Annotated in this window: 51 protein-coding genes and 1 pseudogene; 33 read left to right on the top strand and 19 right to left on the bottom strand. The window is 66.6% G+C overall.

Annotated features, from left to right (window positions below):
- From H9638_RS06260 to ppk2, 3 genes and pseudogenes are all read right to left on the bottom strand, one after another.
- Positions 1-323 (bottom strand): annotated as a pseudogene (locus tag H9638_RS06260) (HNH endonuclease); the annotation flags it as partial.
- A 575-nt stretch (positions 324-898) separates the two neighbouring features.
- Positions 899-1636 carry a FadR/GntR family transcriptional regulator gene (locus tag H9638_RS06255; protein ID WP_191746314.1) on the bottom strand — a complete coding sequence of 246 codons (738 nt, stop codon included), beginning with the start codon at positions 1634-1636 and terminating at the stop codon, positions 899-901.
- 51 nt (positions 1637-1687) lie between these two features.
- A complete protein-coding gene (gene ppk2 / locus H9638_RS06250; protein WP_191746313.1) occupies positions 1688-2689 on the bottom strand; it encodes a polyphosphate kinase 2 in 1002 nt (333 codons plus the stop codon).
- 116 nt (positions 2690-2805) lie between these two features.
- On the opposite strand from ppk2, the gene H9638_RS06245 reads away from it, so the two are divergent.
- On the top strand, positions 2806-3708 hold the full coding sequence (locus tag H9638_RS06245; RefSeq protein ID WP_191746312.1) for a GmrSD restriction endonuclease domain-containing protein: 903 nt from the start codon (positions 2806-2808) through the stop codon (positions 3706-3708).
- A gap of 632 nt (positions 3709-4340) precedes the next feature.
- On the opposite strand, the gene H9638_RS06240 is transcribed toward H9638_RS06245, so the two are convergent.
- Positions 4341-4823 (bottom strand): nitroreductase family deazaflavin-dependent oxidoreductase, encoded by a 483-nt coding sequence (locus H9638_RS06240; RefSeq protein ID WP_191746311.1) that lies wholly within the window; start codon positions 4821-4823, stop codon positions 4341-4343.
- 127 nt (positions 4824-4950) lie between these two features.
- Positions 4951-5841 carry a tRNA glutamyl-Q(34) synthetase GluQRS gene (gene gluQRS, locus H9638_RS06235; RefSeq protein ID WP_191746378.1) on the bottom strand — a complete coding sequence of 297 codons (891 nt, stop codon included), beginning with the start codon at positions 5839-5841 and terminating at the stop codon, positions 4951-4953.
- A gap of 127 nt (positions 5842-5968) precedes the next feature.
- On the opposite strand from gluQRS, the gene H9638_RS06230 reads away from it, so the two are divergent.
- On the top strand, positions 5969-6874 hold the full coding sequence (locus tag H9638_RS06230; RefSeq protein ID WP_191746310.1) for an LLM class flavin-dependent oxidoreductase: 906 nt from the start codon (positions 5969-5971) through the stop codon (positions 6872-6874).
- Between the two features lie 50 nt (positions 6875-6924).
- Positions 6925-7368: a nucleoside deaminase gene (locus tag H9638_RS06225; protein ID WP_191746309.1), complete on the top strand. Its 444-nt coding sequence runs from the start codon at positions 6925-6927 to the stop codon at positions 7366-7368.
- 24 nt (positions 7369-7392) lie between these two features.
- Here the strand turns inward: H9638_RS06225 and H9638_RS06220 are convergent, their stop codons facing one another.
- Positions 7393-8106, bottom strand: coding sequence for an MBL fold metallo-hydrolase (locus tag H9638_RS06220; RefSeq protein ID WP_191746308.1), 714 nt, complete (start codon positions 8104-8106; stop codon positions 7393-7395).
- A gap of 102 nt (positions 8107-8208) precedes the next feature.
- On the opposite strand from H9638_RS06220, the gene H9638_RS06215 reads away from it, so the two are divergent.
- Complete coding sequence (locus H9638_RS06215; protein ID WP_191746307.1) at positions 8209-8730, top strand: TetR/AcrR family transcriptional regulator; 522 nt, start codon at positions 8209-8211, stop codon at positions 8728-8730.
- Here H9638_RS06215 and H9638_RS06210 read toward each other — a convergent pair.
- From H9638_RS06210 to H9638_RS06190, 5 genes are all read right to left on the bottom strand, one after another.
- Positions 8727-9140: a VOC family protein gene (locus H9638_RS06210; protein WP_191746306.1), complete on the bottom strand. Its 414-nt coding sequence runs from the start codon at positions 9138-9140 to the stop codon at positions 8727-8729. The genes H9638_RS06215 and H9638_RS06210 overlap by 4 nt on opposite strands.
- Before the next feature lie 111 nt (positions 9141-9251).
- A complete protein-coding gene (locus H9638_RS06205; protein ID WP_191746305.1) occupies positions 9252-9689 on the bottom strand; it encodes a VOC family protein in 438 nt (145 codons plus the stop codon).
- Positions 9690-9720: 31 nt separating this feature from the next.
- Positions 9721-10200 carry an SRPBCC family protein gene (locus H9638_RS06200; protein WP_191746304.1) on the bottom strand — a complete coding sequence of 160 codons (480 nt, stop codon included), beginning with the start codon at positions 10198-10200 and terminating at the stop codon, positions 9721-9723.
- The gene (locus H9638_RS06195; protein ID WP_191746303.1) at positions 10197-10700 is read right to left on the bottom strand and encodes an SRPBCC family protein; all 504 of its coding nucleotides are present in this window, start codon (positions 10698-10700) and stop codon (positions 10197-10199) included. Before H9638_RS06195 ends, H9638_RS06200 begins: the two co-directional genes overlap by 4 nt.
- Positions 10697-11062 carry an ArsR/SmtB family transcription factor gene (locus tag H9638_RS06190; protein WP_191746302.1) on the bottom strand — a complete coding sequence of 122 codons (366 nt, stop codon included), beginning with the start codon at positions 11060-11062 and terminating at the stop codon, positions 10697-10699. Before H9638_RS06190 ends, H9638_RS06195 begins: the two co-directional genes overlap by 4 nt.
- Positions 11063-11729: 667 nt before the next feature.
- Here H9638_RS06190 and H9638_RS06185 point away from each other — a divergent pair.
- From H9638_RS06185 to H9638_RS06175, 3 genes are all read left to right on the top strand, one after another.
- A complete protein-coding gene (locus H9638_RS06185; RefSeq protein WP_191746301.1) occupies positions 11730-12113 on the top strand; it encodes an excalibur calcium-binding domain-containing protein in 384 nt (127 codons plus the stop codon).
- 192 nt (positions 12114-12305) lie between these two features.
- A complete protein-coding gene (locus H9638_RS06180) occupies positions 12306-12608 on the top strand; it encodes a hypothetical protein (protein WP_191746300.1) in 303 nt (100 codons plus the stop codon).
- A gap of 46 nt (positions 12609-12654) precedes the next feature.
- A complete protein-coding gene (locus H9638_RS06175) occupies positions 12655-13155 on the top strand; it encodes a DinB family protein (RefSeq protein ID WP_191746299.1) in 501 nt (166 codons plus the stop codon).
- 3 nt (positions 13156-13158) lie between these two features.
- Here the strand turns inward: H9638_RS06175 and H9638_RS06170 are convergent, their stop codons facing one another.
- Positions 13159-13500 (bottom strand): DUF202 domain-containing protein, encoded by a 342-nt coding sequence (locus tag H9638_RS06170; RefSeq protein ID WP_191746298.1) that lies wholly within the window; start codon positions 13498-13500, stop codon positions 13159-13161.
- Entirely contained in the window at positions 13501-13920 is a 420-nt protein-coding gene (locus tag H9638_RS06165) for a YidH family protein (protein WP_191746297.1), read from the bottom strand.
- Positions 13921-14107: 187 nt separating this feature from the next.
- On the opposite strand from H9638_RS06165, the gene H9638_RS06160 reads away from it, so the two are divergent.
- The 3 genes from H9638_RS06160 (at position 14108) to H9638_RS06150 (ending at position 17311) form a co-directional block, all read left to right on the top strand.
- On the top strand, positions 14108-15073 hold the full coding sequence (locus H9638_RS06160) for a PDR/VanB family oxidoreductase (protein WP_191746296.1): 966 nt from the start codon (positions 14108-14110) through the stop codon (positions 15071-15073).
- A gap of 36 nt (positions 15074-15109) precedes the next feature.
- Positions 15110-16405, top strand: coding sequence for a cytochrome P450 (locus H9638_RS06155; protein WP_191746295.1), 1296 nt, complete (start codon positions 15110-15112; stop codon positions 16403-16405).
- Positions 16406-16543: 138 nt separating this feature from the next.
- Positions 16544-17311, top strand: coding sequence for an IclR family transcriptional regulator (locus H9638_RS06150; RefSeq protein WP_191746294.1), 768 nt, complete (start codon positions 16544-16546; stop codon positions 17309-17311).
- Here H9638_RS06150 and H9638_RS06145 read toward each other — a convergent pair.
- Positions 17308-18282 (bottom strand): MBL fold metallo-hydrolase, encoded by a 975-nt coding sequence (locus tag H9638_RS06145; RefSeq protein ID WP_191746293.1) that lies wholly within the window; start codon positions 18280-18282, stop codon positions 17308-17310. The two genes, H9638_RS06150 and H9638_RS06145, sit on opposite strands and share 4 nt — an antisense overlap.
- A gap of 208 nt (positions 18283-18490) precedes the next feature.
- Between H9638_RS06145 and H9638_RS06140 the strand changes: the two genes are divergently transcribed.
- Positions 18491-19885: an MFS transporter gene (locus H9638_RS06140; RefSeq protein ID WP_318241796.1), complete on the top strand. Its 1395-nt coding sequence runs from the start codon at positions 18491-18493 to the stop codon at positions 19883-19885.
- A gap of 113 nt (positions 19886-19998) precedes the next feature.
- Here the strand turns inward: H9638_RS06140 and H9638_RS06135 are convergent, their stop codons facing one another.
- Positions 19999-21426 carry an aldehyde dehydrogenase family protein gene (locus H9638_RS06135; RefSeq protein WP_191746292.1) on the bottom strand — a complete coding sequence of 476 codons (1428 nt, stop codon included), beginning with the start codon at positions 21424-21426 and terminating at the stop codon, positions 19999-20001.
- Positions 21427-21606: 180 nt separating this feature from the next.
- Here H9638_RS06135 and H9638_RS06130 point away from each other — a divergent pair, with 180 nt between their 5' ends.
- The 16 genes from H9638_RS06130 to H9638_RS06060 all read left to right on the top strand — a co-directional run bounded on the left by H9638_RS06130 (position 21607) and on the right by H9638_RS06060 (position 40905).
- The gene (locus H9638_RS06130) at positions 21607-22392 is read left to right on the top strand and encodes a coniferyl-alcohol dehydrogenase (RefSeq protein WP_191746291.1); all 786 of its coding nucleotides are present in this window, start codon (positions 21607-21609) and stop codon (positions 22390-22392) included.
- Positions 22393-22736: 344 nt separating this feature from the next.
- Complete coding sequence (gene tpx, locus H9638_RS06125; RefSeq protein ID WP_191746290.1) at positions 22737-23234, top strand: thiol peroxidase; 498 nt, start codon at positions 22737-22739, stop codon at positions 23232-23234.
- Positions 23235-23392: 158 nt separating this feature from the next.
- Positions 23393-25198, top strand: coding sequence for a DUF308 domain-containing protein (locus H9638_RS06120; protein WP_191746289.1), 1806 nt, complete (start codon positions 23393-23395; stop codon positions 25196-25198).
- Positions 25199-25443: 245 nt separating this feature from the next.
- Positions 25444-26646, top strand: coding sequence for a globin domain-containing protein (locus H9638_RS06115; protein ID WP_191746288.1), 1203 nt, complete (start codon positions 25444-25446; stop codon positions 26644-26646).
- Between the two features lie 96 nt (positions 26647-26742).
- The gene (locus H9638_RS06110) at positions 26743-27477 is read left to right on the top strand and encodes a hypothetical protein (RefSeq protein WP_191746287.1); all 735 of its coding nucleotides are present in this window, start codon (positions 26743-26745) and stop codon (positions 27475-27477) included.
- An 823-nt stretch (positions 27478-28300) separates the two neighbouring features.
- The gene (locus H9638_RS06105; protein WP_191746286.1) at positions 28301-29113 is read left to right on the top strand and encodes a tyrosine-protein phosphatase; all 813 of its coding nucleotides are present in this window, start codon (positions 28301-28303) and stop codon (positions 29111-29113) included.
- Positions 29110-30177 (top strand): metallophosphoesterase family protein, encoded by a 1068-nt coding sequence (locus H9638_RS16815; RefSeq protein ID WP_225217020.1) that lies wholly within the window; start codon positions 29110-29112, stop codon positions 30175-30177. Before H9638_RS06105 ends, H9638_RS16815 begins: the two co-directional genes overlap by 4 nt.
- Positions 30161-31210: an ABC transporter substrate-binding protein gene (locus H9638_RS06100; RefSeq protein ID WP_225217019.1), complete on the top strand. Its 1050-nt coding sequence runs from the start codon at positions 30161-30163 to the stop codon at positions 31208-31210. The genes H9638_RS16815 and H9638_RS06100 overlap by 17 nt, the downstream gene beginning before the upstream one ends.
- Positions 31211-31643: 433 nt before the next feature.
- Positions 31644-33401: an ABC transporter permease gene (locus tag H9638_RS06095; RefSeq protein WP_225217018.1), complete on the top strand. Its 1758-nt coding sequence runs from the start codon at positions 31644-31646 to the stop codon at positions 33399-33401.
- Positions 33402-34655 (top strand): ABC transporter ATP-binding protein, encoded by a 1254-nt coding sequence (locus tag H9638_RS06090; RefSeq protein ID WP_191746284.1) that lies wholly within the window; start codon positions 33402-33404, stop codon positions 34653-34655.
- Positions 34652-35236, top strand: coding sequence for a histidine phosphatase family protein (locus H9638_RS06085; protein ID WP_191746283.1), 585 nt, complete (start codon positions 34652-34654; stop codon positions 35234-35236). The genes H9638_RS06090 and H9638_RS06085 overlap by 4 nt, the downstream gene beginning before the upstream one ends.
- 198 nt (positions 35237-35434) lie before the next feature.
- On the top strand, positions 35435-36556 hold the full coding sequence (chvE, locus tag H9638_RS06080; RefSeq protein ID WP_191746282.1) for a multiple monosaccharide ABC transporter substrate-binding protein: 1122 nt from the start codon (positions 35435-35437) through the stop codon (positions 36554-36556).
- A gap of 78 nt (positions 36557-36634) precedes the next feature.
- Complete coding sequence (gene mmsA, locus H9638_RS06075) at positions 36635-38263, top strand: multiple monosaccharide ABC transporter ATP-binding protein (protein ID WP_191746281.1); 1629 nt, start codon at positions 36635-36637, stop codon at positions 38261-38263.
- A complete protein-coding gene (gene mmsB / locus H9638_RS06070) occupies positions 38260-39468 on the top strand; it encodes a multiple monosaccharide ABC transporter permease (protein WP_404799633.1) in 1209 nt (402 codons plus the stop codon). The genes mmsA and mmsB overlap by 4 nt, the downstream gene beginning before the upstream one ends.
- A 67-nt stretch (positions 39469-39535) precedes the next feature.
- A complete protein-coding gene (locus H9638_RS06065; RefSeq protein WP_191746280.1) occupies positions 39536-39988 on the top strand; it encodes a hypothetical protein in 453 nt (150 codons plus the stop codon).
- Between the two features lie 242 nt (positions 39989-40230).
- Positions 40231-40905 carry a GntR family transcriptional regulator gene (locus tag H9638_RS06060; protein WP_191746279.1) on the top strand — a complete coding sequence of 225 codons (675 nt, stop codon included), beginning with the start codon at positions 40231-40233 and terminating at the stop codon, positions 40903-40905.
- Between the two features lie 79 nt (positions 40906-40984).
- Here the strand turns inward: H9638_RS06060 and H9638_RS06055 are convergent, their stop codons facing one another.
- The 4 genes from H9638_RS06055 to H9638_RS06040 form a co-directional block, all read right to left on the bottom strand.
- Entirely contained in the window at positions 40985-42268 is a 1284-nt protein-coding gene (locus H9638_RS06055) for a M20 family metallopeptidase (RefSeq protein ID WP_191746278.1), read from the bottom strand.
- A complete protein-coding gene (locus H9638_RS06050; RefSeq protein WP_191746277.1) occupies positions 42265-43527 on the bottom strand; it encodes an aminotransferase-like domain-containing protein in 1263 nt (420 codons plus the stop codon). Before H9638_RS06050 ends, H9638_RS06055 begins: the two co-directional genes overlap by 4 nt.
- Positions 43528-43530: 3 nt before the next feature.
- Entirely contained in the window at positions 43531-44712 is a 1182-nt protein-coding gene (locus tag H9638_RS06045; RefSeq protein WP_191746276.1) for a M24 family metallopeptidase, read from the bottom strand.
- A gap of 96 nt (positions 44713-44808) precedes the next feature.
- Positions 44809-45792 carry a D-2-hydroxyacid dehydrogenase gene (locus H9638_RS06040; RefSeq protein ID WP_318241795.1) on the bottom strand — a complete coding sequence of 328 codons (984 nt, stop codon included), beginning with the start codon at positions 45790-45792 and terminating at the stop codon, positions 44809-44811.
- Positions 45793-45857: 65 nt separating this feature from the next.
- Here H9638_RS06040 and H9638_RS06035 point away from each other — a divergent pair, with 65 nt between their 5' ends.
- From H9638_RS06035 to H9638_RS06010, 6 genes are all read left to right on the top strand, one after another.
- A complete protein-coding gene (locus H9638_RS06035) occupies positions 45858-47165 on the top strand; it encodes an aspartate aminotransferase family protein (protein WP_191746275.1) in 1308 nt (435 codons plus the stop codon).
- Positions 47162-50200 carry an FAD-binding and (Fe-S)-binding domain-containing protein gene (locus H9638_RS06030; RefSeq protein WP_191746274.1) on the top strand — a complete coding sequence of 1013 codons (3039 nt, stop codon included), beginning with the start codon at positions 47162-47164 and terminating at the stop codon, positions 50198-50200. The genes H9638_RS06035 and H9638_RS06030 overlap by 4 nt, the downstream gene beginning before the upstream one ends.
- Positions 50197-51681, top strand: a complete 1485-nt coding sequence (locus H9638_RS06025) for an NAD-dependent succinate-semialdehyde dehydrogenase (protein WP_191746273.1) — start codon at positions 50197-50199, stop codon at positions 51679-51681. The genes H9638_RS06030 and H9638_RS06025 overlap by 4 nt, the downstream gene beginning before the upstream one ends.
- A 141-nt stretch (positions 51682-51822) precedes the next feature.
- Entirely contained in the window at positions 51823-53274 is a 1452-nt protein-coding gene (locus tag H9638_RS06020) for an MFS transporter (protein ID WP_191746272.1), read from the top strand.
- Positions 53275-54344: 1070 nt separating this feature from the next.
- The gene (locus H9638_RS06015) at positions 54345-54971 is read left to right on the top strand and encodes a hypothetical protein (RefSeq protein ID WP_225217017.1); all 627 of its coding nucleotides are present in this window, start codon (positions 54345-54347) and stop codon (positions 54969-54971) included.
- A 2-nt stretch (positions 54972-54973) separates the two neighbouring features.
- Complete coding sequence (locus tag H9638_RS06010) at positions 54974-55798, top strand: ATP F0F1 synthase synthase (protein ID WP_191746271.1); 825 nt, start codon at positions 54974-54976, stop codon at positions 55796-55798.
- Positions 55799-56212 lie beyond the last annotated feature (414 nt).

Below are 56212 nucleotides of genomic sequence, written 5' to 3'. Positions count from 1 at the left end.
CGCCATTCGCTGAGGACTCCAGTGGATAAGGCGGCCAGGGTGTGGGGCATTTCGTGGACCAGGGCTTTGCCGAGGCCTAGGTGCCTGCCGCCGCGGTGGGGTGAGTCCCTCCGGGCCAGTGCGATCTGCGTTCCGATACCGCGCCCGAGCTGGGTCGGCGGGATCCCGGCCCGGGCCTGTGCCTGCCGCTGGGAAGCATCAAACGCAGCAGCCGCACGAGCCTGCACCGCGGCTGCCGCAGACTTCAGTTCTTCCAAAACCCGCGTCAGGTCAATCAGGTCCGAATCGCTCAGGCGGATTACATCAGAGTCGCTGTCCTCCAAGAGGCGAACCCACTCACGGACTTCGACGACTCGGGAACGGGCTGCATGCTGGCGGGACGGGCCGGTGGTTCCCCGATCAGAGAACGTATTCGCATCTGCGGGATCCGAGAGAACATCTGTGGACTCGGGGTGAAAAGGACGGTTCGCCGGAGTACGGCGTTTCGGGTGCGCCTTTGGCACCTCGGGACCTGCCCAATGAGTTCCGCCCCGTAGTTCCGCTTCCATCTCCAACATGGTCAAAGGCTAGAAACCAGCAGCCGATCCGGGGCCAGTGGAAGACCCAAATGTGGATAAAAATCCCAGCTACTGGTGCAGATCGGAACCTGTGGAGGACAAGAGTAGGGAGCAGCAGTGGTCGCTGCTCGCTCGCTCCGCTGCCGCTCCGGCACCGCAGCTCCGTTGGACTCCGCGCCTCCGCCATCACGCCGCCGCTCCGCGCTCCGCGCGCCGGCCGCGCCGCCGTCGCGCCCCGCGCCCGGCCGCTCCTCCGTCGCGCTCCGCGCTCGGGCCGCTCCCCGCCCGCGCCCGCGCCGCCACGCTCCGCTCCCGCGCCACCCCGAGCCCGGCCAGCACAACTACCCCTCCAAAACCTCCGGCTGCGTAAAGATCCGCGGCTCGTCCTTCCAGACACCCTCGACCTCAGACTTTGTCCGCCGCATGATCTGGTCCATCGCAGCACGCGCCGCTTCGGGCTGACCCGCCTGGATGGCGTTGGCGACGTCGACGTGCCATTGCAGCGCTTCTTCGTGTGGATGAGTGGGCATGAGCCCGTAATCGGTCCGGCCGCGAAGGACCTCAGCGATCATGGATTGCATCTGACTGAACATTTCATTCCCCGACGCCGCCAGAACCAGAGCGTGATAGTGAATATCCAGCTCCAAAAACTGCTGCAGATCCCCGGCACGGCCCACAGCACGCATCTTCGCGGCAACAGCCATAAGCTCGGCGGCCATATCCTCCGGAGCGTGTTGCGCCGCAAGCTCCGCGGCAGCAGGCTCGACGGCGGAACGCAGCTCGGTCAGGGACCTCAGCTGAGCGCCCTTGCCCGACTTGGCTGCGAGCCGCCACCGCACAATGTAGGGATCGAACACGTTCCAGGATGTTTCCGGAAGCACCCGGATCCCCACCCGTTTGACGGTTTCCACCAAACCAAGGGATTGCAGCACCCGGACAGCCTCACGGGCAACAGACCGGGAGACATTCAGCTCCGACTCGAGCTGTTCGGAGAGCATGGTGTCGCCGGGAGCCAGCTCGCAGGAAACAATTCTCCGCCCGAGCGATTCGATGACCAGGCTGTGCAGGCGCGAACTCATGGGAGTCTTCGGGTAGCAGTCACCCAGTCATCATATGCAACGCTGACCGCATCAGTTCTGCGGTTTGACCACGGGAAACATTCCGTTGGGCTCTTCGCCTTCCTCGTAATGACTGGCTGCCGGACCCACGATCAGCTGGTCCGGAGCGTGCGCGACGCTCAGGTCCTTGTTCGGATAGTCCACCCCGTGCAGGACAAAGCGCATCGCCTCGAGCCGGGCCCGCTTCTTGTCGTTGGATTTCACCACCGTCCACGGCGCGTCGCCGGTGTCCGTGTAGAAGAACATGGCTTCCTTGGCCTGCGTGTAGTCGTCCCACTTGTCCAGGCTGGCCAGGTCAGTGGGGGAGAGCTTCCACTGTTTGACCGGATCTGTTTCGCGCGCGGCAAACCGGGCCAGCTGCTCCGCCCGTCCCACCGAGAACCACAGTTTGCGCACCAGCACGCCCGAGTTCACCAGCATGCGTTCCAGCTCGGGTACTTCCCGCATGAACTCCAGATACTGGGCGGGGGTGCAGTAGTTCATCACGCGTTCGACGCCGGCACGGTTGTACCAGGAACGGTCCATCATCACGATCTCCCCGCCGCTGGGCAGCCGGGCGACGTACCGCTGGAAATACCACTGCGTGCGTTCCTGATCGGAGGGCTTTTCCAGTGCGACGATGCGGGCGCCGCGGGGATTCAGGTGTTCGTTGAACCGCTTGATCGCGCCGCCTTTTCCGGCGGCATCGCGGCCTTCGAAGATGATCAGCATCTTCTGGCCGGTTTCTTTGACCCAGAGCTGCATTTTCAGCAGCTCGATCTGCAGCTGGCGCTTCTGCTGGTTATAGGACCGGCGGGACAGCTTCTTGTCATACGGATAGTTATGCGTCCAAGCGGCGTCATCGCCCTTTTCTTTAATAACCGCAGTCTTGGAGTCCAATTCCTCCAGCTCATCGAGTTCCGCTGCATAGTCCTCCGCAACGGACACTTTTGGGTCTGCACCGTCGGATGCGGCAGGCCGTTTCCCATTCGCCTGCTTGGGACCGGTGGGGATTGTGTTCTTGCCGGTGGCCATGGGTTCTCCTCGTGAGGGGTTGCACCACCGAATTTACGCGCCGGCACTGGCCAGCGAAAGGGCGCGCCGTGAGCCTCCCCGGCTTTTGGGCAAAGCGCGCCGATAATTGATGCCAAATGAAATACCTGCGCTCCATTCTGCTGTCCCTGTCCGTCCTTTCGTTCCTCGTCTTCGGAACCGCCTGCGTCCCGCAGGACTCCGGACCCGCAGCGGCGGCGCCACCCACGCAACAGGCCCAGGCCGGAACCGCGCTGGAGCAACTCGCCGGGATCACGATCAAGGGCAGGGCGCCAAAAACCGGATACGACCGGGACGAATTTGGGCCGGCCTGGGCCGACGTCGACCGCAACGGCTGCGACACCCGCAACGACATCCTGGCCCGGGACCTGATAAACCTTTCCTTCCGGGAAGGCACCAAGGACTGTGTGATCACCTCCGGCATGTTCCTCGACCCGTACACCGGCACATCCATCAGCTTTGTCCGCGGCAATACAACCAGCACAGCGGTCCAGATCGACCACGTGGTGGCCCTGTCCGACGCCTGGCAGAAGGGCGCCCAGCAGCTGAGCGCGGAACAGCGCCGGCAGCTCGCCAACGATCCGCTGAACCTGCTGGCCGCCGATGGTCCCACCAACGGCGCGAAGTCGGATTCCGACGCCGCCACCTGGCTGCCGCCGAACAAGGGCTTCCGCTGCGAATACGTTGCGCGGCAGGCCGCGGTGAAAGCAGAGTACGGGCTCTGGATGACCCAGGCCGAACACGATGCGATCGCCACCGTCCTCTCCGGCTGCCCGGATGAGCCCGTGCCGGCGCGGGAAGGGGCGGCGGCCCGGGCCGCCGCCGGAATAGACGCTGCCGGAATAGGCGCAGCGGGAACCGACGCCGCAGGGACCACGACGCCGGTCTATGCCAATTGTTCGGCCGTCAAGGCTGCGGGAGCCGCGCCGATCCGCCCCGGTGATCCGGGCTGGGATCCAAAGTTCGACGGCGACGGAGACGGAGTTGGCTGCACCTCCTAAGCGGACCTTCCGGGCCCGCAAAACACTCCGTCAAACACCTTCCGATGCGGACCAATCCTGTCCTGAACGGCATCGTCCGGACCTGCCGAAGCTTCTAGCGTTAGTTCCGGTAAGAAGAGCTCCCTGCCGGACAGTGCGCACAGCGCAGTGGCGGCACAGGGATATAGGGATAGGGATGTGAGTAGAGCCATGGGGCTGATGGAGATTGAACTGGCGCGGCTGGATTACCGGGAGCGCGCGGACGAAGCGGCTCGGGCAAACGCCGAGCACCGCCGAAGGGCCGAGTACAGGAGAAGGGCTGAGCGCAGGAGAAGGGCCGAGCACCGTGCGGGGACAGAGCGCCGCAGCGGGTCAGGGACCTTGGCCAGCCAGGCATCCGATACCCGCGGTGGCGAATCTCCGGCTGGCACGGTCCGGAGGCCGGCAGGCGAATCGGAACTGACGTCAGAGTCGACGCCGGGACTGCTGCCAGTCCCGGCCCGTCGGGAAGCAAAGATTGATTCCCCCGTGCTTTCGATCCGCTTGGGCGGATTCCGCTACCGGCTGTGGTTTACCCGCAGCGTTGCTCTCTAAACCAGGCCGCTGCAAAGGAACGGCGCTGCTGCAGGGTCAGCTTGAACCGGGGCCGCACCTCAGTCCGCCGGCGCAGGTGCCGCGGCCCCAGGCGCATCCTCCGGAACGTCCAGCCGCTCCAGAACGAACACAGGGATCTCCCGATCAGTCCTTGCCTGGTAATCGGCGTACGGCGGGTAGGCCTGGACGGCGCGTTCCCACCACAGGGCCTTCTCCTCGCCTGTGATTTCGCGGGCCTGCATATCCCACTTCTGCGGACCGTCCTGCAGCTCCACATGCGGATGGGTCTTCACGTTGTAGTACCAGACCGGGTGCCGGGGCGCGCCGCCGAGCGAGGCGACCACCGCATAAACGCCGTTGTGCTCCACCCGCATCAGTGGTGTCTTGCGCAGCTTGCCGGTCTTCGCGCCTTTGGTTGTCAGCAGGACAACAGGCCGACCGTTGAGCGTGGTGCCGCGGGTGCCGCCGGAGGACTCAATTTCCTGGGCCTGCTTCGCGGACCATTTGCTGGGACTGGGGACGTATTCACCGGTGAGGGGCATGCCACCAGTGAACACCTCGGCGGCAGAACGTGGCCAGCCCTCAAAACCGGTAAATATTCCGGCCGGGCTCAGGCAGGATCAGTTCAACGCCCGCGGTTCACAGGCCCGCGGTTCGACGACCCATGCTTCAACGATCCGCGCCCGGCGGCTCAAAGACCCACGGATGCAGTGGCAGTTTGGCAGGGTCGAAGGCAGCCAGGGCCTCGGGCAGAGTTCCCGGGAGGCCCAGCGATCCGAGGATCATCGCCGTCGCCTCGGGTACCGAAATCCCCAGTTCAGCCAGGGCTCCCAGGGTTACCGCGCCGTCCCGCTTGGCCAGACGCTTGCCGGTACGTCCCAGGACCAGCTGGACGTGGACGTAGTCCACCGGCGGCAGTCCCAGCAGCGAGGCGAGGTAAGCCTGCCGGGGTGTGGAGGACAAGAGGTCGTCGCCGCGGACCACCTGGTTGACCCCCTGGGCCGCATCGTCGACGACGACGGCCAGGTTGTAGGGCGGGACGCCGTCATTGCGCAGCAGCACCAGGTCATCAACCGCGCCGGTGTAGTCTCCGTGCAGGACATCATGCACGGTGTACTCGGTGACCTCGGATCGAAGCCGCAGGGCCGGCGGACGTTCGGGCCGGCGTCGTTCGCGTTCCGCCTCGGAGAGATTGCGGCAGGTCCCCGGATAGGACCCGGGCGGGGAATGCGGGGCGCGGGGTGCATCCGAGATCTCGCTGCGGGTGCAGAAACACTCGTAGACCCTGCCTTCTTCCTGCAGCCGTTGGATCGCTTCGAGGTAGACCGGAGTCCGGGCGGACTGGCGGAGGATACCGCCGTCCCAGTCCAGCCCGACGGCGGCCAGATCGCGCAGCTGCGCTGCTTCGGCGCCGGCGCGGGCCTGATCCAGGTCCTCCACGCGGAGGAAGAAATCCCGGCCGGTGCTGCGCGCGAAGAGCCAGGCCAGCAGGGCCGTCCGGAGGTTGCCGACGTGCAGCTCACCTGACGGGCTGGGAGCAAAACGTCCGGCACCGGCCACGGAAACACTGGCAGGGGCGGCGGGAATCTCAAGAGGCACGTCTTCCAGCCTACAAACCCTGCTGCCCGGATGCGGCACCGGAGGACTAGGCTGGGCCGTCCCGCACCACAGACGCCAGGAGTCCACGATGCCCGACTACGGCCGCGACCTGCTGTTCGGAGCCTTCATCACCCCCTTCGCCTCCCCGCCGCAGCGCGCCGTCGAGCTGGCGCAGACCGCCGAAGCCGCCGGACTGGACCTGGCCGCATTCCAGGACCACCCATACCAGCCGCGGTTCCTGGACACCTGGACGCTGCTCTCCTACGCGGCAGCGCGGACCACCCGGATCCGGCTGGCTACGGATGTGCTGAACCTGCCGCTGCGGCAGCCGGTGGTTGTGGCCCGCAGCGCGGCGAGCCTCGACCTGCTCAGCGGCGGCCGCTTCGAGCTTGGGCTGGGCGCCGGAGCGTTCTGGGACGCGATCGCGGCCGCCGGCGGAGAGCGGCTCAGCCCGGGCGACGCGGTCACCGGCCTGGCAGAGGCCATCCGGATCATCCGCGGGATCTGGGACGTTTCCGCGGGCACCCCGCTGCGGGTGGAGGGGACGGTCCACCGGGTCGACGGCGCCAAGCGCGGCCCGGCACCGGCGCACGACGTCGGCATCTGGCTGGGGGCCTACAAGCCACGGATGCTCCGGCTCACCGGAGAACTGGCAGACGGATGGTTCGCCTCACTCGGGTATCTGCCGGGCGGTCCACGGGAGCTGGCCGGGTTAAACGCCCGAATTGACGACGCCGCTGCCGGGTCCGGGCGCGATCCGGCGGATGTCCGCCGCCTGCTGAACATCAGTGGTTCCTTTGGATCCGCCGGCTCCGGACTGCTGCAGGGACCTCCAGGCCAGTGGGCGGGTCCGCTGGCGGAGCTGGCACTGGATTACGGGATCTCGGGCTTTATCCTGTCGAGCGACGATGCCGCCGATCTGTCCCGTTTTGGGAGCGAGGTCGCTCCCGCTGTGTGGGAAATCGTAGCGGAGGCACGGGCCGCCGGTGGCTGAAGTCCGCGAGGCCCTTCCCTGCCGGGGGCTGCGGCTCCTACTGTGGGGCCATGACATCGGAGTTGTTGCTGCCCGCGCTGAACGCCGCCCGGAAGGGTATGGCGGAAGGCGGTATTCCCATTGGGTCGGCGCTGTACGTTGAAGGTGCGATCGTGGCGACGGGACGCAACCGCAGGCAGCAGCTCGGCAGCGTGATCCGGCACGCGGAACTGGACTGTTTGGAGCAGGCCGGACGGCTTCCCGCCGGGTCCTACCGGCAGGCCACCCTGGTCACCACGCTGTCGCCGTGCGACATGTGCGCCGGAGCAATTCTGCTGTACGGGATTCCCCGCGTAGTCATCGGAGAGAACCGGAACTTTACCGGCGCGGAGGACCTGCTCAGGAGCAGGGGAGTGCAGCTCGAAGTCCTGGACGATGAGGCCTGCGCCCTGCTCATGGAGGAATTCATGACCGAATATCCCTCGCTGTGGAACGAGGACATCGGGCTCCTGTAACCCCTCTCCCCGCAAGCCGCCCGCTTAGGCCTGCGCCCGCACCTCGGCTGCCAGGCCGGCAACCGGTCCGTTCCACGGAGCCCCGTGGCCGGGCAGGACCCAGTTGACCTGTTCCAGGCCGGTGACGCGGTCGAGTACCTCCAGTGCCTGTGCCGGATCGTCGGTGAAGGGCGCCGGCTGGGGGCCAAGCTGACCGGTCAGGACATGACGGGTGGTCAGGGCGTCACCGACGAAGAGCGCTCCCGCGGCCGGAACGTAAACGGCCACGCTGCCGGGGGAGTGCCCCGGCAGTCCGATGATCTGCGGGGAGCCGGGCAGGTCCAGTACGTCGCCGTCTTCCACGGGGACGACGTCGGTCAGGTATTTGGTGCGCCAGCCGCCCTTCCGGATGGAATAAGCAAGGAAGCCCGCGGTGGGACCGATACGCATGCGGCCGGCCGACGCTTTGGGTTTGTCCTGGCCCTTGGCCCGGGCAGCGTCAGCGCTGTGCACATAGACGGGAATGCCGGTGGTCAGGCGGAGCCGCTCAGCGAAACCGAGGTGGTCGGTGTCGCCATGGGTCAGCACAATGCCGCGGACATCGGAAAGGGAACGCCCGACGGCGGCGAGCTCGCGCTGCAGGTCGCGCCAGTGCCCAGCGAGGCCGGCGTCGATAATCGTGATGCCCTCATCCGTAACGACCAGATACGCTGCCACGATGTCGTTGCCGATCCGGTGCAGCTGCGGTCCAAGCTTCATGGTTTTCTCCTCCACCGGCCGGGGCGTGTCCCGGCGATATGGTTACGGTAATTAGCTATGATGGCTAATGTCAATAGCTTACGTTTCCAGCCAGGAGTTGTTATGCCCACACCGCAACGAACATCGCTCGCTGAAATCGTGGGGGCCGGCAGGGAGGTCCTGGAGACGGGCGGTCCTGACCGGGTGACCATGCAGGCGGTGGCTGAACGGGTGGGCGTCCGGGCTCCGTCGCTGTACAAGCGTGTGCAGGGCCGGGAGTCCTTGCTGACGCTGATCGCCGCGGCCACGCTCCAGGAACTCCGGGAACGCTTGGCAGCCCAGGACTCACTGGCTGCAATGGCGCACGCGTACCGGGCTTTCGCACATGAGCGGCCGGAGGGCTTTCGGCTGCTCAGCACCCGCAGCGCTTCGGCTGAGGACCTTGCCAGGGCCAGCGAACCGGTCCTGGCTGCAGCGCGGGCCGCTGTTGGTGACGCGGACGCGTTGGAAGCCGCACGCTTTATGACGGCGTGGCTGACCGGCTTCATCTCCATGGAACTCGCAGGTGCCTTTCGTCTGGGCGGTGACCTGGATCGGGCTTTCGCCTACGGCATCGACCGGGTGACCGCTGCGCTCGCGGGCTAGCGGAGCTCGTCCAGTTCCTGAAACAGGGTCAGCTGCAGTCCGGCCGGGCCGTTGAGCCGGGAGTTCAACGACCGCCACGGGGTCTCGCGGGGCTCAGCAACCAGTTCGGCTCCGCCGGCCACCGCCTGCTGGGTGCGGGCAGCGGCGTCGTCCACTTCGAAGGCCACCCGGAGCTTCAGGCTGGGCAGCCCATCCGCTTCCACCTGGTCAATCATGCGGACCTGGGCCGGATTGGAGAGCTCCAAGGTGGCGCGGCCGGCGTCGAGGATCGTGACCCTGGCGCCGCCTTCGCCCTGATAGGCCTCCTGCTCGGGCAGGCCCAGGACGTCCCGATAGAACGTGAGGGCGGCGTCGTAATCTTCGGCTTCGACCACCAGGCGCAGCTGGCGGACGGGATTCGGTGTCTCCATGCCAGCACCAACCCTGCACGCGGCCGTTGCATTCCCCGCTCCGCAAAACCCAGCGACGGCGGCAGCTGCCTGTCCTCGAAAAGGCAGCTGCCGCCGTCGTACTGTTGGAGTTTATTCGGGTTCGCCGGCCGCGGCGGCTTCGGGATCGCGGGGGATCAGCGGCTTTTCGGCACGCGCCTTGATCTGCTGCACCACCCAGCTGTTGCCGTCCGGATCGTCGAAGGTGAACATGGTGCCGCCGTCGCGCTCGTCGAGCACCATAATCTCGCCGGCCTCGACGCCACGGGAGAGCAGTTCCTTCCGGGCTGCCTCAGCATCGGAGACCACCAGCTGCAGTCCTTTGATGGAGCCCGGCTCCATCTGGGCCTGCCCGGGAACGTTGCCGATCACGATCGAGCAGCCGGATCCGCGGGGTGTCAGCTGGGCGAACTGTATCTGCTCCGTCACGGTGTGGTGATCGAGCGTGAAGCCCACCTGGTCGGCATAGAACGCGATACTCCGGTCCAGGTCGCGGATCGGGAGCACAATGACTTCCAGAGTCCAGTCCATGGTTCCTCCACACGTCGTATCCGGCAGGGCGTCAGGCAGTGGCGAAGGCCAGCAGCTGCTCGAGCTTGTCGTAGCCGGAGGCCATTCCGGATTCCATCCCCGAGGAGACGAAGTTATCCCGCGTCTCAACGGAGGGATAGAGGGAATGGCCGATCAGCCTGGAACGCCCGTCCGGAAGGTCCTCGAAACGCATGTAATCCAGGCTCGTCTCGTCCGGGAAGCCCTCGTACTCGAAGGTCTGCAGGATGAATTCGTCCGGACGGACGCTGTGGAATACACCGCGGAACGCATACTCGCCCTCACTGTCGGTCTGGACGAACCGGTAGCTGCCGCCCGAGGTTGGTTCGAAGGCGTCGATCCGGGTCTCCAAGGAGCCGGGTCCGATCCACTGGGCGTAGGATTCCGGGTTTACATGGGCGCGGAAGACCTCACGGGCGGGGTAGTCGAATTCGCGGACGTAATCGATGTACGGGACGCCGTCGGGAACCGTAACTTCCAGTGCGTTGGTCATGATGCCTCCTGAGGGGTCTTTTCGCTGAGGGTGCCCAGCAGTTCTTCGAGCCGGTCATAGCCTTCGCCGAGGCCTTCCTCCATGCCGGAAGCGGCCATCCCGTCGCGGGCCTCCATGCTGGGGTACACAGCGTGCGCGGTGAGCCGGGTCCTGCCGTCGCCCAGATCCTCGAACGTCTGGGATTCGATGCTGACGACGTCGGGGTAGCCGGAAAATTCGAAGGTCTGGATCGCGAACTCGTTCTCACGGACGGTGTGGAAGATGCCGGAAAAGTCATACGCGACGCCGTCCGGACCGGTGTGGGTGTATTTGTAGGAGCCGCCGGTGGTGAAATCGTAGTGATCGATTTCCATTTTCAAACCGCGCGGCCCAAGCCACTGGACTATCAGCTCCGGATCGCGGTGGGCCCGGAATACCTCTGCCACCGGAAAATCAAGCTCGCGGGAGAAATCGATGAAGGGGACGCCCTCGGGGGCGGATACATGCAGTGCGTTGGTCATGAGGGATCCTTTGCCTGCGGGCCGCTGCTCGCGGCCTGTTGGAAGAGCACGGCGTCGAGGCTGCGGAACTGCTCCTCGCGGACCAGCCGGTAGCGGTCGATCCACGCGGTGAGCGCCTCCAGGCGTGCGGGGTTCAGGTGTACGGGCCGGCGCTGGGCGTCACGGGTTCGCGTGACGAGCTGCGCCTGCTCGAGGACCTGGATGTGCTTCGAGACCGCCTGCTTGGTGATCGCGAAGGGTTCCGCCAATTCGTTGACCGTTGCCGGGCCCTTGGAGAGCCTGGCGATGATGCGGCGGCGAGCCGGATCGGCAAGGGCCAGGAAGGCCTTGTCGAGGAGGACGTCGTCACGGGATTCGTTCATGTGCTGGCCAACGTTTCGTGTGCAGTAACCAAAAACGCTTATTCAAGGTTGCGTTTTATCAACTAGGAGGTTGATTAGGCCCCAACCTACGCCTGCCCGGGAGCGTGGGCAAGGGTGGGCCGGATGTTTTTTTGACTAATTCTGGCGGCTGCGGCACGCCCACGCCCCAGCGTTTTCGTCATGCAGCACTTCTCCTCCACAGCTGCTGTTAGCGTATGGGCGATGCGCTCGCATCTACTTGTTTGACTCATTCCTGGGGGAATCCATGTCCGTTCTGCCTGTTCGTCGTAATTTGTCCATCAACCGGGCAGCGCGTCCTGGCCGTTCCGGGGCAGTTACCCTCGGGGCGTTGGCCCTTGCCGTCGTCGCGCTCTCCGGGTGCGGCGGTAACGCGGAACCTGCGGCCGCCGGCACGCCCACACCGTCCGAGACGACCACCTCGCCGTCGCCGACACAGACACCTATTGCGAATCAAGCCTGCAAGACGGTCGACGCCACACAGACGCAAAGCGCGAAAGCCAGTCCGAGCCCGAGCCAGAGCTCCAGCAGTGCGAAGGCATCCGCCAAGGCTTCGCCCTCCTCTTCCGCGACGTCTCCGTCTGCTGCGCCATCGTCCGGAAGCGTGGTCTACGTCTGCACGGAGAATGAGCAGGGCAGACTTGTCTGGATGGACAAGGACAGCTCCGTCAAGCTGGTTGCCGCTCGGAAGGCTGAAGCGGATCAGAAGGCAGCGGAGGAAGCGGCTGCAGCGGCCGAGGTTCAGCGGCTGGCAGACGAAGCTGCGGCGGCCCAGGCAGCTGCGGCCCAGCGTCTGGCAGATGAGGCTGCGGCAGCTGAAGCACAGCGCCTGGCAGATGAGCAGGCCCGCCAACAGCAGTACGTGCCGCCGGCTCCCGCACCTGCCGTGCCCGCTCCGGCACCGGCACCGGCAAACGTTTACTATGCGAACTGCGCAGCTGCCCGAGCAGCCGGAGCAGCCCCCGTCTACGCCGGCAGCCCCGGCTACGGGACGCATCTGGACCGCGACCGCGACGGCATCGGCTGCGAGTAACAGTTCAGTTTTCCGCATCCCTGAGAGGTGCTGTGGAGCCGGCTTTTTGGTGACTCCACAGCACCTTTTCTTGGTTTGTGGATTTAGGAGCTTTTTCGGCTGCTCCCACCCCGTGGGCGGGGACGTAGGAGTAGCGTGGTTGTTTCCGGCTGGGCCGATTTGGCGGCATCAGCCCGCGTGAGGGGATCCCTTATGAGCGCCATGGACCACAGCCGCGGGACCACGCAGGGCCGCAGCGAAACCGGTTTTCACTGGCCCAGTTTCGCCCTGGGCCTCGTCCTTATGCTGCTGGTCCTGGCACAGGGAGAGGACAACGGCCTCCCGGGGTTCGTTGGCATGGCCGGACTGATCCTGCTGATCACTGGCCTGTACTCCGCTGCGACTGTCCGAAAATCCTGGCTCCGGCTGACCACCGGGGCTGCGGCGTTCATTGTGGCCGCCGCCGGAGCGGCGCTGATGCTGCTGGCCCTCAGCCTGAGGCTGATCGGTTTGTGACGCGCCGGGCTGCAGGACAGGCAGCGGCGGCCGTTACGCTGGGCGGATGCTCACCGATGAACGAATGGATCCGCCGGATGCCGGCCACGAACGCGAGACTCTGAACGGATTCCTGGATTTCCTGCGGGCCAGCGCCGTCCATAAGGCCAAGGGACTCAGCGACGCCGACGCAGCCCGGCAGGTCCTGCCCTCCATCACCACCGTCTCCGGACTGCTCCGGCATCTCGCCGATGTCGAACGCACCTGGTTCCGGGACCAGATGGACGGACAGACCGGAGTGCCCACACGCTGGAGCGATGCGGACCCCGACGGCGAATTCCGGGTGACCGAAAACGACAGTCTGGCCGAAATCATCGGCGACTACGAGGCAGCGTGCGCCGAATCGCGGGAGGTAGCCGCGCGGTACCAGCTCGACGATCTGGGCAAGGCCGAGGGGATGACCCACAACCTGCGCTGGGTCCTGGTCCACATGGTCGAGGAAACCGGCCGGCACTGCGGGCACCTGGACGTTGTCCGCGAACTGCTGGACGGAACAACGGGGGAGTAGCCCTCAGCCGGAAACCGGCAGCCAGAGGACGGCAACGATTCCCACGGCACCCAGGATGACGACGGCGAGGGACAGTGTCAGCGCCGCTCCGGTATTCGGCTGCCCGGCTTCACCCGAAATGCCGGCGGACGCCTGCCCGTAGCGGCGCTTCTGGGTGAAGTGAATGGCGACGGCGGTGACCAGGGAGACGGCGACAAGAGCCCCGGCAAACCAACCGTGCTGGGGTGCCCAGCGCAGGAAGATGGCCGCGGCGACCACCAGGGCAAGGGCCGTCCGGCCCCAGGCAAGTGCTGTCCGCTCCGGCTGGAGGCCGGGATCCTGGTGCACGGACTGCGGGGCCGCCATCTAGGCCGGCCGCAGGACGACGAAGACCACCAGGACCGCGGCGGTGATGCCGCCGCCGACTGCGAGAATCGGGGCAAGCAGGGGAAGCGGCAGCGGCGTCTTGTTCCGCATGGCCCGTTCCACGCCCAGCCAGCGGAAGAACGCACCGCCGCCGATGGCCATGGCAAGGATCAGCAGCAGCAGGGCCACGGCTTTCCGGACCTCGGGGACAAACAGGTCCGCAGTGAAGGCTTCCACGGCGATGCCGCCGGCCAGAAGCGCCAGCGAGGTGCGGATCCAGGCCAGAAAAGTGCGCTCATTGGCAAGGGTAAACCGGGGATCGGGTTCCTCTCCGCCCCGCAGTAACCGCGCAGAGAACCGTCCGCGGCCAGCGGGTGGACTTAGCGTTTTGGAGGCCGGCACGTCAGTCTTCCTTCGCATTTTCGGGAAACATTCTCCTTTGGATGGTAGCGCCGGGCGGTTCCCGGGACCGTAACGTGCCCCGTCATGCGCCACCTCTTTCCACTGGCTGGAAAGCTTGTAGTGCCGTGGATCACGCTGAACCGTAACGTCCACTACTGAACTCATGCGCCGTCTCGGTGCAGATGGGCTGAAAGGAACGGCTGGGATGACTCAAGGAAATAGCGGCAGGACAGTTGTCCTGGAGAAAAAGGAGACACTGGCCGACGGCGTCGTCCGCCTGACGCTGAGGAACCCGGACCGGTCTGATTTTCCGCAGTGGCAGCCCGGCTCCCATATCGACCTGGTCCTGCCCGATTTCATCCGCCAGTACTCGCTCTGCTCGCCGTGCGATGACCCGTCGATGCTGCAGGTCTCCGTCCTGCGGACTCCGAACTCCCGGGGCGGATCAAAGTACGTCCATGAATCACTGGCTGCGGGCACCGAGTTCACCATCAACGGGCCCCGGAACAACTTTCCGCTGCAGGATTCCCGGAAGTACCTGTTTATTGCCGGCGGGATCGGCATCACTCCCATCCTGCCCATGATCGAGGCCGCCGAAGCAGCGGGCCGCGAATGGCGACTGGCCTACGGTGGCCGCAGCCGCTCTTCCATGGCCTTCGCTGACGAGCTGGAAGCCAGATATGGCAGCGAAAAGGTCCTGCTGTATCCGGAAGATACCCACGGGCGGATCGATCTGCAGGGCCTGCTGGGCCTGCCCCGGGCCAAGATGCTGGTTTACGCCTGCGGTCCGGCCCCGCTGCTGAATGTCATCGAGGACTTCTGCATGGGCTGGCCGCCGGGTGCGCTGCACACAGAACTGTTCTCCGCCGCCGCACTGGACGGCAGCGGAGCATCAGCGGAGCCATTCGAGCTTTATCTGCGGAACTCCGGCCTGCGCCTGGAAGTGCCGGTGGACAAGACGGTGCTGGAAGTCGTGGAGGAAGCAGGGATCCGGGTCCTCTCCTCCTGCCGGCAGGGGGTGTGCGGTACCTGCGAAATCCGGGTTGCGGCCGGAGAAGTGGACCACCGGGACGCCGTGCTCTCCGAGGAGGACAAAGCCTCCGGCGAAACCATGCTGGTCTGCGTATCCCGCGCCGCGGCCGGCTGCAGCACCCTCTCACTGGAGCTCTAAACCTTCAGCCCGAAAGACTCGCCGATAGGAACCCCCATGATATTCAAGACTGCTAACGCCGACGCCGCGGCACCCGTCCCGGCACCGGCACCCGTCCCGGCACCGGCACCCGTCCCGGCACCGCACACAGCGCCGTCACACGACCCAGTTCCGTCCCTGGCCGATGATCCCTTTTCCCTGGCGAACCTGGCCGATCCCTACCCGCTGCACCAGAAGCTGCGGGAGGCCGGGCCGGTGGTGTGGCTGGAGAAATACGGCTCCTATGCTGTGACCCGGTACGAACCGGTGTACGAAATCCTCACCGACTTCGAGACCTATATCTCCGGCGGCGGCCTGGGCCCGGCGGACCGCCGGAAATCCGCGGAATGGCGCCGGGCCGGCATCCTGGAATCCGATCCGCCCACGCACACCGCCATGCGCCGCGGCCTGTCCAAGGTGGTGAGCCCGTCCTCCGTACGTCGGCTTCGGGCGGAGTTCGAACCGCCGGCACGGGAACTGGTGCAGGAGCTGGTGGCCCGCGGCAGCTTTGACGTGGTCGCTGACCTCGCCGAGGTGTATCCGCTGCAGGTCTTCCCCGACGCGGTCGGGATTCCCCAGGACGGCCGGGAAAATCTGCTGCCGTACGGGTCCATGGCCTTCAACGCCTTCGGCCCCCGGAACGAGGTCTACGCCGAAGCGTTCCGGAATGAGGCAGCAGTATCAGCCTGGGTCCTGGAAAACTGTGAACGCCGGAACCTGCGGCCCGGCGGATTCGGGGCCGGCATCTGGGAGGTGGCCGACGAAGGCGGCATCACCGCCGACGAAGCGGCACTGCTGGTGCGGGCGCTGCTCTCCGCCGGCGTCGACACCACTGTCACCGGGATCGGCAACACGCTGCTGTGCCTGGCCCGGAACCCGGATCAATGGGAGAAACTGCGTGCGAACCCGAACCTGGCAAAATTCGCGGTGGACGAGGCTCTGCGTCTGGAATCGCCGTTCCAGATGTTCCACCGCACGGCGGCCGTGGATTCGATGATCGACGGCGTGCTGATCCCGGCAGACTCGAAGATCCTGCTGTTTATGGGCGCAGCGAACCGGGATCCGCGGAAGTGGGGGGACAACGCTGACAGCTTCGACCTGGACCGCAGCGCCTCCGGGCATGTGGCGTTCGGGATGGGCCTGCACCAGTGCGTCGGCCAGCCCATCGCCCGGCTGGAAATCGAGCTGGTGCTGCAGGCCCTGGCCGGGTCAGCTGAACGGATTGAGCTGACCAGCGAACCGGTGCCGCAGATCCACAACGTGCTGCACGCCTTCTCTTCGATCCCGGTTCGGGTGGTTCCGGCAGGCGGATAAGCGCCTCTTTGCCGGAACATGCGGGAACATGACGCGGGCGCGGCGCCCGAAGCGGCCTGATGGGGGCGCTTCGGGCGTTTCGCTATATAACAAAGGAAGCCCCGCGATGGGCGCACAGATCTACCGGAGGGTGACGCAGTGGCAGGACAGGCAGCGGCCAAAGGGAAATCGGTCACATCGCGGGCGCTGAATATTCTCGGTGCGTTCGACGCCGACAATGTGAAGCTGACTCTGTCCCAGATCTCCCGCCGCTCGGAAACTCCGGTGGCCACCTGTCACCGCCTCCTGGGCGAGCTGCTCGAGTGGGGAGCCGTGGCCAAGCGCGGCAACAACTACTACGTGGGGCACCGGCTCTGGACGCTGGGGCTGCTGGCTCCGGTGGAGAAGGACCTCAAAACCATTGCCGGCCCGTATATGCAGGACGTGCTTTTCGCGACCCGGCAGGTGGTCAACCTGTTTGTCCTGGAGGGGCAGCAGGCGCTGCTGATCGAACGCTTTGCGGGCACCGCGGTGGGCAAGCCTGTGGCGCAGGTGGGGGAGCGGCTTCCGCTGCACGTCAGCGCCGCAGGGAAGATCATCCTGGGCTATGCCCCCGCGGAGGTCCGGGCGAAGGCCTTCGCCAATCTGGCCCGCCGCACCCCGTACACCGTGATCGAGCCCGGCAAACTACATCGACAGGTCCAGGAGGCCCGGGACAACGGGTACGCGACCACCCGCGAGGAACATGCCCTGGGCACCTCCGGCCTGGCGGTGCCGGTGTTGAACTCCAAGGGCCAGCTGATGGCGGCCCTGGGAGTCGTTTTTATCGGGCCCATGCGGGAACCCGAGCGAATCATTCCGGCCCTGCAGGTGGCCGCGGCCGCCGTCGGGCGTGAAGTGGGCGGCCTGGCCGGGCTCGCGGGCTAGCGTGCTGCCAGTACCGGGACCCCTGCGATTTCGAACCGGTTGCCCGGAGCGGCCACGGTGATGCGGCCGCCGAATTCTGTCCGCACGCCCGCTGACCACTCGTCGTCGCTGGCCAGCCCGGCCAGGTGCGAGAGCACCACGTGCGGGACGCCGGCCTGCGCCGCGACCCGGCCGACGCCGGGAGCCGTGGTGTGGGAGATCCGCTGGTGATTCAGGAACTCCGGCGCCATGTCCAATGCGGCGAAATAGTCCAGATTCACTGCTTCGTGAATCAGCAGGTCGGCACCGGTGGCGAGCGTAACCATGTTGGCGCATTCAGTGGTGTCACCGGAAATGACCACGGACCCGTAACGGCTCTCAATCCGGAACGCGAAAGCGGGGAACACCGGAGGATGCTCCACCAGGATCGCGCTGACCCGCACCAGCTCGTCCTCATAGACGAGGAAGGGTTCCATGGCGGGGGTGTGATTCCCGTGCGCCGTGTCGGCCACCCCGGCCGGCAGCTCGATGTCCGCAGCGAGCACCAGCTGCCGCAGGTCCGGCCGTCCCTCATCATGGACCCGGATGTTGATGTCATAGGAGTACGCCTCCAGCACGTGCTCGACCATGGCACCGGTTCCGCCGTTTTCGCCGGGGATTCCCTGCGGATCGGTGCCCGGCCCGAAGACAGTCACGGGGGTGGTGATGCCGCTGACCGGACGCCCCCAGTTCCACAGGAAATAGCCCGGGAGCTCTGCCACATGGTCCGAATGCAGGTGCGTGATGAAGCAGGCCCGCAGGTTCTCTCCGCGCAGCCCGGCGCTGTTCGCGGCCCGGGTGATCCCCAGGCCAAAGTCCACCAGGTAGAAACTGCCGTCCACCACGACGGCGGTGGCCATCCCCGGATGCGGACCGCGGATGGCCGGTCCGGCGGCGGTTCCGAGGGTGATGACGGACATGCCCGCCGCAGGCTCCGGGAGGGGCTTGTTCATGTTCGTGTGCTCGCATATCTTCGCCGGCCCGGCGAGGTTGGAAGTCGGTTGACTCCAGAATGCCTGCCCGCGGAGAGAAAATCCGGAAGACCTTTCCGGCCACCGGAAAGCGCAAATTGTTGCTCAGATCACACGAATCTACAGTCGAGGAATAACGCCCCACACCGGATGCCTGCGCGGTATCCGATTACGAAAGTCTGGTAGGCCCGTGTCCCTCAAAGAACCCCCCACGTCTGTTCGGCAGGACCCAGGTAATCCGCGCTACTGGTCCGCCGCGAGACGCAACCGGTATGCCTGGTTCACCACCTCTTCCCTCCTGGTGCTGATGATGCTCAGCTGGGCGGACAAAGCGGTCCTGGGTATTGCGGCCGTTCCGCTGATGCGGGACCTTGGCATCACGCCGGAACAGTTTGGCCTGGTGAGCAGCGCCATGTTCCTGACCTTCGTGGTCATCCAGTTCGTCGCGGCGCCGCTCGCCAACAAGATTCCCACCAAATGGATCCTTCTGGTCCTGTGCCTCACCTGGTCGGTGGCGCAGCTGCCGATCCTGATCCTCGCCTCGCTGCCGGCCCTCTGGATTTCCCGGCTGCTGCTCGGTGCCGGAGAAGGCCCGCTGGCTCCCGTCATGATGCACAGCATCTACAAGTGGTTCCCGGAGAAGAAGGGTGCGACGCCGGCGGCGGTCGCTTCCTCCGGAGTCACCCTGGGTGTGGTGGCCTTCGCGCCGGTGCTGGCCTGGGTGGTTGGCGCCTTCGGCTGGCAGACTGCCTTCGCCACGCTGGCCATCATCGGGCTGGTCTGGTCCGTCTTCTGGGTCATTACCGGCAAGGAAGGCCCCTACACCAGCCGGCAGGTGGAGCGGGAAATCGACGGTCCCGACGCCGGTGCCGGGGACGACGATGAGGAGCCGGCGGCCGCCGTCGCCGAAACGAAGGTCAGCTACAAAAAGACCATCTTCACGGCCAGCTGGATCATCGCCGTCCTGACCTCGTTTATGGGTTACTGGACGTTCACCCTGGCGATGTCCTGGGGACCGGCCTACTTTGAAACCGTTCTCGGCTACTCCAGCCAGGCTGCAGGCAGCATGATTGCTCTTCCGGCTGCCTGGGGCGCCATTACGACTATTTCCCTGAGCGCGCTGACCCAGCGCCTGCACCTGCGCGGGCTGCCCACGCGTCAGGCCCGGTCCTTTGTCCTGGGCGGCGCCGCCACCCTGGCCGGAGCGGCCCTGCTGGGCGCCACCCTGGTGCAGTCCCCGCTGCTGTCCCTGGTGCTGCTGGTTCTCGGCCTGGGCACGGCCCCGGCACTGTTTGCCATCACGTACCTGATCGTTTCCGAACTCACCACCGTTGCGCAGCGCGGGGCGAACCTCTCCATTGCCAACGCGGTGCTCTCCTCCGGCGGCATCTTCGCCCCGGCCGTCTCGGGCTTCCTGATCGGCGGCGGGTCCACTCCGGCGGAGGGCTACACCGCAGCCTTCGCCCTGGCCGGCGGGCTGATGCTCCTGATGGGCATCCTGGCCCTGCTGTTCATCAACCAGCAGCGCGACGTGCGCCGGCTGGGGCTTGCTGAGCCGGTGAGCATGGGCAGCCCGCAGCACTAAACCCTCGCCCGGCTGCGGCCGGAACCGAGAAAGGTCCCCTTCCGAACACGGAAGGGGACCTTTTTGTGGTTGGCTACGGCGGGCTGCCGTAGCCGGGCGCTACTTTCTAGGCTCTAGCTGCTCTGGGCGGCGGAAGATGCACCGGCTGCCGCGGCGGCGTGGTTCCCCGCCATGGCGTTGAGGGTGCGGGTCTGCAGGTATTCGGACAGACCCCACCGGCCGCGTTCACGGCCCATGCCGGAGGCCTTCCACCCGCCGAACGGCGCATCCAGCTCCACCTGCGTGTGCTGGTTGATCCATACCGTGCCGGCCTCGATCCGGGCGGCCAGCTCTCCGGCGCGGTCCAGATCGGGCGTCCAGACCGACGCTCCGAGCCCGAATTCCTGTGCGTTCAGCTGCGCCAGCACGTCCTCGACGTCGTCGTACACCGATACCGGAAGCGCGGAACCGAACTGTTCGGAGCAGACCAGAGGGGTGTTGTACGGAGCGTCCGCGATGATGGTCGGTTCCATGAAGTAACCGGGAAGCGAGGTTCCGGTGCCGCCGCCGAAGGCGAGCTTGCCGCCGTCGTTCACTGCCTGCGTGACCAGGCTGGAGACCAGGTCCCGCTGTGCGGCGTTATGCATCGGACCCATGCTGGTGCCGGCGTCGAGGCCGCGGCCCACCACCAGGCCGGCAGCGGCGGAGGCAAGGGCTTCGGTGAGTTCGCCGGCCAGGCTGCGCGGCACAAAGACCCGCTTCACCGCCATGCAGACCTGCCCGGCGTTACGGAACGCCGAACCGATGATGCCTGCCGCGGTGAATGCCGGATCGGCGTCGGGCAGCACGATCGCCGGATCGTTGCCGCCAAGCTCCAGCGTCACCCGCTTGACCGTGGGCGCGGCCTGCGCCATGATCGCGGTGCCCACCTCGGTGGAACCGGTGAAGGAAATCTTCCGCACACCCGGCAGGGTGCTGAGCGCCCGGCTGAGCACGCCCCGGCCGGTCACGGATTTGAGCACATGCGGCGGCAGGTAACCGTTCATCAGCTCCACCAAGGCGATGGTGGAGAGCGGGGTGCTCGGTGACGGCTTGGCGATCACCGTGCAGCCGGCCACCAGCGCCGGCGCCAGCTTGACCGCCAGCAGCGAGATCGGGAAGTTCCACGGCGTGATGGCACCGACCAGGCCCACCGGACGGTAGTCCACCGAGAGCTGGCGGCCGTCGCGTTCAGGCAGCTGCTCGGTCTGGTCCCATTCGAGATCGGCGTAATACTCGAACAATCCGGCGGCGACCTGGAACTCCATGACCGCCTCACGCAGGACCTTCCCCTGTTCGCGGCTGAGGATTTCCCCCAGACGGCCCGACTGGGTCCGGACGGCAGCGGCGATCGAGCGCAGGGCCGAGCGCCGTGCTTCCCGGTCCGCGGCCCAGGCAGCGGCGGCAGTGCCGGCCAGGGCGACGGCGCGTTCAACATCTTCCGCCGTGTGCAGGGGCGCGGTGCCGACTACTTCCAGGGTGGCCGGGTCGAAGACCTCATAGGTGGTGGGGGAAACAGTCACTGGCCGTCCTTTTCGCGTTGTCACTGGTGTCCCCAGCCTTGTCGGGTGCGGAGAAACGGACAAGTCCCATTATCTGTCCAGTGGAAAAGCGGCCTTGCCTGGGTGCGTGTGGAGGAGAAGATTGGTCAGCGATGAGCCGCGGCTGCTGCCGCGGAAGCACGGAGATAACGGAGACGAAGCATGGGCATATTTGCTGACCAAAGGATTGTGGTTACCGGAGCTGCCTCCGGCATCGGCGCCGCCACGGCGGCGGCGTTTACAGCTGGCGGAGCCGAGGTCATCGGCATCGACCGCAACCCGGCCCAGGATTTCCCCGGCGAGTTCATCCAGGCCGACCTCTCCTCCCCGCAGGGCGTAGCCGACGCCGCCGCGCAGGTCCGCGGCACCATCCACGGCCTGGCCAACATCGCCGGCGTTCCCGGCACCGCACCGTTTGAGCTGGTGCTCGCGGTCAACGTCTTCGGGCTGCGGGAGCTCACCAAGGCGCTGCTGCCCCAGATTGCCGACGGCGGATTCGTCACCCACCTGGCCTCCGCCGTGGCAGCCGGCTGGGGCGAGCGCCGCTCCCAGCTCTTCGCATTCGTCTCCGCCGCCGACTGGGACGGCGCGCTTGCCGGGGTGCACCAGGACGCTGAGGTCACCGGTAACTCCTACCGCTTCTCCAAGGAAGCTGTCCGGCTGCTCACGGAACTGCAGGCCAGCGAAAACCTGGGCCGCGTCAGGGTGAACTCGGTAAGCCCCGGCCCCGTCGAGACGCCGATCCTGGCCGACTTCATGAAGGACCACGGTGTGGACAAGGTGGAAGGCGCTGTGGCCCTGCTTGGCCGGGCGGCTTCCGCCCGGGATATCGCCAACGTGATCACCTTCCTGGCCTCGCCGCAGGCCAGCTGGGTCAACGGCACCGACATCCGGGTCGACGGCGGGTTGGGAGCCCACCGCGGTTCGGTGCAGCTGGCCGCCGAATAGGTTTTTCGCCGGCCGAGAGCTGGCCGGGTGAGGCGCCTCAATATGGAACGCGCGTCAATATGGAACGCGCCTCAACATGGATCTGACTCCCCGGCCTCAACCGGGGAGTCGTTCCAAGGTTCGGCCATCGAACCTACTGGTCCCGGCCATGTGGACCTGACGGCCCTCCACTGGGGAGGACCTAGTTGGGATCTTCTGCAGCAAACCTCAACCTTCTTCCAGTAGAGCACCAGCACGCGCGGAGGGAAGCCCATAACCCGAATTTCTTCCCATCGGACCGTCAGGCCAGCATCACCGCAGGTCAGCGTCCCACCAAAGGGAGAAAGACGTGATAGACACGAACCATGGCAACCACAGCATTTAAAGAGAACCCTGTCCGCACCTCCGGTGAAATTCCCGCCGTCGGCACCTCCGCTCCGGCCTTCGAACTGGTCGGCACCGACCTCGCCGCCGTGACCCTCTCCGGGTTCGCCGGCCGCCGGGTGGTCCTGAACATCTTCCCCAGCGTGGACACCGGTGTGTGCGCGCAGAGCGTCCGCCGCTTCAACGAGGTGGCCGCCGGCCTGGAGAACACCGCAGTGGTGTGCGTCTCCAAGGATCTTCCGTTCGCGCTTGGCCGTTTCTGCGGCGCAGAGGGCATCGAGAACGTGGTGGCGGCTTCCGCCTTCCGCAGCAGCTTCGGCGAAGACTTCGGACTGACCCAGGCCGACGGGCCGCTGGCCGGTCTGCTGGCCCGCGCCGTCGTCGTCCTGGATGCCGATGGCACCGTGCTGTACACGCAGCTGGTTCCGGAGATCACCACCGAACCGGATTACGACGACGTCGTCGCGGCTCTAGCTTAGTCTTCAGTTCGCGCTTGGGGCCCGTTCCGCTGTTGCGGGGCGGGCCTTGCTCTTGGGGAAAGCCGCAGGTCAGGGGCCTAGAATGGTGCCGGGGCCACCAGCCGGACGGACGTGTCCCCATCTTTTTGCACGCAGCGCTTACCGCATGGGGGAAATAAATGGATAAGGAACAGGGCGGGCCTGGGCTCGGCGACGACCAGGGGCAGACCGGGGCACTGGAACCTGGGGAGGCTCGTGAATCCGGGGGAGCGGCACCCGCGCCGGCGCCCGCTGAGCCGCCCGCTATGCCGGCGCCCGAATCGGCGTCCGCTGAGCCGGCGCCCGCTGAGGACGCACCCGCAGTGGAACGGAACGGCAATGCGGCCGTGTCTGCAGGCGCTGTTGGCGGGCCCGGGATGGACGACGGCTCCCGGCTGGCGCCGCCCAGCGGATTTGCCGCTCCTGGCGGCTCGTTCGCTCCTCCCGGCTATGGTCGGGCAGGGTATGGCACCGCTCCCGGCAGCAGCGAACCAGCGGCTCCAACTGGCCAGCAGCCGCACCCCTACGGCGGGAGCGGCAGCAACAGCAACAGCTACGGCAACGGCTACGGCAACAGTGCGAGCAGCCACGCCAGTGACGCGGCGGGTGCCCAGAATCCTGCGGCCGCTGGTGGCCCGTACATCGTTGACGGTTACCCCGCCGCCACCCGGCCTCTGACCTCGTATGACAGGCCCAGCGGAAATCCCTACGCCGGGATTCCCTCGGCCGGGAAACCCCCTGCCGGTGGTCCGGCGCTGCCCCCATACCCTCCGGCTGGCCAGCCAGCGGGCGCGCCGGAATCTGTCGATCCGAATGCCGCAGCAGCGGGTTCCATCGATCAAGGCTCCGTGGATCAAGGCGGCGTCGGCACCGGCACCGGCACAGACGATCCGGCTGCCGGCGCACCCGAGTACGTCCGCCCGCACTACGGAATGCCGGAGCAGGGCCCGTACCAGTACGCAGCGCAGGGACAGAGTCAGCAGCAGTACGGTGCGCCGGGCCAGGCCCCGAACCAGTACGCGGCTCCGGGGCAGGGAACACCCGGCGGATACGGTTCCGGGCCGGGCTATCCAGGCGCTGGCTACCCGGGCGCGGGCTACCCGGGTGCCCAGCCGGCGCGGACTCCCGGCAAGGCACTGGGCATCGCGGCACTGTGCCTCGCCGGTGTTGGCCTCCTCGTCTCCTGGATTCCGTTCATCAACGTCTTGACGTTCCTGCTTGGCATCGTGGCCATCGGTCTCGGAATCCCCGCGATGATTAAGGGATTCCGGGCACGTAACGTGGCCCGGATGCTCTCCATCATTGCCGTGGGTGTGGCAGTGGTGTCCATGATCATTGCCGGTACGGTGTCGGCCATGGTGGTGGACTCGCTTCGGCAGCTGGGCATCGGCGAATACCCCGCAGCGGAGGCAGAATCTGAGCCTTCCCGGCCGCTGCCAAATGCTTCCGGCACGCCGGGCGCCCAGGCTTCCCCGGATGAGTACACCTACGAGAACAGTGATGCGTTCATCGAAAAGATGCTCTCCGCACCGGCAAATTCGGCGGGCGAGGAGGTCAAGGTGGGCGACTACACCGTCACCCTGGTCTCCGTGGACCGCAACGCCTCCGCCGAGGTGCAGGAGCGGGACCGCACTGCCGGCGCACCGGACTACAACTACGTGATGTTCGAGTTCGACGCGGTCTACAACGGTGACGGTGAAGGACGTTTGTGGCTGGACCTCGCTCCCGAGTTCATCGGTGCGGACAACCGCTCCTACAGTGTCCTGGACTGCTCCATGGATCTTGGGGTGAGCGGGTTCAGCCAGCCCAACCTGGCCAAGGGGGAGGCCCGCTCCCACGAGGTCTGCTTCGACCTCCCCGAGGAGGCCCTGGGCGAAGACAGCCGGATGAGCCTGCGCATGATCCTGGCAGAGGACAACGACCCGGTGTACTGGCGCCTGCCGTAAATCCGGGGACAGAACAGCGGCCGATGCCGGCACCCACGCGGGTGCCGGCGTCGGCCGTTTTGCTGTGGCTTCGACTGTCTTCGCGGCACCCGGAGCGACCACGCATGGTGCCCGGAATCACGAAGCCGGGAATCCTCCGCCGGTGATTTCTACACGCCGTAGAAGAGGAGTAATGTTGCCTCCCGGAAGTCGTTGAATTTCCTCATGGCTTTCGCATTGCGTTTCGTTAAGTCAAGGAGTTTTACGTGCTTTCAGATACATCCCGTCCCGTTATTGAAGCCACTTTGCCGGTGGTCGGTGAGAATATCGGGGAGATCGCGAAACGCTTCTATTCACATATGTTTGCGGAGAAACCCGAACTCCTTGATGGACTTTTCAACCGCGGAAACCAGGCCGAGGGCCGTCAGCAGCAGGCCTTGGCCGGATCAGTTGCCGCTTTTGCCACTTTCCTGGTGAACAAACCCGGTGTCCTGCCTGACCATTTGCTGGCCCGGATTTCGCATAAGCATGTTTCCCTGGGCCTGCGGCCGGAACAGTACAAGATTGTTCACGACCACCTGATGTGGGCCATTGGCGACGTCCTGGGAGACGCCGTCACCCCCGAGGTCGGAGCCGCGTGGGACGAGGTGTACTGGCTGATGGCCAACGCCCTCATTAATCAGGAACGGGCCATGTACACGGCTGCGGACCTCACCCCGGAAAGTGTCTGGAGCACCTGGCGGGTGACGGAGAAGATCCAGGAAACCACCGACGTCGTGACCTTCGTGGTCGAGCCCCTCACTGCCGGCCGGATGAAGCCGGCGCTGCCCGGCCAGTACGTCTCGCTGAAGGCACTGATGCCCGACGGCGTGCACCAGCCGCGGCAGTACAGCCTCACCCGCGCCGACGATGGCGAGCGCCGCCAGTTCTCCGTCAAGCGCGTTCACGGCCGGCCTACCCCCGACGGCGAGGTCTCCAACCTGCTGCACGCCAGCGTGAACGTGAATGATGAGGTGGTGCTGTCGGCGCCGTTCGGCGAGGTTGTGCTCACGGACACCGACCGGCCCGTGGTCTTTGCCAGCGCCGGCATCGGCATCACACCCATGGCCGGTATGATTTCCCATCTGGTCCAGTCGGCCGCAACCCGCCCCGTGACGCTGCTGCACGCCGATAAGTCGGAGCAGACCTTCGCGCTGCGGGACCAGGTGCGGGCGGACCTGGCGAAGCTGCCGGATGCCTCGCTCACCACCTGGTTCAGCCAGCCTGCGGGCCAGGAGAGCGCCAACCAGTTCTCCGGTTTCATGGACCTTGCCGCCATTGAGCTGCCCGCCGACGCCGATTACTACCTGTGCGGTCCGCTTGGCTTTATGCAGGCGATCCGCAGCGCGCTGATTGCGCGCGGGGTTCCCGCCCAGGACATCCAGTACGAGGTCTTCGGTCCCGACCTCTGGCTGGCCGCCCCGCAGTAAAGGGACGTCCCTGCCGGTGGCCCCTGCCTGCCGGTGGCCCCGGTGGCCACTGCGCCCTCGAGCCGGCCCAGGTTGGTGTCGGGTAGGCTCGCCGCCATGGGGAATCACACACCTTCGGACGATTACCGGTTGTACGCGCGGCCACCGGCTGGCCAGGCTCAGGACCCGGTGCAGATTGTCGACGACGGCGGGACTGTTCCGTCTGCCGTGGGGCGGGCCACGCGGAACGATGATCCCGGAGTGTTGGCCTCCGGCAGCGCCGGGGGCCGCTCCGCCGCCCGGGCTGGGGACCGTGCCGCCGCCCGGGCTGGGGGCCGCTCCGCCGCCCGCGCCGGGGACCGCGACGCCGCCCGCGCCGGGGATCGCGACGCCGGCTGGCAACACCTGGTTCGGGACGCCGGCGGGAGTGGCGCCTCGGGCCGCGGAGATGGTTCCTCCTGGGTTGACGAGTCCACCAGGGTTGAAGAGGCGGGGAATCCGGGCCGCTCCGATGGTGTCCCCGGGGCGTCGGTTCCTGGCGGATTCTCCGCCAGCTACGGTCTATCCGCACCCGATGGGTCCCGGCGCTGGCTCAACCCGTACCTTTGTGCGGCTTGGGCGCTGGTAGCCATGATGCTGGCAGCTGGCCTGTTCTGGCTGACGGGTGCCCTCGCGCCGCCTCGATACATCTCGGTTGACCCGGCCACGGGGCAGGGGATGGAGGGCATGTCGGGCGTCATCGCTTCCAACCTGTACAGCATGGGCCCGTTCCTGCTGCTGATCGGGCTGATCGGTGCGTTGGCGCTCCTCACCGTGCAGGCTGCTGGCTTCCGGCGGGTTCGCGCAGGCTAGCCGTACTCTCTGCCGTTTGAGCCCGTTTTCCTCCGGATGGGGATTCCCCTGCCAGTTTGGGACTTCCCTGCCGTGGCGCCACGGCAGGGAAGTCCCAAAACGGTCGATTTGACCCAGAACGGAGGGTTCTTCGTCCGGATCCATCTGGGTACCTACCCGGTTGCCCAGCCTCGGTGCGGCTGGGGCCGGTGTTGCCCCGGCTGTGCATTCTCGCCGCGAATCCTGAGCACTCTGGCCCCGCGGGAGCAGCTCCCTCGTGGTTTGGGTGGCTGCGGGCCGTGGTTCCCAGTGAGTGTTGAAGGAGTTGCCTGGTGTGACCTCAGGGGTAACTCCTGTACCAGTGGCTGGGAACGGCGGGTCGACCGGGTTGGCTCCGGAGCGGGGAGGCTGGCCTGGGTGCTGGCCGGGGTCTATCTGACCGCGGTTCCCAGTGAGTGTTGAAGGAGTTGCCTGGTGTGACCTCAGGGGTAACTCCTGTACCAGTGGGTGGGAACCGCGGGTCGACTGGATTGGCTGCGGGGCGGGGAGGTTGCCACTGCCCGCGTGTCTGGCTGCGTTGGTGGGGTTGGCCGACGCTCGGAGTGCGGCACGGTACGGCCCGGTGGACTGGCTGTGGGGAGGCAAGGTGCGGCCGCGCGGCGTTCGGATCGAGACGGCAAGGTACGGCTGAACGTGGCGTTCAGGTACGCGCACCGGAGGAGGGGAGCCTGGGAGGCCAAAGTGTTCGCGCACGGTTGGCCTGGGCGACTGTGCGTGTTCACCGCCGATTAACCTTTGCTGGGTGAACTCGGAGAGTCCCAACCGAGTACCACCCAGAGGTTCCATGAATACCAAGCTGTCCTCCAGTCCGCAGGCTCCTGCGGACGTTCCGCCCGCAGTCAGCGGATTGTTCAATTTCCGTGACGCGGCAGCAGAAACCGGAACTCCGGGACTGCGCCGGGGACTGCTCTTCCGGGCCGGAGCCCTGAACGGCCTCGACGCCGCCGGTCTCGCTGAACTGACGGCAGTACGGATCGGCATGGTGTTGGACCTGCGCGAGCCGGTGGAGATTGCCTCGGCTCCGGACAGTGTTCCGGCTGGAACGCAGGTGCTGAACGTCCCGCTCTACCGCGGAAGGATCCCCGTCTCCGAACCGATCGAAGCCGTCTACCGGCATCTGCTGCAGAACTGCGCTCCGGCACTGACCAGCGCCGCCGCGGCTGTGATCCGAAACCTCGACGGCGGTGTACTGGTGCACTGTGCCGCTGGGAAAGACCGTACCGGGTTGGTCATCGCTCTGGTGCTGGACGCCGCCGGTGCCTCCCGCGGTGCCATTGTGGCGGATTACTCCCGCACCGAAGCGGCCCTTCCTGCTTCCTTCCGCCAGGCTGTGCTGACTCGGCTCCGCAGCCGGATGACGGATCCCGCGGAACTGGCCGCCGCTGTCCGCCTGCATCTGGGCAGCCCGCCCGAGGTTCTGGAGAGTGCCCTGCAGCTTCTGGCGGAAGAATCCTTCGACGGCGAGACGGGTGCCGCCGCTTACCTGCTGCGGCACGGTTTGGGCCAGGCCCTGCTGGATCGGGTCCGTGTCCTGCTGGACTCTGGCATACTCCCGGCCCGCGACCGGCTGCAAGACGACGGAACCCCCGCGGTATGAACGGGCCCGGATACACCCTGATTCATCTCACGGACACTCATCTGCACCAGCCGGACGAGCTGCTGTTTGGTGCCCTGGACACGTGGGCACGGACCGCCGAGGCCCTGCGCGCTGCCGCCCGCTACCGGCCCGACGCCGTCGTGGTCACCGGTGACATCGCCGATTCCGGCGGGGATATCTACGCGGCTGCCTCCGGCCTTTTCGCCCGGGCCGGCCGGGAGCTGGGCTGCCCGGTGATCGTGCTGCCCGGTAACCACGACGTTCCCGGCACCCGCGCGTGGGCAGCGGAAGAGTTCACAGGTTCACGGACAGATGCGGGCCCCGGCCCGGGGAACGACGTGCATTTCGTCGGGGGACTGCGCCTCATCACCCTGGATTCGGACGACCCCGGCCAGCCCGCAGGCCGCCTCACCGGCGAGCAGCTGCACTGGCTGGATACTGTCCTGGCCGAGCCTGCGCCCGACGGCACCGTGCTGGCCCTGCACCATCCGCCCGTGGATTCGCTGCTGCCGCAGCTGTCCGGCCGTGGTCTGGCCCGGCCGGCAGAACTCGCCGGCGTGCTGTCCGGCACCGATGTCCGTGCCGTCCTGTGCGGGCACTACCACCATGCGGTGTCCGGCCGGCTGGGCGCGGTGCCGGTGTGGGCCGGTCCGGCGGTGTCCTACGGGCAGGATCTCTCCGCTCCGCCGGAGACAGTGCAGGGCCTGGACAGCAGCTGGCTCTCGGTCATCCGGCTGGGCGAAAAGGGGAGTTTCAGCGCCGTTCCGGTGCCGCTGCAGTCAGCCGGGGGCCTGCAGCACGCCGGAGCCCCGGTATTCAGCAAGGCCGCCGTGCACCTCAATCTCACTGGGCACCTCAATGCCGCAGCGAGTCCCAAGACCGCCGCGGACCCCGAGACCACCCCGCACCCCGCTTCCACCCCGCACCCCGCCGCCGTCCCAGCCGCGGCCACCACCCGTTCCACCCATCCGATCCCGGTGCCCGCACGGGCCCCGGGCCACCCCTACCGGCAGCAGCCGCTGCTGCCGGTTTCCCAAGGAGAACCCATTGCTGCACCGCTCTAAGTACCCCGCCCTCGCCGTCGCTTCGCTGGCTTCCCTGGCTCTCCTGACCGCCTGCAGCGGCAGCGCCGACGGCGCCGAAAACTCCCCGTCAGCCGCAGCTTCCAGCACCGCGGCCGGCGCCACCGGCACCCTCACGGTCTACACCTCCGAGCCGCAGGCCAAGATCGATGAACTGGTCGCCGCCTACAACGAGGTCAATCCAGAGGTCAACGTTGAGGTCTTCCGTGCCGGCACCGGCGAACTGAAGACCCGGATCGCTACGGAGAAGGAGACCGGCGGCATCCAGGCAGACGTGATCCTCGCCGCCGACGTCCCAACATTCGAGGCGTACGCCGCTGAGGGCGACCTGCAGGTCCTGGACATCGACAACGCTGGTGAACTGAATCAGGACATTGTCGACGCCGAGGGCTACTACGTGGGCACCCGCATCATCCCCACGGTCATCGCCTACAACACCACGCTGGTGGACAACGCCCCCGGGTCCTGGGCCGAACTGACCAACGAGGACTACAAGGGCATGATCGCCATGCCGAACCCGGACGTTTCAGGGGCCGCAGCCTTCAACACCACGGTCTGGCTTGAGACCCCGGCCTTGGGCGAGGACTGGCTGAAGCGCCTGATCAGCAACGAACCGACGGTTTTGGAAAGCAACGGCCCGGTGGGCCAGGCCGTGGCCGCCGGCACCTCGGGCATCGGGATCGTAGTGGATTATGTGGCCCGCGAACTGGCAGCGAAGGGCTCGCCCATCGCTCTGTCCTACCCGTCCGACGGCGTTCCATACGTCTCGCAGCCGGCCGGGGTCTTCACTGACTCCAAGAACCCGGACGCTGCCAACGAGTTCGTGGAGTTCCTGGTCTCCAAGGAGGGCCAGGAGCTGGCCGTGGCGCAGTCCTACCTCCCGGTCCGCGACGACGCCGGCGTTCCCGAGGGTGCGCCCGAGCTCGCCGACCTTCAGCTGCTGAACCCGGACCTTGCGGTCATCGCCGAGAAGCAGGCAGGAGCGGTCGCGAAGTTCAATGAACTCCTCAAGTAATTCCGTGTCCCCGGAGGCAGGGCGGCTCGGCGCTGCCGGGCCGGGCCCCGCCGCTCAGAGCCCCACCGTTTCCAGGCCTTCCGGTTCCAGGTTCACCGGCTGGAGGCGTCCCGGCTGGAGGTTTTCCGGACGGCTGCCCGCGGGGCAGGTGCCCGCGGGACGGCTGCCCGTCAGGCGGGGATGGGCAGGGCGACGACCCGACGCACAGGTATCGGCAGGACGATGGCCCGCCGGACAGACGCCAACCGGGCGACGTCCAACCGGCCAGAGCTTAACCGGACAGAGCCCAGCCGGACAGAGCCCGGCCGGACGATGGTCTGCCGGCCGGTTGCCAGCCGGCCGGGCCGCCGGGCCGGCTGCCCGACGGGACGCCGGAGGGACCTCAGGCCGGGGATCCGCCGGCCGGGGCGCTCCAAAGAAGGGTGCTCCAAACATGGGCGAGCCAAACCGGGGCGCTTCAAACATGGGCGAGCCAAACCGGGGCACGTCAAACAAGGGCGCTTCAAACCGCGACTCTTCAAACCAGTCCGCTTCAGACCGGGGGCCGCGGGGCGACGGACTGCACTGGCTTCGGCTGGCGGTCTGGGCGGCGCTGGCCCTGTTGGTGCTCCTCCCGCTCGGCGTCATCCTGTTCCGCGGGGCCCAGCCGGCCAACGCCGATGTGCTCACGGACCCCGACGTCCTGGCGGCGGCATGGAACTCCGTCTCCTCCGCCGCCGGATCGGCCGCGCTGGCCACCGCGTTCGGTGCGCTGCTCGCCGTCGTGCTGGATCGCACCGATCTGCCGGGCCGTACCGTGCTGCGCTGGATCTTCCTGCTCCCGTTCCTCATTCCGCCGTTCATTGGCGCGATGTCCTGGATGGCGCTGCTCTCTCCGGCGGGCACCGTGAACCAGACGCTGATGGCGCTGACCGGATCTACGGGCCCGGTGCTGGACATTTACGGCGGCGGCGGTGTGGTGTTCCTGCTGGCCGTGCACTCCTATCCGCTGGCGTACCTGGTGATCAGTGCGGCGCTGCGCCGGGTTCCCGGCAGCCTGGAGGAAGCCGCCCGGATCAGCGGTGCCGGCGGGCTGCGCACGTTCTGCCAGGTGACCCTGCCGCTGGTGCGCCCAGCCGTGGTGGCCGCGTTCGTGCTCACCCTCGTCGCCAACCTTTCCGACTTCGGCATTCCCGCGCTGATCGGCCTGCCGGAGCGGTACACCACGCTCACCACCCTGGTCTACCGCTACCTCGCTTCCGGCACCGTGACCAATCCGCTGCCGGCCGTGGCCGCGATCGGCGTGGTGCTGCTGGTCCTGGGCCTGGCGGCCGTGCTGATGCAGCGCCGGCTGCCCGGGGGCAGCGAACTGGGCGGGTCCGGAGCGGCTGCACTGCCGCTGCAGCTGGGGTCCGCCCGCTGGGTGGTGGCGGGGCTGCTCTGGTGCACCGCCGCCGTCGTCTGCGTCCTGCCGCTGCTGGCGCTGACGGAACAGGCGCTGCTTCCCGCTCCCGGTGTGCCGCTGACCTGGGAGAACCTGACCCTGGCGAACATCGCCCGCGCGCTCACCAGCGGCGGAGCGCTCACCGGCATCGCCAACTCGGTGCTGCTTGCCCTCGGTGCAGCTGTGGCCTGCGGCGTGCTGGGACTCGCTGTTGGTGCGCTCCTGACCCGGACCAAACACCGCTCCAACACCGCACTGGACGTCACCGCCATGCTGCCGCAGGCACTGCCGGGCCTGGTCCTGGCCGTCGCCTGGCTGCTGATTGCCCCGGCGCTGGGCATCTTCAACACACCGTGGGTGATCCTCGGCGCCTACGTGATGGCGTTCCTGGCCCTGGTGGTCCAGTCGGTGCGGGCACCGCTGGAATCCGTGCCGGTGTCCCTGGACGAGGCGGCACGGATCTCCGGTGCCGGCCCGCTGCGGGCACTGGGCGACGTCGCGCTGCGGCTGAGCGTGCCCGCGGCGGTGAGCGGCGCCGTCGTCGTCGCCCTGACCGCCGTGCGCGAACTGACCATTTCCATCCTCCTGGTGGCGCCCGGCTCCCAGACGCTGGGCGTGGTCATCTTCAACCTCCAGCAGGCCGGGGACTACAACTCGGCGTCCGCCCTGGCGCTGCTGGTCACGATCGTCGGCGTCGCGGGGCTCTCCGCGACCGCCGCCCTGGGCGCCCGCCGCACAGCGCGCACCCGCTTCCAGAAGGGAAAGTAAATGTCTTCGATCAGCCTTCAAGGCCTGCACCACGTCTACGCCAACGGCCATGTTGGCCTCTCCGAAGTGGACCTGGAGGTGCACGACGGCGAATTCCTGGCTCTGCTGGGTCCGTCGGGTTCCGGGAAAACCACGCTGCTGCGCAGCATCGCCGGGTTTGTTCAGCCGGAGGGCGGCACGCTGTGCCTCGGCGGCAGTCCGGTGGCGGGACCGGGCGTCTGGGTCCCGCCGGAGAAGCGGAACCTGGGCATGGTCTTCCAGGATCACGCGATCTGGCCGCACTGGTCCGTGGCCCGGAACGTGGGGTATCCGCTACGGCTGGCGGGTGTGCCGCGTAAGACTGCGGAGGCCCGGGTGCGCAGTGTGCTGGGACTTGTGGGGCTGGACGGGCTGGGGGAGCGGGCACCGTCGGCACTCTCCGGCGGGCAGCGCCAGCGGGTCGCCCTGGCGCGGGCGATCGTCGGCGCTCCGCAGGCACTGCTCCTGGACGAAGCATTGTCTTCCCTGGATGAACCGCTGCGGGCCCGGCTCCGCCTGGACCTGAAGACCCTGACCAATGAGCAGGGACTGACGGCGGTACACGTCACGCACGACCGTGCGGAGGCCCTGGCCTTGGCCGACCGGGTGGCGGTGCTGCGGGCCGGCCGGATTGAGCAGATCGGCACCCCGCAGGACCTGGTGCGGAACCCGGCGTCGGCCTTTGTGGCGTCCTTCGTCAACGATGCCGTGCTGCTGGACGGCACCTGGGCCGAGGGCCGGCTGCAGATCGCGGAGGGCAGCAGCATTCCCGGCGAACGGCTGGAGGCCGGGCCGTGCCTGGGTGCCGACGGTCTGGGACGCCGCGAACTGGCAGTGACAGCCGCGGTGTCGCCGCTGGACCTGGTGCTGCATCCGGTGCACCCGGACCACGACGGCGACACCTGGGACACCGGCAGGGAACGGACGGGTGTGGTGACCTCCGCGCTCTACGGGCCGCACGGGTTCGACGTCTCCGCCGACTGGCAGGGCCGGACCCTGCGGGCGCATGTCACCGGCTGGGTACCCAAGCCGGGCGACCGGGTCCTGCCCGAGGTGCTCAGGGCCCAGGTGTTCGCGGCGGAGGTGTCGGGGGCCGTGGCGGGTACGGCGGCCGCCGCGGGAGTTATCGGGGGAGCCGCGGGGAACGGCGCCGGGAATGCGACGGGGGATGCGGGCGCGGATGCTGCGGCCGGTCCGGATGCGGCGGCCGTCCGCCGGACGCTGGTGACGGCGTGAGGCACGACGGTGTCCGCACACCACCGGCACGGCTGGTCCTGGTGCGGCACGGCGAAACAGACTGGAACCGGCAACGCCGTCTGCAGGGCCGCACCGATAACCCGTTGAACGGCGTGGGCCGTGCCCAGGCGCGCCGGGCCGGGCGGCTGCTGGCCGCCGAACCCTGGGACGTGGTGGTTTCCTCGCCGCTGCTGCGGGCCGTACAGACAGCTCAGATTGTTGCCGACGCAGCCGGACTGCAGCCCGCCGGCACCCTTCCCGGGCTGATCGAGCGGGACTACGGATCGGCCGAGGGGCTGCACCTGAACGGGCTGACCGAACCGCAGCTCACAGCTGCACTGGGCATCGGGGAACCGGAGGACGCAGTGACGGAGCGCGGAATCTCGGCCCTGCGGAGTGTGGCTGCGCAGTATCCCGGCCAGCGGATCATCGCCGTGGCCCACGGCAGCCTGATCAGGCTGACCCTTTCTGCGCTGACGGGCCGGCCGTATCCGCGGGTGCTAAACGGTGAGGTGGTGGAGGTTCCGCTGGCTGCGCTGCGCGAGTCCCGCCTGCCACCCCGCCAGATTGCGATTGGATAACTATCGGAATTCCCCTTGCCGAGCGGCTTCGCGCGGAGTTAAGTTGTGCTCGCCTACAAATGGTTGACCGCAGGACGTCGACTCAGGCGCTACAGCGTTGTATCCGCTCGACCCAGTCGTCCGGGAAGTGGCCTTCCCGCTCTTCCTACCGCGTGCGTTTTGGTGTTGGCCGGCCGGGTCCTTTTCGAAGGTTCGACCATGAGCAAAAGAAAGAATGTTCCGGCCCTCTTAGCTGCCTTCGGTCTCGCGGCGGGATTGGCGGCCTGTGCTCCCGCCGGAACCACCGGGGACGGCGAAGGTGACAGCAACGCAGTCGAGTGCAACGTGGGCATCTCGATGCCTACCCGCAGCCTGGAGCGCTGGATCAACGACGGCGAGGGGCTGAAGGAGAAACTCGAGGCCCAGGACTGCACCGTTGACCTGCAGTACGCCGATGACAAGACCGACCAGCAGATCAGCCAGATCCAGAACCAGGTGGCCGGCGGAGCCAAGATCCTGGTGGTCGCCGCGATCGACGGTGAGACCCTGGGCCCGGTCCTGGAAGACGCCAAGAGCCAGGACGTCACGGTCATCGCTTATGACCGTCTGATCAACGGCACCGACGCCGTGGACTACTACGCCACATTCGATAACTACCAGGTGGGCCAGCTCCAGGGCGAGTTCATCGAGGAACAACTGGACCTGGCCAACGCCGAGGGCCCGTTCAACCTGGAACCGTTCGCCGGCAGCCCGGATGACAACAACGCCGCGTTCTTCTTCGCCGGTGCCTGGGATGTGCTGCTGCCCTACGTGGAAAGCGGCAAACTGGTGGTTCCCTCCGGTAAGTCCCCGGCCAGCAACGCGGACTGGACATCCATCGGCATCCTGGGCTGGGGGTCGGCGGACGCGCAGGCGGAAATGGATAACCGGCTGCAGTCCTTCTACACCGGCGGAGACAAGGTCGACGTCGTCCTCTCGCCGAATGACAGCCTGGCGCTGGGCATCGAGCAGTCTCTGTCCAGCGCCGGCTACGCACCCGGCACGGACTGGCCCCTGATCACCGGACAGGACGGCGACGTCGCGAACATCAAGGCCATCCTCGCGGACCAGCAGTCCATGACGGTCTGGAAGGACACCCGCGAGCTCGGCAGCCAGGTGGACAAGATGATCCAGCAGATCGTGGCCGGGGAAGAGGTGGACGTCAATGACACCGAGTCCTACGACAACAAGGTGAAGGTGGTCCCCACCTACATCCTGGAGCCGCAGGTGGTGGTCAAGGATCAGGTGGAACCCGTCCTGGTGGAGTCCGGGTTCGTGGAAGCCTCCGATATCGGTCTGTAGCCACCCCGGTTCGCAGGGCACGACGGCGACTGCCGCCGTCGTGCCCCGCCTTCCCCCATCAGGTAAGGCGAGACATACATGATCGACGACGACGTCATCCTGCACATGGACGGCATAGTGAAGGAGTTCAACGGGATCCGGGCGCTGGACGAGGTATCCGTGAGCGTGAAACGCGGCGAGGTGCACGGGATCTGCGGCGAGAACGGAGCCGGCAAGTCCACGCTGATGAAGGTACTCAGCGGCGTGTACCCGCACGGCAGCTATTCCGGCACCATTTCGCTCGAAGGCACACCGGTCAGCTACGGCTCGATCAATGACAGCGAGCGGGACGGGATCGTGATCATCCACCAGGAGCTGGCGCTCAGCCCCTACCTGTCCATCGCGGAGAACATTTTCCTGGGCAATGAGGTGCAGCGCGCCGGGGTGATCGACTGGAACCAGACCAACCTGCAGGCCGCGGCCCTGCTCAAGCGGGTTGGCCTGGAGGAGAATCCGGCTACCAAGATCCTCGAGCTGGGTGTGGGCAAGCAGCAGCTGGTGGAAATCGCCAAGGCCCTGTCCAAGGAAGTGAAGATCCTGATCCTGGATGAGCCGACGGCGGCACTGAACGACGGCGATTCGGCGCACCTTCTGGGCCTGATCGACCAGCTGCGCGACGGCGGTATCACCTCGATCGTGATCTCCCACAAGCTGAAGGAAATCCGGGCCATCGCGGATAACGTGACGGTGATCCGGGACGGCCGCACCATCGAGTCCTTCCCGGTGGAAGACACTCCGGAAATCGAAACCCGGATCATCCGGGACATGGTGGGGCGGCCGCTGGACAGCCAGTTCCCGGACCGGCTCCCGGAGATCGGGGCGGAGAAGTTCCGGGTGGAGGACTGGACCGTGCACCACCCGATCGACGTGGACCGCGTGGTAGTTTCCAACGCATCCTTTCACGTCCGGGCCGGGGAAATCGTGGGCTTCGCCGGGCTGATGGGAGCTGGACGCACCGAACTGGCGATGAGCATCTTCGGCCGGTCCTGGGGGACCGGAATCTCCGGCCGGGTCTATAAAGACGGCGTGGAAATCCAGACCCGCTCGGTGGGGGAGGCCATCCGGCACGGACTGGCCTACGTGAGCGAGGACCGCAAGCGGTACGGGCTGAACCTGATCGGCTCGGTGGTGGTCAACGTGTCCGCCGCCGCGCTGGGGAAGCTGGCCCGGCTGGGCGTGATCGACAAGCACCGCGAATATGCCGTGGCGGATGACTACCGGCAGAAGATGAACATCCGCACTCCGTCCGTCGCGTCCGTGGTGGCCAACCTCTCCGGCGGGAACCAGCAGAAAGTGGTGCTGAGTAAATGGATCTACTCGGGCCCGGAGGTGCTGATCCTGGACGAACCGACCCGGGGGATCGACGTCGGCGCCAAGTTTGAAATCTACGGAATCATCAACGAAATGGCGGCGCAGGGCAAGGCCGTGATTGTTATTTCCAGCGAGCTGCCCGAACTGATTGGGCTGTGCGACCGCATCTACACCATCGCTGAGGGCCGGCTCACCGCGGAGGTTCCCCGGGCCGAGGCAACGCAGGAGGAACTGATGCGGCACATGACAGCTGACAGGACTGAAACCGCCGGGACTGCATCCGCGGGAACCGATTCCGCCAGGACCGAATCCGCGGGAACCGATTCCGCCAGGATCGAAGGAGCACAAGGGCCGTGACCACCACAACTTCCGAACAGGCCAAATCCCCGCTCCCGCCGCCGCCGAACGGCACCGGGCGCAAACGGATGCGGATCGACCTGCGCCAATACGGCATCCTGGCCGCACTGGTGGTGATTGTGCTGCTCTTCCAGGTCCTGACCGGCGGGCGGCTGCTCTACCCGGGCAACGTCAGCAACCTCATCCAGCAGAACGCTTACGTGCTGATCCTGGCCATCGGCATGGTCATGGTGATTATCGCCGGGCACATCGACCTGTCGGTGGGTTCGGTGGTTGCCACGGTGGGGGCAATTGCCGCGCTGTCAATGAACAGCTGGGGCCTGCCCTGGTGGGCCGCCGTCGTTGTGTCCCTGCTGGTGGGGGCGCTGATTGGTGCCTGGCAGGGCTTTTGGGTGGCGTTTGTGGGGATTCCGGCGTTCATTGTGACGCTGGCCGGGATGCTGGTGTTCCGCGGGGTGGCGCTGATCCTGCTCACCGGCGGAACGATCAGCGGCCTGCCACGCCAGTTCAACGCGATCGGCTCCGGCACGCTGCCGGTGACGGGAACCCCGGACCTGCTCACCCTGGGCATCGGTGCGCTCGCCTCGGTGGCGCTGGTGGTGCAGCAGGTCAAAGCCCGCAGCGACCTGAAGAAGCTGGACCTGCCGCGGGAACGCACGGCGTCCTTCGTGTTCAAGAACGCCGTGGCCGTCGCCGCGATCATGTACCTGTGCTATCTGCTGGCGTACAACCGCGGGACGCCGATCATCCTGATCATCCTTGCCGCCCTGGTGCTGGCGTATTCGTTCCTGCTGAACCGGACCGTGTTCGGCCGGCACATCTACGCGATGGGCGGGAACCTAAACGCCGCCCTGATGTCCGGGGTGAAGACGCGCTGGGTCAACTTTATGGTGTTCGTAAACATGGGTTTCCTCGCCGGGCTGGCCGCCATCGTCAGCACTGCGCGTGCCGGCGGTGCGGTGGCGTCCGCCGGCGGCGGGTTTGAGCTGGACGCGATTGCCGCCGTCTTTATTGGCGGTGCGTCGGTGCAGGGCGGTGTGGGCACGGTGGTGGGTGCGGTGATCGGCGGCCTGGTGATGGGTGTGCTGAACCAGGGCCTGTCCATCCTGTCTGTGGACGCCGCGTGGCAGCAGGTCATCAAGGGCCTGGTGCTGCTGGCCGCGGTGGCATTCGGGTTTGCCCGGCGGGGGAGGGGTGCGCGGTAAGCGGGGTGCCGGGCCGGAGTGCTGGGGATCGGTAGGAACGCCGGGGTGGTCGGGTAGGCTCGCCGCTATGGGGACTTCACGTACGCCTGACGAGGCGGATCACGACCTGTACGCGCGGCCGGAGGGCGGGGCTGCGCAGGCCGGAGCCCATCGCAATGCCGACGGCGCGGCCGGCGTGCCTCGTGGGTCTGCGACACGGTCCGGTGTGGACGGAGCTGAGGGGACACCGGCTGATGGGATGCCCGTCGAAGGGGTGCCGCAGCCGCGGCGGTTCAACCCCTATCTTGCAGCGGCCTGGGGGTTCGTCGCCGTCGCTCTGGTCCTCGGTGTGGGCAGTATGGCGGGAATCCTTGACGCCAGCCGGCAATACTACGACCCGGCCAATCCCGACAGCACGGGGTCATCGAACACGTTCCTCCTCAACCTGTTCAGCATGGGCCCGTTTCTTTTCCTCTTTGGCGTTATCGGTGCCTTCACCCTGCTGACCGTGCAGGCTGTGACTTTCCGCCGCCGCGGCTAACCCGGGTTGTGGGGTGAGCCGGTTCCGCGATCCCCGTGTAAAACCTCAAGCCGCCGGTATCAATAGACGGGACGCCAACAACAGGCGACTCCCCGTACCGGGGAATAAGAGCCCTGATTTTCGCAATATACCGGGCAAGCATCGTCCATCAATGTAGGATTGTAGACAAGTTTTGATCCGCCCTGAGCGGTTCCTACATGGCCCGGGATCAGCCCCGGAGCCCCGAGCGGAATGTGGTCCCGATGGCAATTTTCGATCCCGTGGAACGCGAGTCAACGCCGTCGATCATCGCCGGCAAACTGCGTACCGCCATTGGACGTGGACAGATCGCCCCCGGCAGTCAACTGGTCGAAATGGAGCTGGCCAAGGAACTGGGAGTGAGCCGTGGTCCACTGCGGGAGGCCATGCAGCGCCTCACCCAGGAGGGACTGCTGATCAGCATCCGGAACCGCGGGCTTTTTGTCATCACCATGACCGATGAAGAAGTGCGGGACATGTACGTGGCGCGCACCGCCGTCGAACGGGCCGCCGCGGAACTGATCCTGCAGCGGGGCGGCCAGGAGGTCGCGGCCACGCTGCTGCAGACGGTGCGGACCATGAAGGAAGCCGCCCTCAAAGGTGACCTGGACGCCATGTCAGAGGCCGATATGGCGTACCACTCCACGCTGGTTGCCGCCGCCGAAAGTCCGCGGCTCACCCGGATGCACAACACCCTGCTGACCGAGACCAGGATGTGCCTCACGGCGTTGGAGCGACGGTATCCGGACCCGCAGACCCGCGTGGACGAGCATCAGGCCATTGCCGAAGCCTTGGCCGCGGGGGACCAGGAGCTCGTCGGCCGGCTGCTGATCACCCACATGGACGATGCCCTGCAGCGGCTCACCGGCGGCAGCACCCCGCAGGCCGCGACGGCGTAGGGGCCCGCGACGGCGTTAGGGGCCGCGCGGGAATCCGTGCCCGCGGACCGACCGGGTATGTCCCCGGCACCCAACCCCGCTACGCGCCGTGGCGCAGGCACATCAGTGCGTAGGCCCGCGCGGCGGCGAGCAATTCAGCAATGCTGACCGACTCGTTGACCTGGTGTGCCTGGTCGTTGAGTCCGCCCGGGCCCATCACGATCACCGGCAGGCCGAGATCGCGGGAAATGAAGCCGCCGTCGCACGCCGCGGACCAGCCGGTGACAGTGCTGGTAACGCCGACGTCGGCCAGCGCGGACACTGCACTGGTCACCAGCGGGTGCGACGCCGGTGTGCGGAAGCCGGGCATCTCCATGGTCACGGCGCCCGTCACCGAGATGCCGTCCGCATCGATTCCGGCTTCACGGATCCGGGCCAGCAGAGTCTCGAGAATCAGCTGGGGGTCCTCATCAGGCAGCAGCCGGCGGTCGAGTGACACCGTGCACTCCGCCGCCACCATGGAGATGCCGGTGCCGCCGCGGATGAGCCCGATGTTCCAGGTGCCGGAACCCAGCAGCGGATCGGCGTCGGCCTGCAGACGGGCATGGTCTGCGCGGACCAGGTCCAGGATCTTCGCCGCGGCGTCGATGGCGTTGCGGCCGTCCGCGGGCCGGCCGGAGTGCGCCGACCTCCCGGTGACGGTCAGCTCCAGATAGCTGTCCCCGCGGCAGGCGATCACCGTCTCCAGATCGGTCGGCTCCGCCACCACGCACGCGGAGTAGGGGAACCGCCGGTCGTCGATTGCCGCGGATACCCGGGCCGCGGCCGTGTAGGCACGGATGCCGATGCCCAGGTCCTCCTCGTCCACGGTGCAGGCCAGGGCAGCGCCGCCGAGCAGCTCGACGCCGGCGGCCCGGAGCGCCTGAAACGCGATCAGCACCGCAGCCAGTCCGCCCTTCATGTCCGTGGAGCCCCGGCCGAACAGCCGGCCGTCCCGGAGATACGGCTGAAACGGTGGCCGGTCCCAGCCGGCTCCGGCGGGCACGACGTCGGAGTGCCCCAGGAAGAGCAGCCCCGGCTGGGTTGCGCGCGGCTGGGTTCCGCCGGGTTGCTTCCGGCCGGGCAGGACGGCGGTGAGATTCGGCCGGCCCGGAGCCACCAGATCCGTGGAGACCTCCAAGCCGGCGCCGCGGCAGAAGTCCGCCAGCACGGCCACGGTGGCTTCCTCGGTGCCCCGTGTATACGCGCCGCCGGGATTCTCGCCTCCGGCCGCGACCAGCGCAGAGGTCAGTGCGACGAGGTCCGTCTCGCTGATCAGGCTCAGGACCTTTTCCTCCAGGCCGGAAAGGCCAGCCTTGTCCTTCACGCGGGGCAGGGCGCTCATGTCCCCGATCCGCCCTTGACCGCCGCCAGTTCCCGGTCCATCGCCTGGCGCAGCCGGAGAATTCCTTCCTCAGCCCGCTCCGGAGTGGTGGACGCGAAGCACAAACGCAGGGCGTCGTCGAACTTTCCGCTGGCCGAAAGGGCCGGACCGGGGATAAACGCCACCCCCTCAGCCAGGGCCGTTTCGAACAGTTTCTGAGTGGAGATCCGTGCGTCCTCGCCCTGCAGGGTGAGCCAGAGGAAAAAGCCGCCCTCGGGGTCGGTGGTGGTGATCCGGCTGCCAAGGTGCCGGCGCAGATTCTGCTGCATGGCGTCCTTGCGGCGTTTGTACTCCACACGGAGCCCGGCCAGATGATTGTCCAGGCCGCCGCGGCGGATGAACTCGGCCACCAGATGCTGGGCTGGGACGTTGGTGCAGGTGTCCATGGCCTGCTTGGCGTTGATGACCAGCTGGCGGACCGCCGGATCGGTGTCCACCCAACCCACGCGCAGGCCCGGAGCCAGGATTTTGGAGAAGGTGCGGACGGAGAACAGCAACGGATCGCCGGGGCTCAGCGCCTGCAGGGACGGCAGGTCCTCGCCCTGGAAACGCAGCAGTCCGTACGGATCGTCGTCGATGATGACGGCGTTCCACTCGTGCGCGAGCTCCAGCAGCCGCTGCCGGCGCGGCAGGGAGAGCGTCACGCCGGAAGGGTTCTGGAAGTTGGGGATGGTGTAGATGGCCTTGGGGGTGCGGCCGGCGGCGGCCACGAGCTCCGGCAGTGCCTCCACGATCAGGCCGTCCTGGTCAACCGGAACTTCCAGCAGCTCGGCGCCGTAGCTCAGGGCGGTGGCGCTGCCGTTGGTGTAGGTGGGGCTTTCCACGATCACGAGGTCGCCGGGGTTGATGAAGATCTTGCAGGCCAGATCCAGGCCCTGCATCCCGCCGGCGGTGATGGTGATCCGTTCGGGGTCCACCGGGTCCGAGGTGCCGGCCAGATAGTCCACCAGGGCGTTGAGCAGCACCGGTTCGCCCTCGGTGGCGCCGTAGGTCAGGGAACTGTGGTCCAGGACCTGCGCGTTGATGTCGCGGAACACCTCCAGCGGCACCGCCTCGTCTGCGGGGGAGCCCATCGCGAAACGCACAATGTCATGGGTCTGCGAGGCCAGCAGCGAGGTGCTGGAATCGATCACGGAACCGACCAGGCTGGCTGCCCGGTCCGCCAGCGGGAGTTCGGCCCGCGGGCTGGTGGCGGAAGCGTCAAGGGAGTTCAGGGTCATGGGCTAGCTGCCTTTCTGGAGCAGTTCCCGCGGGAAGCTGGTAAGGGGTTCCACGCCGTCGGGGCTGACGCGGATTGATTCGGAGAGTTCGTAGCCGTAGTTATCCATCCACATACCGCCGATCAGATGGAAGGTCATGTTTTCCGCCAGGACGGTCTCGTCCTCAGAGCGGAGGGAGATGGTGCGTTCGCCCCAGTCCGGCGGATAGCCGATGCCGATCGAGTACCCGATGCGGGAGGGCTTTTCCAAGCCGTACTTGGCCAGCGTCCGGTTCCAGGTCCGGGCGAGCTCGTGCACCGGCACGCCGGGCTGGACTTCGGTGAGGACGGCATCCAGTCCGTCGGCGACGGCGTCGGCCAGTTTTGCGAGCCGGTCCGACGGCGGCCCCAGCACCACGGTGCGGGCCAGCGGCGCGTGATAGCGGTGGTACGCACCGGCGAGTTCCACCACCACGGCCTGCCCGGCCTCGAACCTCTCCTCGCTCCAGGTCAGGTGCGGGGTGTCCGCCGCCTCGCCGGTGGGCAGCATCGGCACGATCGCGGGGTAGTCCCCGCCGATGCCGTCCACACCGGAAATCTGCGCCGAGCTGATGGCGGCGGCGGCGTCGCACTGGCGGACGCCGACGGCGATGCCCGCGACGGCCGCTTCCATGGCGCCGTTGCAGATCCGGGCGGCCTGGCGCATCAGCTCAAGCTCCGCGGGGGACTTGACCGAGCGGACCCAGTTCACCAGTTCGAAGCAGTCCACCAGCGTCCATTCCGGCACGGCGTTGACCAGAGAGCGGTAGGCCTTGGGGGAGAAGAAGTGCGAGTCCATTTCCAGGCCCACGCAGCCCGCTGCGGCCGGAGCGATCAGGTGGCGCTCGCGGAGGGCGAATGCCACCCAGTCAAAGGGGTGCAGGTGCGGGCGGTGCACATAGCGCTCCGGGTAGCCCACAATGTTTTCCGGCGGAAGCCAGCTGGTGCGGGTCGCGCCGCCGGCGTCCATTTCGCGGGTGAACAGCAGCATGGGCCCGTCCGCAGGAACGAAGAGCACCTGCGGTGTGTAGAAGGACCAGGCGTTGTATCCGGTGAGGTAGTAGAGATTGGCCGGATCGGTCACCAGCAGGGCGGAAAGCCCCTGCCGCGCCATCCGCGCGCGGACCCCGGCGAGCCGGGCATCGTATTCCTCTTGGCTGAACAGCAAGCGGGCACCTCCACATAGTTGTTGGTTTGACCTCGACGACGGTGGCGAGGCTGGAGCTGAGTAGGACCTTAGAGACTGAGAGAACTGAGTATGCGCTTATCTGCTGCTCACGTAGCCGCGCTGCTTGTCCACCACATTGGCCAGATCCGCGCCGGTCGTCCAGCGTTCCAGGTTGTCCTGGAACTGCCGGGCGAGCGCGTCGCGCCAGCCGACGACGTCGCCGCACATGTGAGCGGACAGGTGGACGTTCTCCAGGCCCCAGAAGGGATGGGACACCGGCAGCGGCTCTTCGCGGAACACGTCCAGCGACGCGGCGGCGATCTGCCCCCGGCGCAGCGCCTGGAGCAGTGCGTCTTCGTCCACTAGGGCACCGCGGCCGACGTTAATAAGGTGCGCGCTGGGCTGCATGGCGGCCAGGACGACGTCGTCCACCAGATCGCGGGTCTGTTCGGTGAGCGGGGCGGCCAGGACCACGTGGTCTGCCCAGCCCGCGTGCTCGGCGAGATCCGAGCTGGCCGCGACCGTGCCGAAGTCCGGATCCTGCTCCCGCGGGGTCCGTCCCACACCGCGCACCTCCAGGCCCACGGCCCGCAGGAGCCGGGCCGTGGCACGGCCGATTCCGCCGGTGCCGACCACCAGCGCCCGCGATCCTGCGGTGCGGGTCAGCTCGCGGTGCTTCCAGACCGAGTCCTGCTGCAGCCGCTTGCTCAGGTGCAGCTGCTTGTTGTGCGCCAGGATTGAGGCCAGCACAAACTCGGCGATCGGCTGGTCGAACGTGCCGTGCGCGTTGGTGAGCACCACGCCGGAGGACCGCAGCTCCTCGAACAGCATGGCGTCCACCCCGGCGGCGGCCACATGCACCCACTTCAGCGCGTCGGCGTGCGGCCACGCATCTTGAAGCGCGGAGGAGAAGAAGTCCCAAAGGAACAGGACGTCGGCGCCGGCAACTGCCCGGGGAAGGCCCCCGGCGTCGGTCACGGTCACGTCCGCCACGGCCTCAAGGGCGTCCAGATTGAAGGGAAGGGCCACGCCCTGGGCGGAAAGAAGAACCACACGGGGTTTGCTCACAGTGTTACTCACGCCACAACCGTATCCCTATTGCAGGATTGTTGACAATAGACAGATGTGACCTGCATCATAACGGCATGACTTCCCTCAGCCCCGCCCTCAAGCAAGCAACCCCGGTGATCGTGGACCATGCCCTCGGCAGCTGGATCCACGGGACCGACGGCAGGTCCTACCTGGACTTCACCACGGGAATCGGCGTCACCAGCACCGGGCACTGCCACCCGAAGGTGGTGGCCGCCGCCCGGGAGCAGGTCGGCAAGATCATCCACGCGCAGTACACCACCGTGATGCACAAACCACTGCTCGAGCTGACCGAGAAGCTGGGCGAGGTCCTCCCGGCCGGACTGGACTCCGTCTTCTACGCCAACTCCGGCTCCGAAGCCGTGGAAGCCGCGGTCCGGCTGGCCCGCATGGCCACCGGCCGGCCCAACATTGTGGTGTTCCAGGGCGGGTTCCACGGCCGCACCGTCGCTGCCGCCTCACTGACGACGGCGGGCACCAAGTTTTCCGCCGGCTTCGCGCCGCTGATGGCCGGCGTCCACATGTCCGCCTTCCCCTACGCGTACCGCTACGGCTGGGACGAAGACACCGCCGTCGCCTTCGCATTGCAGGAGCTCGACTACCTGCTCCAGACCCGCACCGATCCCAAGGACACCGCTGCGTTCCTGATTGAACCCGCGCTGGGCGACGGCGGCTACCTGCCCACCCCGCGCGCGTTTCTGGAGGGACTGCGCGAGCGCGCGGACAAGTTCGGCATCCAGCTGATCTTCGACGAGGTCCAGGCCGGCGTGGGCCGCACCGGAAAATTCTGGGGCCACCAGTACTCCAGTGCCACCCCGGACATCCTCATCACCGCCAAGGGTATTGCCTCGGGCTTCCCGATTTCCGCCATCGCCGCGTCCACCGAGACCATGTCCAAGGCCTGGCCGGGTTCGCAGGGCGGCACCTACGGCGGCAATGCCGTGTCCGCTGCCGCCGGCGTCGCCACCCTGGAAGTGGTGCGGGAGGAAGGGCTGGTGGAGAACTCGCGGGTCCGCGGCGAACAGCTGCAGGCCGGGCTGCGGGAGATCCAGGCCCGGTTCCCGGTGATCGGCGACGTCCGCGGGCGCGGCCTGATGCAGGGCATCGAGTTCACCGCCACGGACGGCAAACCGGACGCTGCGACCGCCGCCGCGGTGCAGCAGGCCACCACGGACCAGGGCCTGCTGACCCTGACCTGCGGCCCGGCCGGCAACGTGGTCCGGCTGATCCCGGCCCTGGTGGTCACTGCCGAGGAAATCGGCCTGGGGCTGGAGCGCTTCGAAGCCGCCCTGGCCGCCGTGACTGGCGCTGTTCCGGCCGCTGCCACGACTGCAACCACTGCAGCAACCACGGAGCGCCGATGACAAAAACCGGCATCGCAGCCCCGTCCGCAGCTCCGGCTGGCGGACCGGGCAGCGGTGGGCTGCTGGCGGCGCTGGCCGCGGCGGGGATTCCTGCCGATGCTTCGCCGCGGCGGCTGGCCGAGTACTCCTATGACGCGTCGAACTACCGGGTGCCGCCGCTGGCCGTGGTGTTCCCGCGGTCGGTGGACGACGTCGTCGCCGTCCTCGCGGTCTGCCGGGACACCGGAACACCGCTGGTGAGCCGGGGCGGCGGCACCTCCATGGCCGGCAACGCGATTGGCCCCGGCGTTGTCCTGGACTTCTCCCGGCATCTGAACCGCATCCACGGGATCGACGAGGCCACCGGCACCGTGGCCGTGGACCCCGGCGTCGTCCTCGCTGTCCTGTCCCGGGAGGTGGAGCAGGCTACCGGCAACCGTTTCACCTTCGCCCCGGATCCGTCGTCGAAGAACCGCGCCACCGTGGGCGGCGCCCTGGGCAACGACGCCTGCGGCAACCACTCCGTGCGCTACGGCCGCACCTCGGACCATGTGACGGAGATCGACGTCGTCACGGCCGACGGCGCCCGGCTCACCGCCACGGCCACGGGACTGCACGCCACCGACCCGGCGGACAGTTTTTCTGAGCGGCGGGCCGCTGCACTGGCCGCGGGTCTGCAGGAGCTGGCGCACGCCAACCTGGCGGACTTCCGGGTAGAACTCGGCCGGATCCAGCGCCAGGTTTCCGGCTACCATCTGGCCAACCTGCTGCCGGAACACGGCTTCAACGTGGCCCGCGCACTGGTGGGCTCCGAGGGGACCTGTGCCGTGATTGTCGGCGCGCGGATGAAGCTGGTGCCCAAACCGGCCAGCGCGCTGCTGGTCTGCCTCGGCTACGCGGACGTGGTGGAGGCAGCCCGCGATATCGAAACCATCCTGGAGTTTTCCCCGGCGGCAGTGGAGGGGATCGACGAAGCCATTGTGGACACCATGCGTTTCCGCCGCGGCGCCGGCTCGGTGACCGGCCTGCCCGCGGGCAAGGCCTGGCTGTACGTGGACCTCGACGGCGACGATCCGGCCTCCGTGCAGGCCGCGGCGGACCGGCTGCTGGCTAGGCTCGCCGAGAACGGCCGGCTGATCGAAGGCCGCCCGGTGCCCGACGACGTGGAGCGGGGCTCGCTCTGGCGTGTCCGGGAAGACGGCGCCGGGCTGTCCTCCCGGCTGTCCACCGGCGGTGAGTCCTGGCCCGGGTGGGAGGATTCCGCCGTCGCACCGGAAAAGCTGGCCGACTACCTGGCCGACTTCCGTAACCTGCTGGACCAGTACGGGCTGCAGGGTGTGATGTACGGGCACTTCGGCGCCGGGTGTATGCACATCCGGATCACCTATGACTTGCGCACCGCGGCCGGGAGGGACGTGTTCCGGACCTTCTCCGCCGACGCCGCCCGGCTGGTGGTGCAGCACGGCGGCTCGCTCTCCGGCGAACACGGCGACGGCCGGGCCCGGTCCGCGCTGCTGCCGCTGATGTACTCCCCACGTCTGCTCACGGCGTTCACCGCGTACCGGCGGCTGTGGGACCCGGCCGGGATCCTGAACCCGGGATCGCTGACCGATCCGGATCCGATCGATGAGCACCTGGCGCTGGACGGGGTGCCCGCGCGGGAATGGCGCACCAGCTTCGACCTGCGGCCGCTGCACGCCGGGGGAGGGTCGTCGGTGGAGACTGACGACCCTGCTCCCGGGGCCGCGGTGGATCCGTTTGTTCATGCGGTGCAGAGCTGCATCGGGGTCGGCCGCTGCCGCACCGATGCCGGCGGCGTGATGTGCCCCAGCTACCGGGCCACCCGGGATGAGAAGGACTCCACGCGGGGCCGGGCCCGGGTGCTGCAGGACATGGTCCGCGGCGCCCGCACCGTGCAGGAGGGCTGGAAATCCGAGGAGGTCCGCGAGGCCCTTGACCTCTGCCTCTCCTGCAAGGCCTGCTCCAGCGACTGCCCCACCGGCGTGGACATGGCGACGTACAAGTCGGAGTTCTTCGACCACTACTACCGCGGCCGGCTACGGCCACTCTCGCACTTCTCGCTCGGCTGGCTGCCGCGCTGGCTCAAGCTCACCGGCCGGGTGGCACCACTGGTCAACGCAGTGCTGGCCACCCCGCTCGACAAACTCGCCGCGAAGCTCGGCGGCCTCACCACCGAACGCTCCCTGCCCCGCTTCGCCGGCGCGGGGGAATGGCGGACAGAACTGGCAGCTGCCGGGGTGGAGATGCCCCGGCGGACTGATGGCCTTACGTCCCCGAACCCGACGGACGGCGTCCTGCTCTTCGTCGACACCTTCACCCGCGGTTTCCGCCCCGCAGTCGCCGGTGCCGCCGCCCGCGTGCTGACCGGTGCGGGGGAGCGGACGGAATGCTCCGCGGACGCCTGCTGCGGCCTGACCTGGATCTCCACCGGCCAGCTGGACACCGCCAAGAAGCTCCTGGCCAACGCCGCGCAGGTGCTGGACGACGGGACCGAGAGGCCCATCGTCGTCGTCGAGCCCAGCTGTGCCGCCGCGCTGCGAAAGGACCTGCCGGAGCTGATTCCCACCGAGCAGGCCCGCCGGGTCGCCGCCCGGGTTCAAAGTTTCGCGGCGCACGTGGGCGAACTGTCCGCGGGCGGCTGGACGCCGTCTCCCGCGGTGCCGCTGCCGGAGCAGGTGGTGCTGCAGACGCACTGCCACGAATACTCCGTCTTCGGTGCCGGAACGCAGAAATCCGCGTTGGCCGCCGTCGGGGTTCCCAGCGTGGTCGACGCGACCGGCTGCTGCGGCGTGGCCGGGAACTTCGGCTTCGAAAAGGAGCACTTCGACGTGAGCATGCAGGTAGCCGAGCAAGCCCTCGCCCCGGCGATGTGGGACACCAGCGCGGACACCGTAATCCTGACCGACGGCTTCTCCTGCGTCATGCAGGTCAAGCAGCTCGACGCCGCCCGGCCGGGCACCCATCTGGCCCAGCTCCTCGATCCGGGGCCCGTCACAGACAGAACTTCCACAGACAGAGAAAGAGAAACCGCATGACAACCCAAACCAGCACCCGCACCTCGCAGCAGGCCCTCGACGCCATCGCCAAGGTCAGTACCGGCCTGTTCATCGACGGGCAGTGGGCCGACGCCGCGTCCGGTGCGCGGTTCGACGTCGTGAATCCCGCCACCGAAGAGGTCGTCGCTACGGTGGCCGACGGCGGCCCGGAGGACGCCCAGCGGGCGATCGAAACCGCCGGCCGGGTGCAGAAGGAGTGGGCTGCGACCGCTCCCCGGGAGCGCAGCGAGATCCTGCGCCGCGCCTATGACCTGATCATGGCCCGGCAGGACGAGCTGGCGCTGATCATGACCACCGAAATGGGCAAGCCGCTCGCCGAAGCCAAGGGGGAAGTGGCGTACGCGGCCGAGTTCTTCCGCTGGTTCTCCGAGGAAGCCGTGCGCATCGGCGGCGACGCCACCACCACCGGCGACGGCAAGACCCGGATCATCGTCTCGAAGGAACCCGTGGGTCCGTGCGTGCTGGTCACGCCGTGGAACTTTCCGCTGGCCATGGGCACCCGCAAGATCGGCCCGGCCATCGCCGCCGGATGCACCATGGTGTTCAAGCCCGCGAACCTGACCCCGCTGTCCTCGCTGGTGCTGGTGGACATCCTGGTGGAGGCCGGGCTGCCCGCCGGGGTGCTGAACGTGGTGCCGACGTCGAAGGCCTCGAAGGTGGTGTCGCCGTGGATGTCCAGCGGCATCGCCCGGAAGGTCAGCTTCACCGGATCCACCGAAGTGGGTGTGCGCCTGCTGGGCCAGGCCGCTGAGCATGTGATGCGCTCCTCGATGGAACTGGGCGGGAACGCGCCGTTCATCGTGTTCGAGGACGCGGACCTGGACCGCGCCGTGGACGGTGCCGTCGCCGCGAAGATGCGCAACATGGGCGAGGCCTGCACCGCGGCCAACCGGATGTTTGTGCAGCGGTCGGTGGCGGACGAGTTCGCCCGCCGGCTCGCCGCCCGCCTGAGCACACTGTCGGTGGGCAACGGTGCGGAGCCGGGCACCGACGTCGGGCCCCTGGTGGAGGAGAAGGCACTCACCAAGGTGCAGGAGCTGGTGGACGACGCCGTCGCCAAGGGCGCGGAGGTGGTCTGCGGCGGGTCGCGGCCGGAGGGGCCCGGCTATTTCTACACACCGACGGTCCTCTCCGGGGTCAGCCCGGATTCGGACCTGATGAGCGAGGAGATCTTCGGCCCGGTGGCCCCCGTGGTCCCGTTCGACACCGAGGAAGAAGTCACCCGGCTGGCCAATGACACCCCGTGGGGGCTGGTCGGCTACCTGTTCACGCAGGACGTGGACCGCGGGTTCCGGATGGGGGATGCGCTGGAGGTCGGCATGGTGGGACTCAACACCGGGATCGTCTCCAATCCGGCGGCACCGTTCGGCGGGATCAAGGCCTCCGGGCTGGGCCGTGAAGGAGGGCGGGTGGGGATCGAGGAATTCCTGGAAACGAAATACCTGGCCGTGCCCCGGTAGGCCTGGTGACTGGTAGCCCCGGGGCGAAGGCCCGGGCTGCTGCGGGACTGATTTTGAGCGTGATGGGGACTGGCACACCGGCCGGATTCCCGAACTTGGCACCACCCTTGCTAGCCAAACCACTCACTAAAGGACAAACCCATGACCACCAGTTCACAGCCCACGCAAGGCAGGCACCCGGAACCGCAGGCAGTGCCGGGCTCCGAGCCCAGCACCTCCGAAGGCAAACGCTCGCTCCACCGGTCCATCCTGGGCGCGGCGCTGGGCAACGCCGTCGAGTGGTTCGACTACGGCGTTTACGGCTACCTCACCATCTATATGGCGGTGAACTTCTTCGGTTCCACGGAGGGCGACGGCGGCCTGGGGGTCACGCTGACACTCGCCACCCTGGCGCTTTCCTTCCTGGTCCGGCCGCTGGGCGGGCTGATCCTCGGTCCGCTGGGGGACAGGGTGGGCCGGCAGAAGGTTATGGTGCTCACCGTGACCATGATGACGCTGGCCACCGGGGCGATCGGGCTGCTGCCGACGCTGGAGACCGTGGGCCTGCTCGCTCCGGTCCTGCTGCTGATCTGCCGCCTGGTGCAGGGCTTCTCCGCCGGCGGTGAGTACGGCGGAGCTGCGGTGTACATGGCGGAGTCCGCGCCGGATAAGCGCCGCGGGTTCTTCGGCTCCTTCCTGGAGTTCGGCACCACGGTGGGCTTCATCATGGCCGCGATTGTCTGCACCACGCTGATCGCGATTGTGGGGGATGCCGGCATGGAGGCTGGCTGGTGGCGGCTGCCGTTCCTGCTGACCATTCCGCTGGGCCTGACCGCCCTCTGGATCCGGACCCGGCTGACGGAGGCTGCTGTCTACACGGAAGCGTCGGAGCATGAGGAAACCACCAAGTCGCCGCTGCGGACCGTGCTGCGGAACAACTGGCGGCAGCTGCTGATTGTGGCCGGGTTTGTGGTGCTGCTGAACGTGGCGTTCTACCTGATCCTCGGCTACATGCCGACCTACCTGAGCGGGCAGTTGGGGCACAGCACCGCGCAGGGCAACTGGATGCTGGTGGTAGTGATGGCGTTGATGCTGGTGGCTATTCCTCCAGTCGGTGCACTGTCCGACCGGATTGGCCGCAAGCCGCTGCTGCTCGCGGCCGCTGTCGGGTACACGGTGCTGTCCGTCCCGGCGATTGCGCTGCTGGGCATGGAGAACCTGGTGCTGCAGTTCATCGGCCTGGGTGTGCTGGGCTTCCTGCTGGTGATCCTGGTGTCTTCGGTGTCCTCGACGCTTCCGGCGATGTTCCCGACCGCGGTCCGCTATACCGGCTTCGCGATCGCCTATAACTTCTCCACCGCGTTCTTCGCCGGCCCTTCGCAGACCATCGCCAACCAGCTGATCGAGACTACCGGCAACCAGCTGGTGCCCGGCTGGTACATGGCGATTGCCGGTGTCATCGGTCTGGTCAGCATTCTCTGCATGCGGGAGACCGCCCAGGCCACGCTGCGCGGCGAGGAGCTTCCTGGCGTTCCGGCGTCTGTGGGGCTGCCGAAGCGCGAGTACGTGGAGCTGAACCGGGCGGATGCTGAGGAGCGGCGGGTTTCGGCCTAGTTGCGCGGGGCTGACGGCCACCGGTTCGGCGTTCTTGGGATTCATGGTGATTCGCAGCCGCTGCAACTGCGGCTGCTCGACGGGGTCAGCTGCACCCGGCAGCACAAGACCCCGCGGTCTCCGGGCAGGGTCCAGCGAGCTTCAGCGCGGGCTGCATGGGGACGAAGTTGCCCGGTAGCACCGCGCAGCCGCAGCCAGTCCGAGCAGCGCTTCTGCCACGGCTGATCCAGGTCCATATTTGCGGCAAAGGGGTCGCGCAGCTTCTGCTCGGGCTGAGGCGGAGGGCTGGCCAGCCGGGCTGAGAGCGCATCGTAGACAGCCTTGAGCTCCTGCTAGGTTCCTGCCTCGAGGTGCTTATAAGAGGCTCCCGCCCGTGGACGAACCGCAGGTGCCTGCGGAGAGGCAAGTCCGAGAACGGTATCCAGGACGCGGATGACGGCTGTTCCACACGGGAGTATGTGGCGTTCTCCAGCCTCTAGTGCCACGGTGCCCGTCAGCGGGTGCAAACCATATGAGAGCCGAAGCCGGGATATCCGCCGGAATGGGAGACAATTCGCCCGGCGGTTGGATGCGCCAGAATATCGAGACCGAGACCGAGACCGAGGCCGTAGCCGCGTCGGGTTCCGGACAAGTCATCGGGACGCGGTATGGGACGGTGGATCTGCTGCACCTCGGCCCGTCAGCCAAATCGAGCGGGCCGGCAGGAACGGTTGTCCACCACAATTGCGGGTCTTCGTTCCGGTCCTGTCGTTTTATCGAATCCTTGCGACATGTACAGACCGGCTCGATGGAAGGTGCGGGCGTGCACAACGCTGAGATGAAATCATATCTATACGTAATTCTAACGTTTAGGGTCTCTCGCCGGCCATTCCTTCGGACGGATCTCATGCGACAAGTGGATGCTGGGAAGCGCACGTCGCACGATCCCAACAGGCCGCCACAGTACTCGACCGGTCCACACTCGACCGGTCCACGGGCGAGTTTCAGTACACTAAAATGGGACAAACGTTGCTTTTGTAGCTATGCTGGATCTACTGGATTTCAAGGCGTAGCGCCTCCAGTGTCATTTGATGAAAATCTATCATTGGTGGACGGTTGTAACTGTCGAAAGGGTGCCGCAGGCAATTGAACTTGATATCGTTCACGAGATAAAATCACAAAGGCTGCTTATGGGGACTTTTTTATTACGCCTATTATTAACATTCAATGCGACTTCACTGTTAGTTGTCATCTATCAGGTTAAAGAACCCTTTCTATTTCTGCAGTTCGGTGACGGCATTCGCTACGGGCTCAGTGTTGCCCTTATCATGGTTCCGATCCTATTCACGAGTCTGGGCATCCTGCTGAGCCGGACGTTGGGACGAGATGCCATCGAGGCGGGAAGTATCGCGTCTATTGAACACGCGAGCAATGTATTTCTCCCCAGCTATCTGGGTTACTTTTTCGTCGCTTTAAGCATTCCCGATATCAGAACGTTGCTCTTTGTGTACGCCGTGCTCTTCGCTTTCACATTTATGTCTCAGGCCCTGTATTTCAATCCGCTTTTTCTGCTCTTTGGTTACAGATTTTACAATATGGTAACCAGTGAGGGAACGTCCATATTCGTGATTAGTCGCCAAGATTTTCGAACTCCTGCCTCGGTGGAAGTTAGGCCAGTACGTCGCATTAATGGATACACATTTATGGAGAGCAAATAACGATGGATCACCTATATGCACGGTTGAAGCGGATGCAGAGAACTCCATACCGCAAAATCATCTCTGGGGAGCGTATTTTCGACGAGGATGTGCCTCGACCTGCTTCATGTCGTGAATACGACCCAAACACCATTCTCGATAATGATGAGTGGTTTAAAGTTTCCCATTTCAGCCAGAAGCAGTATTTCCTCATAGAGCTTGCAGACTGGCCCACATCCGCTGATTTCTCTGAGCTTAGCAAGGCGGATTTCCAGAAAATTAATTACCTCATTGCACTACAGGAGGGGATTTTTCACTTTCAGCGAGTTCGGCCGAGCGCCATTCTTCGAAGGAAGGTTATTGTATGCGGAGATGTAGCACGCCTTGAACGTCCTGCAGACAAGATTGTCTTGACCCCATTCCCCGATGCCGTTTACTTCCCAGATGATGATGCCTTGATTTTTCGTGATCTGGCGACGATTTCATCCATCTTTCGTGGGATCGATGAGTTGTTTACTGAGGCAACGGACGAGCAAGTAGAAAAATTCTTGAAGCATGACTTCTTGAATGCTGAGATTGCGGTAACCAAGGTGTCCAAGCCGAACCGTAAAAGAATTGCACTCGCTGCGCAGACTCTTGAAAAGATGTCGGACGGTGAGCGAATCAATGTCTTTTCATATATGGCTGAGTACACGGACACACAGATACCTTTTAACAAAACGAGCAACACTTTTCATGTTGCTACCGATGACGATCTGAAGCTTCTGCTGTATGGAATCGAGCAGCGGTTCTATACCACACCCGTTGGAGAAGAGAAACGCCTCGCAAATTCTATTGTAAAAATTTAATATTAACAGCGGATTCAATCTGGTTACTTGTATCCGAGCGTTTCCAAAAAATAAAGATCTCGGTTTTCCTGCAGCGGCAGCGATGTATGAAGTTGTACGGCGCCGAACGCTTCGCGCTTTGCCTGAAACCCGTCACCTGGCTGTATTGGCGAGGACATTAGGTACACGCGGCCTGCCTTATTGGTGCGTTGGCTTAGCGATGTGAGAGAGCCCTCCGGATGAGGCCGAGCTTGTCTGGAGCACACCACCCCAGAGGTCATTCATGTCCCATAATGCTATAGGACTCCACATGGCCGGCTGAGGCTGGCTCGCTGCGTCGTCGAGGACGGCTGGCATCTGCTCCGAGCGCGGAACGATTCCAAGTCAGTCAGCACCGCAGCCCGCTGGGCTGACCAGTGCTGCAGACACTGCTCA

Origin of the sequence: Arthrobacter pullicola (assembly GCF_014836875.1) — a bacterium.
Lineage (GTDB): Bacteria > Actinomycetota > Actinomycetes > Actinomycetales > Micrococcaceae > Arthrobacter_B > Arthrobacter_B pullicola.
This window is presented reverse-complemented; position numbering and strand designations above follow the sequence as displayed.

What these genes read in the sequence shown, in the direction of transcription:
- H9638_RS06255 (WP_191746314.1), bottom strand. Translation starts at nt 1,636, where the DNA reads ATGAGTTCGCGCCTGCACAGCCTGGTCATCGAATCGCTCGGGCGGAGA.
- ppk2 (WP_191746313.1), bottom strand. Translation starts at nt 2,689, where the DNA reads ATGGCCACCGGCAAGAACACAATCCCCACCGGTCCCAAGCAGGCGAAT.
- H9638_RS06245 (WP_191746312.1), top strand. Translation starts at nt 2,806, where the DNA reads ATGAAATACCTGCGCTCCATTCTGCTGTCCCTGTCCGTCCTTTCGTTC.
- H9638_RS06240 (WP_191746311.1), bottom strand. Translation starts at nt 4,823, where the DNA reads ATGCCCCTCACCGGTGAATACGTCCCCAGTCCCAGCAAATGGTCCGCG.
- H9638_RS06230 (WP_191746310.1), top strand. Translation starts at nt 5,969, where the DNA reads ATGCCCGACTACGGCCGCGACCTGCTGTTCGGAGCCTTCATCACCCCC.
- H9638_RS06225 (WP_191746309.1), top strand. Translation starts at nt 6,925, where the DNA reads ATGACATCGGAGTTGTTGCTGCCCGCGCTGAACGCCGCCCGGAAGGGT.
- H9638_RS06220 (WP_191746308.1), bottom strand. Translation starts at nt 8,106, where the DNA reads ATGAAGCTTGGACCGCAGCTGCACCGGATCGGCAACGACATCGTGGCA.
- H9638_RS06215 (WP_191746307.1), top strand. Translation starts at nt 8,209, where the DNA reads ATGCCCACACCGCAACGAACATCGCTCGCTGAAATCGTGGGGGCCGGC.
- H9638_RS06210 (WP_191746306.1), bottom strand. Translation starts at nt 9,140, where the DNA reads ATGGAGACACCGAATCCCGTCCGCCAGCTGCGCCTGGTGGTCGAAGCC.
- H9638_RS06205 (WP_191746305.1), bottom strand. Translation starts at nt 9,689, where the DNA reads ATGGACTGGACTCTGGAAGTCATTGTGCTCCCGATCCGCGACCTGGAC.
- H9638_RS06200 (WP_191746304.1), bottom strand. Translation starts at nt 10,200, where the DNA reads ATGACCAACGCACTGGAAGTTACGGTTCCCGACGGCGTCCCGTACATC.
- H9638_RS06195 (WP_191746303.1), bottom strand. Translation starts at nt 10,700, where the DNA reads ATGACCAACGCACTGCATGTATCCGCCCCCGAGGGCGTCCCCTTCATC.
- H9638_RS06190 (WP_191746302.1), bottom strand. Translation starts at nt 11,062, where the DNA reads ATGAACGAATCCCGTGACGACGTCCTCCTCGACAAGGCCTTCCTGGCC.
- H9638_RS06185 (WP_191746301.1), top strand. Translation starts at nt 11,730, where the DNA reads ATGGACAAGGACAGCTCCGTCAAGCTGGTTGCCGCTCGGAAGGCTGAA.
- H9638_RS06180 (WP_191746300.1), top strand. Translation starts at nt 12,306, where the DNA reads ATGAGCGCCATGGACCACAGCCGCGGGACCACGCAGGGCCGCAGCGAA.
- H9638_RS06175 (WP_191746299.1), top strand. Translation starts at nt 12,655, where the DNA reads ATGCTCACCGATGAACGAATGGATCCGCCGGATGCCGGCCACGAACGC.
- H9638_RS06170 (WP_191746298.1), bottom strand. Translation starts at nt 13,500, where the DNA reads ATGGCGGCCCCGCAGTCCGTGCACCAGGATCCCGGCCTCCAGCCGGAG.
- H9638_RS06165 (WP_191746297.1), bottom strand. Translation starts at nt 13,920, where the DNA reads ATGCGAAGGAAGACTGACGTGCCGGCCTCCAAAACGCTAAGTCCACCC.
- H9638_RS06160 (WP_191746296.1), top strand. Translation starts at nt 14,108, where the DNA reads ATGACTCAAGGAAATAGCGGCAGGACAGTTGTCCTGGAGAAAAAGGAG.
- H9638_RS06155 (WP_191746295.1), top strand. Translation starts at nt 15,110, where the DNA reads ATGATATTCAAGACTGCTAACGCCGACGCCGCGGCACCCGTCCCGGCA.
- H9638_RS06145 (WP_191746293.1), bottom strand. Translation starts at nt 18,282, where the DNA reads ATGAACAAGCCCCTCCCGGAGCCTGCGGCGGGCATGTCCGTCATCACC.
- H9638_RS06130 (WP_191746291.1), top strand. Translation starts at nt 21,607, where the DNA reads ATGGGCATATTTGCTGACCAAAGGATTGTGGTTACCGGAGCTGCCTCC.
- tpx (WP_191746290.1), top strand. Translation starts at nt 22,737, where the DNA reads ATGGCAACCACAGCATTTAAAGAGAACCCTGTCCGCACCTCCGGTGAA.
- H9638_RS06120 (WP_191746289.1), top strand. Translation starts at nt 23,393, where the DNA reads ATGGATAAGGAACAGGGCGGGCCTGGGCTCGGCGACGACCAGGGGCAG.
- H9638_RS06110 (WP_191746287.1), top strand. Translation starts at nt 26,743, where the DNA reads ATGGGGAATCACACACCTTCGGACGATTACCGGTTGTACGCGCGGCCA.
- H9638_RS06105 (WP_191746286.1), top strand. Translation starts at nt 28,301, where the DNA reads ATGAATACCAAGCTGTCCTCCAGTCCGCAGGCTCCTGCGGACGTTCCG.
- H9638_RS16815 (WP_225217020.1), top strand. Translation starts at nt 29,110, where the DNA reads ATGAACGGGCCCGGATACACCCTGATTCATCTCACGGACACTCATCTG.
- H9638_RS06095 (WP_225217018.1), top strand. Translation starts at nt 31,644, where the DNA reads ATGGGCGAGCCAAACCGGGGCGCTTCAAACATGGGCGAGCCAAACCGG.
- H9638_RS06090 (WP_191746284.1), top strand. Translation starts at nt 33,402, where the DNA reads ATGTCTTCGATCAGCCTTCAAGGCCTGCACCACGTCTACGCCAACGGC.
- chvE (WP_191746282.1), top strand. Translation starts at nt 35,435, where the DNA reads ATGAGCAAAAGAAAGAATGTTCCGGCCCTCTTAGCTGCCTTCGGTCTC.
- mmsA (WP_191746281.1), top strand. Translation starts at nt 36,635, where the DNA reads ATGATCGACGACGACGTCATCCTGCACATGGACGGCATAGTGAAGGAG.
- H9638_RS06065 (WP_191746280.1), top strand. Translation starts at nt 39,536, where the DNA reads ATGGGGACTTCACGTACGCCTGACGAGGCGGATCACGACCTGTACGCG.
- H9638_RS06060 (WP_191746279.1), top strand. Translation starts at nt 40,231, where the DNA reads ATGGCAATTTTCGATCCCGTGGAACGCGAGTCAACGCCGTCGATCATC.
- H9638_RS06055 (WP_191746278.1), bottom strand. Translation starts at nt 42,268, where the DNA reads ATGAGCGCCCTGCCCCGCGTGAAGGACAAGGCTGGCCTTTCCGGCCTG.
- H9638_RS06050 (WP_191746277.1), bottom strand. Translation starts at nt 43,527, where the DNA reads ATGACCCTGAACTCCCTTGACGCTTCCGCCACCAGCCCGCGGGCCGAA.
- H9638_RS06035 (WP_191746275.1), top strand. Translation starts at nt 45,858, where the DNA reads ATGACTTCCCTCAGCCCCGCCCTCAAGCAAGCAACCCCGGTGATCGTG.
- H9638_RS06030 (WP_191746274.1), top strand. Translation starts at nt 47,162, where the DNA reads ATGACAAAAACCGGCATCGCAGCCCCGTCCGCAGCTCCGGCTGGCGGA.
- H9638_RS06025 (WP_191746273.1), top strand. Translation starts at nt 50,197, where the DNA reads ATGACAACCCAAACCAGCACCCGCACCTCGCAGCAGGCCCTCGACGCC.
- H9638_RS06020 (WP_191746272.1), top strand. Translation starts at nt 51,823, where the DNA reads ATGACCACCAGTTCACAGCCCACGCAAGGCAGGCACCCGGAACCGCAG.
- H9638_RS06015 (WP_225217017.1), top strand. Translation starts at nt 54,345, where the DNA reads ATGAAAATCTATCATTGGTGGACGGTTGTAACTGTCGAAAGGGTGCCG.
- H9638_RS06010 (WP_191746271.1), top strand. Translation starts at nt 54,974, where the DNA reads ATGGATCACCTATATGCACGGTTGAAGCGGATGCAGAGAACTCCATAC.